This is a genomic window from Pseudoxanthomonas sp. GW835-FHT14C01 (genome assembly GCF_058793715.1).
In genome coordinates this window covers 1-56,827 of the sequence record NZ_JBXAGB010000004.1, presented here as the reverse complement: position 1 = coordinate 56,827, position 56,827 = coordinate 1, and the positions used below count along the sequence as shown (strand labels likewise).

Below are 56,827 nucleotides of genomic sequence, written 5' to 3'. Positions count from 1 at the left end.
TACCCATTGAGCGCTTCTTTGGCCTTACCGGCCAGGGACAGGAAGTTGTAGTTGTGGGACGTTACGCAGGCAACATGCGTACGAAGTGGGGTGCAGGGCGCTGGGGAGGCAAGCGCAGCCCGCAAGCGCAAGGGGCACTCCTTGATGAGGAGGGGATGCAGCTACGTTTCTCGGTCTTCGGCGATGCGCGAACGCTGCAGAAGACACTCGAAGAGTCCGAGGGGCCGATCGCACTCGCGGGTACGCTTACCCAGGTGGGCGCGCATGTCTATTTGAACAATCCGACATTGCTGGATCAGAGTCTGATTGGTGCGGTAGTGCCCCACTACCCAGGCAAGGCGCGGGTGCTGTCCCTGGCCATGGCCCGTCGAGTCATGGCAGCTCTACTGCCGTCTACCATCCCCCTGTGTGCTGCAGAACTCCGAGCAAGGGCACGAGCCTTTGTGAGCGACGGGCAACTGAGAAGACTGCTGGGAAGGCCCGAAGGAACCCTAGAGGACTTGCTGGTTAGAGCCCACTTCCCTTCGTCGCCGGACGTGGGAGAGCGCGCGCAATGGCACCTTGAGCGTTTGTCAGCGCTCATCACGGTGGGGGATCTTAGGGCAGCCAAGCAGTGTCCAGTCGCGGTGAGAAAGCCGCTGGCCCTCTCGCCTTGGCAGGATCTCGCATCGCGTGCGCCTTTTGTCCTCACGCACGAGCAGGCTAGGGCGGTCGATCGCCTGACAGAGCGCTTTGGTGGGACAGAGGCGTCCTCTACCTTAATCAATGCCGATGTCGGCATGGGGAAGTCGATCGTCTACCAAATGGCGGTTGCCTCCGCTGTCCGTTCGGCTGCACGCGCGGCCGTTCTCCTGCCCAACGAACGACTGGCTGTGCAGGCTCATCAGGAGATCTGTCGTCTATTTCCTGAGTTCGATGCCGCCCTGGTTACCGGGAAGACGAATGATCGAGCGATGACGAACGCGCGTTGGCTCGTCGGAACAACGGCCCTACTGTTTCGTGACATTGGCCACTTGGATGTGTGCGTCATCGATGAGCAGCATCGCTTCTCGGTGGAGCAGCGACGTGCCTTGGTAAAGGATGGAACGCATGTTGTCGAGATCAGCGCCACTCCTATTCCTCGCACACAGGCCATGCTGCTGTACGGGAAGTTGGATGTGCTGCGATTGACGGAACGCCACAGTCCGCAAGACATCCGTACCCAGATTGTGCATCGAAACGGCACATCGGACATGGTTGAGCATCTCAGGAGCCTGCTGAATGCAGGCGCTCGAGTTCTGATCGTGTGTCCTCGGAGGGAGGAGGGGGAGGACGATGAAGGGCCTGACCTTCCATCGGTGGCGCGCGTGGCACATAAGTGGAGCACCATGTTCCCTGGATTAGTGCGCGCCCTGCATGGGGCCTCGGGTGAGGCGGATGTACACCAGGCTTTCGAAGACATGGCAACGGGCGCTGCCCGCATCTTAGTCGCCACAACCGTGGTTGAGGTGGGCTTGAACATTGCCAATCTGCGAGGCGTCGTTATCGTCCATGCAGAACGCTTTGGTCTGTCGCAGCTACACCAGTTGCGTGGGCGCTTGGCACGGGAGGGGGGAGAGGGTCACTGCTACTTGTACCTGCCCCGCGCGGTGGGTTTAGATGCAGATGTAAGGCTACAGGCGCTGGTTGATACCAACGATGGATTCGTTCTTGCCGAACACGACATGAGAATACGCGGCATTGGGGATGTCTCAGACGCCGGTGCTCGCCAGCATGGCAGCGCCGGTAGCCTTCTGATGAATCGCCAAGTAGGTATGTCCACTGTCATGGAGATCATGGAGATGCTCGGTGACGAGGACTGAAGCTTTGGTGGAGTGGGTAGGAGTCGGCACTGAGCGTTTGCCAGTCTTCTACAACGCGAAGCTACGTCTCATGGACGAGTTTCATGACTACGTGTGCTATGTCGCCGAGACCGAGGCCAAGAGTGGATCGAGCCAAGCGTACACATCCAAGGTGCAAGCAGTGTCATACGCGTTGCTGGCGTGGCTGCGATTTCTGGACGGCACAAGCGCCAGTTGGAAGGATGCCGACAATGCCAAGCTACGGGGATTCAAAGATCTTGCGCTTAAGCGGGTGAAAGCATCGGTGCGTGGCAAGGGGAATGAGAACGCAGCAAAGCGAACGGTCAATATCCAGCTCAAGTGGATCTACCGCTACTACGCTTGGGCAGAGCGGACGGAGCGATGCGGAACGATTCTTGGGCCCGGCGAAGACGCGCCGATCAAATCGACACTCAACATGCCCTCGGCTAACAGTAAACGGAAAAGTGGTCTGGACAAGAATGCCTATCCGCTGCTGTTCGGGAGATTGGGGAATCGATCGGGTGCTCAGTACTTTGCGAGCGGCCAAGACAAAAGGAAGGTCGCGGAAGTCCTGTCCGAGGCAAACGACCCTTTCATCGCTGAGCGAAACCTCATCATTCTTGAGCTCGCATCACGTGTAGGTTGGCGTGCCGGCACAATGACGTTTCTGGAGAGCGGTGACTTTCCAACGCATCCGAATGAGAAAATGCCTGGCGATGGCGTTCCGATCCGACCCGCGATTCAGAAAGGCGGACACTCTGACTCATTTGGCGTTCCTCTAACGCTTGCTCTACGCATCTCACGATTCATTCAATGGCGAGAGCGCTGGCTGATTCAGGGGGGATGGAGTGAGAAAGAAGCGAAGGGTCGACTCTTCGTGAGTGGGAAAACCGGCACGCCCCTGGGCAACAAGACGATAACGCAGATGATTGGCTCTGCTTTCAGGAAAATTGGGGTTGAGGCCGGTCGCGGCGCGGGCGTTCACTCGTTTCGTCGCAAGTATGCAGAGGATTCCACGCGCGACGATCTTTCCTCGCGGCGCGCGGGCGGCTACTCGACCGCGATGGAGGATGTCATGCACGGCACCGCTCATAGGCTGGGGCACAGGAGCTTGTCCTCTCAAGTGGCCTATCAGCGAGCAGTCCATGCCAGTACGCATAAAGACCACACACATGAGCTGCGAACGAGCTTGGAAGAAGCCGAATCAGAGCTCGCAGTAGCCAAGGCGGAGAACGCTGCGCTGCGGGCGGAGCTATCTCGACGAGGCGCTCCTGCTAACCCGAAAGGCGGAAAGAAGAAGTTGCGATAGGGCGCACGGCGCCAGCGACTACTCGGAATTCATGGGCCGCAGCACTTCTTCCACTTTCGTCCGCTACCGCATGGGCAAGGATCATTTCGACCGATTTTTTGGTTGCCTTCTCCGCCTCGAAGCACTTGCCTCATGGCGGCATTCCGTGACACTGGCGGGACCTGTTCCTCTCGGGCCACAGCGGCATCGAGTTGATCATCCTGATGCCAAGGTTCTGCCAGTCGCATGCCGAATCTTAGCCGGGCCTGGTCTGGGGCCAGGCACAGGCCGAACCATAGGTCGGCCTTCTGCAGGTATTTTCGGCGCGTCGTCAGCACGGCCAGCCTCTGAGACGCCTCTAGGTCATTTTCCGCACTGATCAGCACCGTGAGTCCACTCTTATCCGCGAACATGAGCGCGAGGCTGTGCGGCTTGCCATCACGGGCGGCCTGCTGCGCCTGCCCGTCAATCAGCCGGTTGAGATCGTCCCGCGTTGGGCCATCTAACTCCAACAGTTGGAATCCCTGATCAAGAACCGCAGGCTCAGGTCTGACTTGAATCTCTTGCAAGATGCGGCTTAGCGTCGTTCCTTCATGGTGGGTCAGTAGCCCTGGTGGCGTCGCGGCGCCAGGTAGTGCGCGTCGTCGCGCGGCCATAGCGATGTCAATGCCGAGCGAGAACCCCTCATCCATGTGCACCAGTTTCTGCTCGTCATCAAACCAGAGGTTGTGCCGAAGGTGATAGCCCAGGATGGTCATCTCCTGAGCAGCCATCAGTCGATCTCCGTACCGCGTCCGGCGGGCGATGTAGCTCAGCAAATGCAAGGGACTGGTGAGTAGCTCTGTCAGTACATCAATGAGAAATACGTCGGTGATGAACGCAGCGCGCACGCGCGGTACATCGCGCGTTTTCAGGAACTGACGAGATTGGAAGGTAAGAGCGGGGTAGTGGTCACTGACGACACAGAAAACGAAGATCTCGTTAATCTGAGGGGGTAGTACGACTTCTGACCCATCCGATAGCGTGACTTGATACTTCGCGTCTCCCAAGCACTCCGCGCATAGCAAGCCTTGGTCATAAGCATCCTGAACGCCCTTCTGAAAGTCGTCTCGGATGACTTGGTCATTCCCCTTGCGGGCTTCGATGGTCAGTCTCTTTGACTTGGCCTGGACGATGATGGCTCTGTCAGCCCACAGCACCAGTACGTCGATCTCGCCAGCCTTCTTGCCTTTGGCTTCCCAAAGATCAACGTTGAGAAAGACGTTCTCTGCTCCGAATACGCTTGCAAGGCGCTCGGCTACAAAGTTCTCGGTGAATGCTCCGCGGTTCTTGTCCTGCTGTGCGCGGTAGGACTTGTCTGTCAGCATCCAATGAAATGGTGAATCGTATATTGCCTCTGCAAGCGCGTAGTTTTGCAGTGACATGTACTGGCCATCGGGCTGTCGAATCAAAGGCGTTGCTGTGACGTGATTGAAGTCCTGTAGGCTTGAAAAGGAGGCATTGTTTGCGCTATCGGGAAGTGTGAACGCGTCTAGGACCCGCTCGACCAAGCCTGTGTCTAGGCCGCAGTGCGCCGCGATGTCCGAAGCTGTGAAGGAAAAGCCGGGCACCATGGTCCACTGGTCGGCCGGGCGATCGCGCATTTCCTCACGCAAGGACTCAAAGCGCACCTGGCACTGGAGGCTGATGCTATCGGCCACCTGGCAGGCCTGACCGATCGTGAAGCCGCGGTTTCGCTGGAGCCAATCGTTGTCGGCCTCATAGCGCCGGACTGCTAAATCCAAGTACTGAAAGTCGTACGCCGACTCGGCTGCGTAGAAGATGGGCTCTCGCATGACGGCACCCGAATCGAAGGGATTGACGTCCTTTCCTTGCTTGAGTGCTTCGGCTACCTCGCCGATATCAAAGGCAGCCGATAGCACATGATGTAGCTCCAGGAGTAGGCTTTCAGCGTGGTCTACGTACCGCTGCTGAAGTTCCCGTGATGGCAACGTCCAATCAATGGGTGCCTTGACCATCAGGCCGTGCAAGGTGGTGAGCTCAGTCCGCATCAATCTGTCGGGACCAGAAACCTCACGCAGGTCATCGACCGTGACATCCTTCTCATACAGAATCATGTTGTCTCTGAAGCAAAGGTAGGCCAGCGCATGGACAAAGCCGGGCTGTAGGCAAAGCGCCTCTAAGTCAGCAAAGATCTCTCGTTCGGTGCGCGTTGTGTTTTTCATAGGACGCATCAAGAAGCGCTCTGTGTGTTCTCGTCAATCGGACTGGAGCGGGTTGCTATCGAACGAGCTTCTGTTTCGACCATAGCGTCGTGCAGAAACGTGCGCTTTCTTACGCGATAGATGCAAGGCAGCCCTGTTTCGTCGTAGATGTCCAGCCGTGCGAGCCAGTCTTGGCCGAAATCTATGTAGACGGGGCAGGTCGCATCTAGCCAGGTGCGTCGCGGTCGGATCCATACGTACTGGTGATGGCCACGGTAGACCTGAGAAACTTCTCTCTCGATGTCGCGTAGGGGGTGTATGAATCCTCCGCCTGGCGCTTTCTTGGTGGCCAGCGGGTTTTGTTTCAGGCACTCAGACAGGCGCAGGAAGATTCCCCGGTTTGCACCTTCCATGCGCGGCGCAGCGGGATACCAGATCAGGTCCTGGGCAATGTCTGAAGTTGGGTCGGGCAGCATGTGGTGGATCTGGAAGTTATCCACGAACGTACTGCCGTTGATCACCCAAACCAGATTTCCATAGAAGCGCTCACGTGAAAGACGCTCTCCATCCGTCATCGACGAGTGTTGAACTTCGATCACGATTCCGGCAGGCGTCTTGATGTCCGCGCGATGAATTTCGCCGTTGGGCGCGACATGGCTGATCTCGCGGCACGACTCAGGGAAGAGCGCCTTCCAGGCACGGTGCCAAGGAGTCTCGTTCTCCCACCACGGATCGCAGTCACGTCGGCTGGCGTGCGCCCAGTGGTGCATTAGCCGCGGGCCGCACTTGGCGACCATGGCGGAGCCGCAGGTTTCGCACACGCCGGGAGCGCCGGGCGAGGGCTCCTGGCGGCGGCCGTCAACGAGGGCGTACTGCATGTGCGTCCGAGCGAAGGAAGTACACGTAGTTTATGGCTTGCTGCGGGAAACAATCGCTGGGTGCTTGACCGTCGGACCTTGTGCTCCGGACATGCCACACTACTCGGCAGTGTTTCCGAAGGACCGGGTAGCGCTTTGCAAAAGGTCTTCTTGAACAGTGGATGGTATGACGCCGGACAACTGGACGGGCGGCTGTCCCAAGTAGTGCGCGGCGGGCAGGGGCTGGCGCTACATTTCGGCCAAGAAACGAAGCTGACGATCGCTGCGTGTGTACGCCTGCGTGCCTATCTCGACGCACTCGGCGATCAGGGGCTACCTGTCGAGTTGCACGATCTGGCTACCTGGGGTCTGGGCGCGTACCTGGACCGGGTAGGCGTGTTCGAGCAACTGACCCCTTCAGTGTCTGTCGTTGGGCTGGAGCCTGCAGGGCAGTCGCAAGCTCGTCGCGGTCAGAGCGAGGCACTGGAGGAGATTGTTCGGATCCCGATCAGTGGTCCCATGGACCGAAGCGTCGCTGAGCGTTTGTCCGGGAAACTGGCGGCGTGCGCGTTGCCCCAGGTGCGGGAGGCTTTAGCCAACACGGCCTTTACGTGCTTTGCTGAGTTGATCGGCAATGTCCGCACGCACAGTGCTTCGCCTAGCCCCGGCTACGCGGCGCTGCAGGTATACACGCCCCGTCAGGGCTCAAGACGTCTGGTTGAAGTGGTCGTCGCTGACGCAGGACTGGGGATTCTTCAAACGCTGCGGCCGGCCTTGTTAGCCAAGCAGGCTCCCCAAGGCGCCTTGGATGATCAGGCGTTGCTGCTTTATGCCGTGAACTCGGGTATCTCACGCCATGGCGAGGAGGCCGGGTGCGGCATCACCCAAAGTGCCAAACGCCTGCTGAGGCTGCCTGAACCTCGTCTTGAGCTTCGGCTGCCCGATATGCGCGTGAGGTTTGAGCCCGGGCCAGCGGGCGGGTATGTCATCACCCAGGCACGGACCGGTGCGGCAGTGGCCCCTTTGCCAGGCACCCACTGGATCTTCCGGTACGCGCTTGACTAGGCCCCTCAATTCTGTTTCACTGAACATAATGAATCAGATCGCGACCCTCCCTCTGAGGCAGTTCTTGGAGCGCTCCGATGCCTGGGGCCGTGAGGAAGGGCGTGAGGTGTACCCGAAGTTACTCGAGGCGCTTGAACGTACGCCGGGCGCTGTGTTGTACCGCATTGACTTGACCGGGGTGGCCCGGCTGGATGCGTCATTCCCTCGCGAAAGCTTCGTGGCCTTGGCCAAGCGGTATGCCGGTGAGAAGGCCTTTTCGATCAGCGGCGCGGCAAACATGGATTTGCTGGAGAACGTGGATGCGGCTGCGCACAAGCTGGGTATGGCGATGGTGGTGTGGGACGAGCAAGGCACGTGGTCTTTGATCGGGCCGCCTCCGAGCGCTGGCTTAAAACCCGTTTTCGATATCGCCATGACCGAAGGTGAAGTCACCACGGCGATGCTGATCAAGGCGCCATATGAACTCGGCGCGGCAAACAACGTAAGCAACAAACTCAAGCAACTGACAGAGGCTGGGTATCTCGTGAGACGAGAGGATTCATCTGTCAGCGGTGGCAAGGAGTACCGGTACCTTGCCCCGCGGTGATCTTCGTCTGCCTACCGGTTCACTTGATTCAGTGAAGCAGAAAGGAGAGGTTCCGATGTCCGCTATTCCGATCTTTGAAGTGTGGCAAAGCCGCAACAATCAGCAGTGGTACTTCCGCCTGAAAGCGCCCAATCACGAGATCATCTGCAGCTCAGAGGGGTATACGACCCGCTCTGGCGCCGAGCAGGGACTTGCACGGGTAAAGCTGTACGCTCCGGCCGCTCAGGTCCGCTTTGTGTAACTGGCTCTTCAACTAGGACGCCCTTGTGATGCACGAGCAATCCCTTCCTGCAGATCCCCGCGTATCCAAGGGCGTCATTTCCCAGTTTCTGCGCACCAACTGTCGACGCCAGTTGTACCTGTCCATCTACGCGCCCCTGCATGCGCACCCCACCATGCAGGCGTTGGGCATGCCCCCACCGGCCAAGTGGCGGCCAGGTATCGTGGCGTTGACGCGATCTGGGCGGGATCTGGAAGGTCAGCGGTTCGAAGAGCTCGAGCACGCGTTCCCCGGAGCCATGCGCAACTTTGCGCCCAAGGGCAAAGCTAAGGCCAAGGCCGGCGGCAAAACCGCCTTCCGGGATGCATTGAAGAATGGGGTGGTGGCGCCCTATGTGTTCGTTGAGGGCGAATTTCAATCCTCGCACCTGAGTTCGGCCTTCTATGCCGCCCTGGGTATACAGGCTGCAGTAGCGTCTAACTTGCCACGTCTAGCCGACCTGCGTCCGGATGTTGTGCTGGCACTGGATGCGACGATGCCATTACCCCAGCAACGTCATGCGCGTCAGGTTAATCCCGATGGCTCGACAACGCCGCTGGCCAGAGACGATGCGCGCCTGCGTTTGCTACCTATTGATATCAAGCGTAGCGAGCACGTCAATGCCAGCTACGCCATCGAGGTAACCCTCTACGCCGTACTGCTCGCCCTGTGGATTCAGCATGAGGGGTTGGGCGAGAAGTACGTGGTGATCGATCAGCCAGCCCTGTGGACACTGGATGCGCCCGATGCTGCGCCGATGTCCACCCTGAGCACCGTGCCGATTGAGGAGCGCATGGCAGCCTTGCTGGGCCGCTTGGAAATGGTGGAGTTCGATCAGTACGTCATCAGTATGCGAAAGATATTCCGCGAAGACCTGGTGGAAGTGGCTGGGCGTGAGGAATGGAAAAGATTGGCGCCACATATAGGGCCTTACTGTGGCATGTGTGATTTTTATGCCCACGAGCCTTGGGCGCGCAAGGATCCAAAAACGCAGATCAAGGAAGTCGTACACGCTGAACACTGCTCGGTTAAGGTGGAATCCGACGACCTGCTTTCACGCATTCCGGACGTCTCCCGAGGAATGGCGCGTACCTTGAGCGATGCGGGCGTCAGTACGGTGCAATCGCTATCACAGCAGTCGCCCGATGCGCCGGTTTTCCAGGCCCACAACCGACTAGCCGCCGAGCGCCAACTGCTCCCGCGTCGTGCGGCACACCTGTTGGCCGCCACGCGCGCCAGTACCGGACGCCAGTGCGCAAGCCTGCCGCGATACTCGCATCTGAGCGCGTACATTTTTCTTAACTTCGATGCCGCCACAGGATTCACCACGGGCTTCTCGGTGTACGGCAACTACCGCGCGCAGCGCAACTACGGCAGCGAACCCAAACCGTATGTGCCTACAGACGAGCCGAAGCAGCGTCCTGAAGCTTGGACCGTTGAACGCCGTGAGATGGATGAGGAGTTCAAAGGGCTCCAGCGGGTCATGTACTACCTCGCCGACCTGATCGACAAGGCGCAGGCCGACCCAGACCACGAGGATCTGAAGAAGGCCACCCTGCAAGTTTATTTCTGGGATGCACGCCAGTTCGAGCACTTCCGTACGGTGGTTGGCCGCCACTTGCACCGGCTTCTGGGCGATACGCGCTTGAACGGACTGGTGTGGTTGTTTCCGCCAGAGCAGGTCATCGCTCACCCCGAGTACGCGCTAACGCCGGCGGTTTCATTCGTGCGCGATGCGATCCGGCGTCTGGAGATTTTGCCGATCCCCTATGTTCAAACTCTCCTGGCCGTAGGTGAGGCGCTGCTGCCGGAGACTGATCACGTCAAGATTCCGCCGTTTCTGCACGAGCCCCTGAGTGATGCGATCCCAAAAGAGCGCATCTACGACATCTGGGAGCCTCAGCATCATGCTAACCACCAGGACCAGGTGGCGGCCTACAACCAAACCCTTCGCAGCTTGGTCATGCTGCTGATGAAGGTCACCATCTGCATACAGCGGCAATACAAAGGCCAGCTCACCGCTAACGCTCCTCCGCTGGAGTTGATGAAGCTGCCGACCTATCGAGGCGTCAGCGTGGATGGACAGCTATTGATTCTGCACGCCAAGCTCGAACAGCAGATCGAGGCGACTAGTAGCAAGGTCGGCTATGCAAATGATGCGGATGAGCTTGAGGCCGGCTATCGCAGTATTCGGCTCGTCAAGCGTTTGAGCGGCGCACAGGAGCGTCAAGCGCTCAAGGACTACGCTCTAGAAAAAATCGACGATCTGCGCGTGTACACGATCACGGAGACCTCCTGTAACAGCAAGCTTAAAACCGGCGATTCGGTGACCTTGTTCTTCAACGCCGTGCCCGGGATCTTGAACCAGCGTGTGAGCAAGTACCTGACCGGATCGCATGATGAGTTGGGTTATCAGAAGTACATCGCGATGGCCGAAGCGCTGAAGTGCACCATACTTCACCTCGATCGAGTCAACGCACGCGTGGTTGTCGAGCCGGGCTACTACGCGGCGGTGGCCGATGCCTTGGAGGCTGATGGATTGAACCTGGACACGGACTGTTCTTTGGTCGAGGCACCTCCCTTCGCCGAAGGGGCCTATCGAAAGGAGCAATTCATCCGTAGCCTGGGCAATCCGGTGATCGCTTACCCGCACAGCCAGGCGCTGACGGCGCTAGGCAAACAAACGGTTGCCCCGCCAAAGCCATCTAAGGACGCGCCCATGCGGGGCGCCAGCGTGCTTTGGGATGCTCCCAATGTCGCCGTCCAGAGGTCAGATTGGAGCGAAGCGGAGATCAATGCGGCAATCCAGTGGCTACGCGAACAAGGTCACCTGATCAACGAGAGTCAAGAGGATGCGATTCAGGCGGGTTTGCGTCGTTGCCTGTCGCTGATCTGGGGTCCCCCTGGGACGGGCAAGACCACTACGGGCGCCGGCTTGGCAGCCGCCGAGTTGTGGCTGGCGGTGACGCGTCAGATGCCCCAGAAGCTGCTGATTACAGGTCCCAACTACCAGACCGTCGAGAACTTCTACTCCGATCTGTTACCGCTGTTGCTGGCACTGGGCCCTGATGCAGCCCGGGTACGCTGGATTGAACGGCGTGAGCTCGGCGAGCCTGATCTTGAGGCGCTGCTCGACTACCGCAGATGCGATAGGAAGAGCCTTGAGGTGCTGCGAGCGGAGATGGAGGAGGGGGACAAGCCCACCATTGTTTTTGCCGTGACCGCGCAGTTGTTCAATCTGGCCAACCTCCCTTCGCCCCGAGGGAAAAAGTCTGCCGCGGTGCCAGCGCTGGAGATGTTCGACCTGGTGATGGTCGACGAAGCCAGTCAAGTAGATGTCGCCTCCGCGATAGGCGCGTTGGCCGAACTGGCTCCCAGCGGTCGACTGGTGCTCCTCGGTGATCGTCTGCAGATGCCCCCCATCTCAAAGGTTGAATCTCCGAAGGGGTGTGAGCACCTCGTTGGAAGCATTCTGGACTACTTCCAGGTGCGCTTTGGAGAGATAGAGGCATATCCCCTCTTGGAAAACTATCGCTCGGCCGAGGGACTGGTGCGCTTTGCTCGGGAACTGGGCTATCCGACCAAGTTGGCTGCCAAGTTCCCCGATTCTCGGTTGGCACTGGCTGTTCCGCTAGCGGAACCTGTTGACTGGCCAGACACGCTGCCCTGGAGCGATCTGTTCCCCAAGCTGCTGGATCCGGCCGTGTCCACGCTGGCAGTGACCTACGCTGATGGCAAAGCCGGTCAGGCCAACGATTTTGAGGCTGGCTTGGTAGTCGCTACGGCACTTTTGGCACGTGAGACGTTGCAAAAGGGTCTGAGCGGGCGCTCGAACCCGCCGGTATCGGGCCTCGACGCGATCCATTTTTGGACGCAGACCCTTGGTATCGTCACGCCGCATCGTGCTCAGCGCGCTGCAGTAATTCGTAGCCTGCGACAGGCCTTTCCGGCTGAGGAAGGAGAGCTGATCGAGCGGGCTGTGGACACGGTCGAGCGCTTTCAGGGGGGCGAGCGCGATCTGATTCTGGTGTCCTTCGGTGTGGGTGATCCCGATGTGATTGAGGCCGAAGAGGAGTTTCTGCTCGGCCTCAACCGGACCAATGTGGCAATCTCGCGTGCACGCGCTAAGGCCATTGTCTTCGTGTCTGACGACCTGTCTTACCACCTTCCCGATGATGTTGATGTGGTACGCACTGCCCGAGCAATCAAAGGGTTTGTCCACCAGTACTGCGACAAGACTCAGCGCTTTGACGTGCCTGTGGCTGAAAGCACCAGAGCGGTCACGCTACGCTGGAGAGCGTAGTGGCAGCGCGCCGTACCCCTGCATGGAAGACTGGGGGGCTTCCGGATACGGGCTCACGCGTATTTGCTCAGTAGCAGTCATGAGGTTGTTCTGCTGGCGAGCCTGCGCGGCACTATTGCCTACAAGACGCATGTCCACGGGTGCGCGACGGCGAAGACCTAACACTCATCGCCGGGCCCTGGAAAAACCTATGGTGACGTCAAATTCGGTGGTCGGGCTTGAGAGTGTACCCATAGTGTCGGCCTGTCGCTTGCCGGCATCCGCGGTACCGACATCGAGCCAGCCCTCGATCCGCCAATCGTGCCTGGACGAGGCCAATGACTGTCGGAGAATATCCAAGGGCGCATGATCGCGCGACCGTATGGAGCCAAAGCGGACGATCATTTTGCCGTCCGGCTTGAGTCGATCGCCACAATGGTTCCACACCTTTCCGAGTGACTTGGCGAAGGCTTCGGGCGACTCATGCGACAGTTGCTTGCCTCGACCGTAGTCGATTGTCTCAGGGCCTCCGACGAACCAATTTCGTAGCCATTGGTCTTGCACATAGGTCACGAGCCCGTAGTAGGGCGGCGACGTTACGACGTAAGAGAGATTGTCCTGGACTTTCGCATAGGACGTGGCGTGAGTGCTGTCGCCCTGCGTAATCAAGCCGTGATGCTTTCGCTTGGGGAGCTCTTCGGCAGCGATACGCGCCAGTCGACGTTCGATGGGCTTCAGGACGTCAATCTTAGGAGGCAGAAGATTTCGACTAGTCCAGTAACGCACCGAATACGCGGGCTTGCTGGCGAAGGTCCGCGGCATCTGATTCGAGAAGTAACCCGATTTTTCAGGATCTTTGGCCAGCGGACCATGCAAGCAACCAAGAACGATTCCTCGCAACAATGCTGCCTCTTCAGTTCGGCGACGCTTCAGTCCTGCACGCAAACGGCATATTTGATCCAGCGTGTCCGGATCATAAGCGCCTTCCCAAAACTCTCCCTCTGGCACTTCATAGTCCTGATGCTCGGTCAGAATCTGACGGGCCAGCTCCATCACCGCCGTATGTGTGGTGTCGGCCAATTTAGCCTTGGCGATAGCAACAGCCACTGGTGACGTATCGATTCCGTAGCTGCGTAGTCCCAGAAAGCGTGCCGCGTAGTTGCTGGTTCCCCGACCGCAGAACGGGTCCAGGACGACCGCGCGTGGTGATGCTTGTCTGAGCGCCCGAAAGGGGAAGCTCAGAGGGAACATGGTGAAATAAGGGCAGACCGCATTGAGCGAGTGGCGAGCTTCGGTCAGGGGGGGCGCGGTCATGCCGCCATTAAACCAGATCTAGCTCCCTTTGAATTGAGATTTTGAGGGGGGCTGGAGGCTTCTAGGGCCGCTTCGCGCTACGAGAGAACTAGGCTAGATAACCACGCGTCGATCCTGACATGCTCACTCGGCGGGAGTGCGAGGCATAGGGCCCGGATCCATTGGCCACACGGTTCGTCTAGTCTGAGAGTCGGCCCACGCGCTTGGAGGCCACGAACTTGACCAGCCATCGCAAACCGAACAAGGCCGCGCCGGTCAACCCGCTTCCACGGAGGAGGTGGATCATGGATCACATAGTGGCAGCAGCCGGGCGCTAGATGGATTTAGCGCACAAGTGGCCCGCGCTATAGCAGCGTGTACCGGTCGTACGTCCTAGCGATCTTTGCGCGTCGCCGGGAGCGCAGAAGCGCGGGGAATCCTGCGCGTGCTCTGAGGAGTTACAGGCCTATCTGGTTGGCGGCCTTGAGCAAGGCTTCCTTGTTGCCCTCGCTGGGCCACCCTTCTACAACCGATACCAGCTTGCCGTCGCGTAGAAAGTAGAACATGGGCGTGGACCACGAATCGAAGTTAGGCCACTCCGCCCGGTCGAAAGCGATGACCATGGGGTGCTCCGGATGCTCGCGGTTCCATTGCTGAAGCACGTCAAGATTGAGCTTTCGGTCCACCGGGGCCAGCCAGAGCGAGCGGGCCATGGCCTTAGACAGGGCGGGGTCCGCCTCAATGGCGGCCATGGCATTGCGGGAAAAGTGACACAGGGGGTGGGAGATGACGACCACGCGGGCACCCTGGTCCACCGCCAACGTGGTGCGCGTCAGGGTGTTACCCGATTCTTGCACCGCGAGCGCGGTCTTCCCCGAGCTTGATGAGGTCGCCAGCGTCGGCGCCGGTTCGACGTTCCACTGGGGAAATGTCTTCTCCAAAGCCGAGGCTTGCTCAAACTGACGCGAGGCCATAAGGGCCGCGTGCATATCCGAGAAGCTGCGTCGCTCGACCAAAGCCCGTGCTTGGAGTTCGCCGAAGGCGCGCTGCATCGCCTGCAAGTGCGTGGCCTGGATCGAGTAAGCGTGGGCGATGTTCGCCGCATTGAAGAGGGTCGCCAGATCCTGACTATCCATGCTGGCCGGATCACGCGCCAGCGCGGCGGCGAAGCCATTGTCGAAGGCGGCCGACATCGCCGTCGCACGCTCGGCCGTGGACTGGCCGCGGGTCTGCGCGTGGACCTCCATGAAGCGGTCGTAGCGCCCATCAAGCGTTTGGCCAGCCAAGGTGTTGGCCGGCCAAGCGCTCAAGGCGCCGATGCCGATGAGAAACAGTGCGCAGAACTGCTGCTGGATCCTGTGCATGGATCTTCCTGAGCATCCGGTAGCCGAAAGACTAGCAATTTCTCATGCAGATCGTGTTGATGTTGTAGGAACAGGTCGCCTTCTTGGCGCACTCGTAGCCTTCGTAGTCACAAGGCTGAGAAGGGCACACGGGACCTGGCGGGCCGCCCAATGGACGCATGATTTGCTCATCGACTGCGTTCTGGATGCGCACATTCCGCATCATGGCCACGGTGTGCTGGGCACCAAACAGGCTCATCACCTGATAGATCTGCGAGGCGTTGAGTTCAGTCTGCAGGTCGCCGTAACTGAAGCTCGTGATGCCGCTTTCATTGAACTTCAGACTGGCGATGAAGCGACGCTTGCCCGATTCCGAGAGCGCGGCCAGTGGCGAAGCGCTTCCCGAGTTGCGTAGATATTGCTCGAGATCCTGGCGCGATTTGATCGAGGCCAATTGCAAGGCCACGTCCTGTTGCAGCATCTCCTGCTGTTGTGCGGCGCCGTTGACATGCGTGGATTCGACACTGGCATTCTGTGCGTGTAATGACGTACTAGCGGCCAAGACTGCGAGTAGACCAACTAGTACCGTAGTGAATCGGCCCATCGTTAGTTCCTCCATGCGACGTCGGAAGTAGTTGCTGGAGCCCGCCGCCTGCTCAGCACGCTAGTTCGCTGATGTTAGTGATGTGTGGTAGGCCAGACACCTACATGAACGCATGATCGCCATCTAGTGCCTGCTTAGCCGCGAATGTGCCAGTAGGCGGTAGCTTGCGGCCCGCGCAGGAGTAGAGCCGTTAGAGCGAAGAGAAGTCCTCTAGCAAGCTCATTGCAACATAAATGCGTGAATTCAGATCGCAAGCAGACAAATGCGACAGAACATCAGTACCCGTCACCCTTGCTCACGGGGTGCATGACGCAACTGAGCGACCGAAACGGTGCTGCGCTGGGCAAGGCCAGACTCACCTGCATCGGTTGTCACGTTCAAGTCGGACAACACCGCACTCGTAGCTGAGAGAACTCCTACAAAAAGTCAGAACATGCCACTCTCGGGCGCCACTGATCGTGGGCTATGCTGTCAGTCAACAGAGACTGTATTCCCAGGCCCATCGATTGCTGACCTGATGATCTACTTGGGTTTATTCTTGGCTGCGTTCTTGGCCGCCACGCTAGTGCCGGCACAGTCCGAAGCCGTGCTGGTGAGTTTGCTGGTCGCCGGCTATCCGGTGTGGGCACTATTGCTTGTCGCAAGCGCCGGCAATGTGCTCGGTTCGGTGGTGAACTGGTGGTTGGGCGAGCAACTGCTGCGCTTTCGCACCAGTCGCTGGTTTCCGGTATCGGCCTCGGCCCTGGAGCGCGCCCAGCGCCGCTACCAGCGCTATGGCAGTTGGTCGTTGCTGCTGAGCTGGGTGCCGATCATTGGTGATCCGCTGACCTTGGCCGCCGGGGTCATGAAAGAGCCGCTCTGGCGCTTCCTGCTGCTGGTGACGCTGGCCAAGGTGGGCCGTTACCTCGTGCTGACGCTGATTACCCTGCAGGTGCTGTAGCCGTCGCTGCGCTCGTGCGCAAAGCTATGACGGCTGGCCGCGACGTGCCTGGATCTTGGCCCGCCGCCGCGGCACGTGCGACAGAATGCTGCGTCGCTTGTGCTCGGTGTACTTGCGCCAACTGCGGATCTCCTCGGTGGTGCGAAAGCAGCCCACGCATACGTCGGTCTTCCGATCGAACTGGCAGATGTCCGTGCAAGGGGAGGGGCGGCTCATCGCGGCGTTTCACTGAGCGCGGTCCGCGCCTCGATGGTCACGTGCACGATCTCCTCGTGAATGGCCAAGGCATGCTTGAAATGATCCGGATGCACGGGATCTTCGGTCACGACCTCGGCCACACAGGCGAACTTGCCACGGCCTACCTGCCAGACGTGCAGATCGCTGATACGCGCCGGCACCGAGCCTTGCTCGATGGCTTCGCGGATTTCTTCCACTACGGGAGCATCCATCTGCGCATCGAGCAAGACCTTGCTGGTCTGGCGAATCAGGCCCCAGGCCCACACCGAGACCAGGGCCGCGCCCACTAGCCCCATCACCGGGTCCAGCCAGGCCGCACCGAAGTACATGCCACCCAGCAGCGCGATGATCGCCAACACGGAGGTCGCCGCATCGGCGATGACATGCAGGTAAGCCGAGCGCTGGTTCAGATCGTGATGGGCGCTGTGTCCGTGATCGCCATGATGCTCATGGTGATGGTGATGGTGATGGTGATCGTCGTGCCCGTGCCCGTGATCATGGTGATCCCGCAGCCACCAGGCGCACAGCAGGTTGACCGCCAGGCCCACGATGGCAATGGCAATGGCCTGCTCGTAGTGGATGGTGCTGGGGCGGAACAGGCGCTCGATGGACTGGAAGGCCATCAGGCCTGCCACACCCAGCAGCAGGATTGCGCTGGTGTAACCGCCCAGGATTTCGATCTTCCACGTGCCGAAGGCAAAGCGACGGTCCTGCGCGAAGCGGCGCGCACAGGCGTAGGCGAAGACCGACAGGCCCAGTGCCAACGCGTGGGAGCTCATGTGCCATCCATCGGCCAACACGGCCATCGAGTTGTACCACCAGCCTCCGGTGATCTCCACGACCATCATGATCAGGGTCAGGATCATGGCCCGACGCGTGTTGCGCTCGGCGAGCGGGTTGCCTTGGTCGAAGGCGTGGGAATGGCGCCGCGTAGCGGCCAGGGCATCGAGGTTCATGACGGGGCAGGGATGGGTTGCTGGATACCCCCATAGGGTATATGATCGCTTCCATGGCGCATACCCACCGCGACAAAAAGAAGCTGCTCACCCGCGTTCGCCGCATCGGCGGTCAGGTCGCGGCATTGGAGCGCGCACTGGAAGCCGAAGGCGACTGCGGTGATCTGCTGATCCAGATTGCCGCGGCTAAGGGCGCCATGCATGCGCTGATGATGGAAGTGCTCGCCGGTCATCTGAGCGAGCATGTGGTGACCGCCGAAACCGAGGCCGAGCGGGCCAAGGAAGCCGGCGCCATCATGGACTTGCTGACCCGTTATGCCCGTTGATCGCAGACCGTTGGTGGGTGCTGCTTTCCCGAACGTCTGTGCTGGACAGGCCCGTCCTTAACCCCGTAGGCTAATGCAGTGATCCGGTTTTCCGCCCGCGCCAAGAGTGTCTTGCACGTCAGCATGCTGTTGCTGCTGGTGCTGGGCGTTCTCGTGCGGCCGGCACTGAATTTCGTGGGTGAAATCCACGGGGCCGCGCATGCGGCCGAAGTCGCGAGCGAGCACGGCCACGGCCATCCTGGCGATGCCCTCGATGCCGATCACGACCAAGACCACGCCTCGGGCACGCACCTGCTGATGCACCAGGCCGATTCGGGTTCTTCCTCCGGCCTGCTCACCAGTTTCCGCCTGCCGCCCGTCGAAGTGGCTGCCTCTCAGCGTCTGCAGTGGACGCCGGCTTCTTCGCTTCCCCAGCGACTCTCTTCGCCGTTTAGACCTCCGATTGCCTGATGACAGGGCCGGCCGCCGTTAGCGCGGCCTGAGTACGTCTGTCCATCAACCAATCGGAGATGTTCCGTGAACTTGTGTTATGCATGGGTTCTGGCCTTGGCCGGAGCCTGTGGTGTTGTGCCATGGGCACACGCCACTGAACCTCTGCGCCTGCAGGAGGCGGTTTCCCGCGCCTTAGGTGCAAATCCGGCCCTAGCGGCCGAAGCAGCTCAACTCGATGCCGTCCGTGCCCGCGCCGAGCGCGAGGGCTTGGCCCCGCAGTACTTCGTCACCGGCGAACTGGAGAACGTGGGCGGTACCGGTTCACTCAGCGGAGTGAATTCGGCCGAAAGCACCTTGCGGATCGGCCGTCTGATCGAGTTGGGCGGCAAGCGCGCCGCTCGCCAGGCCTTGGGCGCTGCCGAGATCGATCAGCAGCAAACCGCTGCCGACGCCACGCGTATCGAACTGACCAGTCGCACGGCGGCCCGCTTCATCGAAGTCGCAGTGGATCAGCAGCGCCTGGACTTTGCCAACGAACGCGTTCGCCAAGCCGAGCGTACGCGCCGCGAGGTAGCAGGCTGGGTCTGGGCCGCACGCAACCCCGAGTCGGATCTGCGTGCGGCTGAAATCGTCGTGGCCAACGCAGAGCTGGATCGTGAGCATGCCGAGCACGAGCTCAGCAGCGCCCGCACCACCTTGGCCGCGACCTGGGGCGACACGATCCCGGACTTCGACACGGTGGCTGCTGATCTGACCGATCTGCCCGAGGTCGAACCGCTGGACACGCTGCTGGCGCGCTTGCCGAACACGATCGATCAGCAAGCCTTCTCGCGTGAGGCTCGCCTGGCCGAAGCCCGTCGTCGTATCGCTGAGGCGGCTCGCAAACCCGATCTGAACTTCAACGTCGGCGTGCGTCGTCTGGAAGGGCCCAGTGATCAAGGTCTGGTGATGTCGGTGTCCGTACCGTTGGGCAGCCGCACGCGGGCGGGGTACTCCATCGCCGAAGCCGACGCGCAACTGGCGGCCATCGAAGCGCGCCGAAAAGCCGAGCAGTTCGAGCGCCATCAACTGGTCTTTGAGAAGTACCAGGAACTGGGCCATGCACGCACCGAGGTGGAGTCGTTGCGCGGACGTGTGGTGCCCAAAGCCGAGCAAGCCCTGGCCTTTACCCGGCGCGGCTTCGAAGCAGGGCGGTTCTCATTTCTCTCGCTCTCCCAGGCGCAGACCACGCTCTTTGAACTGCGCGAGCGCCTCGTCGAGGCCTATGCGCGCTATCACACCTTGCTGGTGGAGCTCGATCGGCTCACCGCAACCACCCAGGACACCTTTCCATGAGTCGTCATCTCACTCTCTTGCTGTTGCCTTTGCTGTTGGTGGCGTGCGGCGGTGAACCGGCATCCAAGGCCGGTGAAGCCGCCGCTGAAGCGGCCCCGGCCAGCGGCGACTACGAGCGCGGTCCCAATCGCGGCCGCATGCTGCGTGATGGGGATTTCGCCATCGAAGTCACGATCTTCGAAACTAACGTTCCACCTCAGTATCGTTTGTATGCCTACAAAGATGGAAAGCTGATCAAGCCAAGCGAAGTGGTTCCCACCGTGACGCTCAAGCGATTGGACGGGGAAACCAATATCTTCACCTTCACGCCTGAAGACCAGTACCTGACCGGCAGCGGCCAGGTGACCGAGCCGCATTCCTTCGATGTGGAAGTCAAAGCCCAGTACGCGGGGAAAACCCATACTTGGACTTACGACTCCTATGAAGGCCGCACGACGATCCCGGCCCAAGCCGCCAAAGACGGCGGCGTGGTCGTCGAGAACGCCGGACCGGTGGTGATCCGCGAGACCATCCAGGTGATGGGCAATGTGGCCGTGGATGACAACCGGCGCGCGCAGGTCAAGGCACGCTTCCCCGGCATCGTGCGCTCGGTCCAGGTCCAGCAGGGCGATCGCGTCAAGCGTGGCCAGACGCTGGTCACGGTCGAGGGCAACGACAGCATGCGCACCTACGCCGTCACCGCGCCCTTCGATGGCATTGTGTTGCAACGCCCGACCAACGTGGGCGATGTGGCCGATACCAACACGCTGGTGGAGATCGCCAACATGTCGGATGTGTGGGTCGACTTGCGCGCCATTGGTCCGGATGCGGAAAAGATCACGCCCGGCCAGCAGGTCAAGGTCTCCTCGGCCACGGGCGGTACCAGTGCCGAAGGCACGATCGAGACGCTGCTGCCGCTGGCCACCGGCCAGACGGTGGTGGCACGCGTGACCCTGCCCAACGCCGAAGGGCGCTGGCGCCCGGGCATGGCGGTCTCGGCAGAGGTGACGGTGGCCTCGCGCGAGGTCCCGCTGGCGGTCAAAGAGTCGGGCCTTCAACGCTTTCGCGATTTCACCGTGGTCTTTGCCCAGGTAGGGGAGACCTACGAGGTGCGCATGCTCGAACTGGGCGCACGCGATGGTGAGTTTGTCGAAGTGCTTGGGGGTCTGAAACCCAACACGCCCTACGTCAGTGAGCAGAGCTTTCTGATCAAGGCGGACGTCGACAAGTCTGGCGCCAGCCACGACCACTGAGGACAGGACAATGCTAGAACGCGTCATAAGAGCCGCGATCGCGCATCGCTGGCTGGTCCTGCTGTTGGTGTTAGCCGTCAGTGCGCTGGGCGTCTGGAACTATGGGCGTCTGCCCATCGACGCCGTGCCTGACATCACCAATGTGCAGGTCCAGGTCAACAGCGAGGCGCCCGGCTACTCACCGCTTGAAGCCGAGCAACGGGTAACGTTTCCCGTTGAGACCGCCTTGGCCGGCATGGCCGGCATGCAATACACCCGCTCGATCTCCCGCTATGGCCTGTCCCAGGTCACGGTGGTGTTCGAAGACGGTACCAACATCTACTTCGCCCGACAGCAGGTCAGCGAACGGCTCCAACAAGCCGCCTCGCAATTACCCGCTGACGTGAAGCCCACGCTCGGTCCGGTCGCCACCGGTCTGGGTGAGATCTTCATGTACACGGTCGAGGCCGATGCCGGCGCCAGGAAGCCCGATGGCACCGAGTGGACATCGACCGATCTACGTACGTTGCAGGACTGGGTCATTCGCCCGCAGCTGCGTAATCTGAAAGGCGTCACCGAGGTCAACACCATCGGCGGCAATGTCCAGCAGTTCCACATCACGCCGGATCCTGCCAAGTTGCTGGCCTTCGATTTGAGTATCGATGACCTGCTCACGGCGGTGGAGCGCAACAACGCCAGTACCGGCGCCGGCTATATCGAGCGGGGCGGTGAGCAGAACCTGATCCGCATCCCCGGTCAGATCGGCGATGAGGCCGGCCTGCGTCAGGTGGTGGTGGCGACCCGCGAAGGACTGCCGCTCAAGGTGCAGGACGTGGCCGATGTGCATATCGGCTCGGAACTGCGCACCGGTGCGGCGACCAAGGACGGCCATGAGGTCGTGCTGGGTACGGTATTCATGCTGGTAGGCGAGAACAGTCGCGAAGTGGCCCAGCGCGCTGGCGAGAAGCTCAAGCAGATCGAAGCCGGCCTGCCCAAGGGCGTGACTGCCAAGGCGATCTACGATCGCACCAACCTGGTCGATCGCAGTATCGCCACCGTGCAGAAGAACCTGCTCGAGGGCGCGCTGCTGGTCATCGCGGTGCTGTTCCTGCTGTTGGGCAATATCCGCGCGGCGCTGATCACCGCGGCGGTCATTCCGGTGGCGATGCTGCTGACCATCACCGGCATGGTGCAGAACCGGGTCTCGGCCAACCTGATGAGCCTGGGTGCACTGGACTTCGGTCTGATCGTGGACGGTGCGGTGATCATCGTGGAGAACTGCCTGCGTCGCTTCGGCGAACGGCAGCACCAGTTGGGCCGTCTGCTCACCCGTGAGGAGCGATTCGATCTGGCCGCCGTGGCCAGTGCCGAGGTCATCAAGCCCAGCCTGTTCGGCTTGTTCATCATCGCGGCGGTGTATCTGCCGATCTTCGCCCTGACCGGTGTGGAAGGTAAGACGTTCCACCCGATGGCGATTACCGTGGTGATGGCGCTGACCGCGGCGATGGCCTTGTCGCTGACCTTCGTTCCGGCCGCGGTGGCCCAGTTCGTCACCGGCAAGGTCGAGGAGAAGGAAACCAAGATCATGCGCGGTATGTCGCGCCTGTACGGCCCATTGCTGGAAAAGGCATTGGCTATGCGGGTGGCGGTGGTCTCGGCGGCAGCAGTGTTGGTGGTGCTGTGCGGTGTGCTGGCCACGCGACTGGGCACGGAGTTCATTCCGAACCTGGACGAGGGTGATATCGCCTTGCACGCCTTGCGCATTCCCGGCACCAGCCTGACCCAGGCCGTGGGCATGCAGGAGCAGTTGGAGACGGTCATCAAGGCCTTCCCGGAGGTCGACAAGGTCGTGGCCAAGCTCGGTACGGCCGAGGTGGCCACCGATCCGATGCCACCCTCGGTGGCCGACACCTTCATCATGCTCAAGGATCGGGATGAGTGGCCCAATCCGCGCAAGCCCAAGGCCGAGCTGGTAGCCGAGCTGGAGAAGGCCGTTCGCGCCATCCCCGGCAACAACTATGAGTTCACCCAGCCGGTGCAGATGCGCATGAACGAGCTCATCGCCGGCGTGCGCGCGGAAGTGGCGGTCAAGGTCTTCGGCGATGACATGGCGCAGCTGGAAGCCCTGGGCTCGCAGGTCGAAGACGTGGCCAGTCGAATCGAAGGCAATGCCGACGTGAAGCTGGAGCAGGTCACCGGCCTGCCGCTGTTGGTCATCGACCCGGACCGTGCCGCCTTGGCGCGCTACGGCTTGGCCGTGGCCGACATCCAGGACACGGTGGCTGCCGCCCTGGGCGGCGCCAACGCGGGCCAGCTGTTCCAGGGTGATCGACGCTTTGACATCGTCGTGCGACTGCCCGAAGGCAAGCGCCAGGATCTGAAGGTGCTCGCTGCACTGCCGATCATGGTGCCGGCACAGCGTGATGCCAGTACTCAAGGCATGGCGTTGCCATCCTCGGTCCCGTTGGGTGCGGTAGCCAAGATCGCCATTGAGCTGGGGCCCAACCAGGTCAGTCGCGAGAACGGCAAGCGCCGCGTAGTGATCACCTCCAATGTGCGGGGTCGCGATCTGGGCTCCTTTGTCGAAGAGCTGCGCGGCAAGGTAGCCAGCGAAGTGGAGCTGCCTGACGGTTATTGGATCGAGTACGGCGGTACGTTCGAGCAGTTGATCTCGGCCAGTGAGCGTTTGACGGTCGTGGTACCCGTGGTGCTGGTCATGATCTTCGGCCTGCTGTTCATGGCCTTTGGATCGGCCAAGGACTCGGCGATCGTCTTCAGCGGTGTGCCACTGGCGCTGACCGGCGGTGTGATGGCATTGGTGCTACGCGGCATCCCGTTCTCCATCTCGGCAGGCGTGGGCTTTATCGCCCTGTCCGGTGTGGCGGTGCTCAACGGCCTGGTGATGATCACCTTCATCCGCAAGTTGCGTGAGGACGGCAAGTCCTTGCACGAGGCGGTGGTCGAAGGAGCGTTGACGCGCCTGCGGCCGGTGTTGATGACTGCGCTGGTGGCCAGCCTGGGCTTCGTGCCGATGGCGCTCAACGTCGGCACCGGTGCCGAGGTGCAGCGTCCGCTGGCCACGGTGGTCATCGGCGGCATCATCTCCTCCACCTTGCTCACCTTGCTGGTCCTGCCGGCGTTGTACCGCATGGTCCATCGCAAGGAAGAGCCGCGCGCCGAGGCGCCGCCGAAAGTCGAGCACGTTCCGAGCGCCCCGTAATCCAGTGGGGTGGGGCGCGCGTGCGCTCCACCCCCTCCTGATCCCTTCCACATACCTATAGATGCGAATGAACTCACTTCTCTACAAACCCTCCGGATGGGGCGGCATGATCTCCGCCTCCACCACGCGCACGCTGGTTCTGTTGGCGGGCCTGCTGCTGTTGTTGTTCACCGCCAACGGCGCGCTGGCCCATGCCGTAGCCGAAGGTGATAAGGGCTACATCCAGGAAATCAGCGGGGTGCACCTGCTGTCGTTTGCCTACCTGGGCGCCAAGCACATGGCCACCGGGTACGACCACATCCTGTTCCTGCTGGGCGTGATCTTCTTCCTGTACCGCATGAAGCAGATCGCCTTGTACGTCACGCTGTTCGCGGTGGGTCACTCCACCACGATGCTGTTGGGCGTGTACTTCAACGTGGGCATCAACAGCTTCCTGATCGACGCGATCATCGGCCTGTCGGTGGTCTACAAGGCGCTGGACAACATGGGCGCCTACCAACGCTGGCTGGGTTTTCAACCCAACACCAAGGCGGCCACGTTGATCTTCGGTCTGTTCCACGGCTTTGGCCTGTCGACCAAGATCATCGAGTACGACATCTCTCCCGATGGTCTGGTGCCCAACCTGTTGGCCTTCAACGTCGGCGTGGAAATCGGCCAGCTGCTGGCCTTGGGCGCAATCCTGATTGTGATGGGCTACTGGCGCCGCTCGCGCGGCTTCTGGAAGCACGCCTATACCGCCAACGTCGCGATGATGTGCGCCGGTTTCATCCTGATCGGCATGCAGCTCACTGGCTACTTCGTTTCCTAATTCAAGACATTGCGAGAACACACCATGTACAACAGCAAGCCTCTCAACACCGATCTGCCGTCCTCGCGCCAGTTGCTGCGCTCGACCATCATCGCCTTCATCGTGGCCGTCGTCCTGTTGGTCACCGTCGTGCTGCCGTCCGAGTACGCCATCGACCCCACCGGTGTCGGCCGCATGCTCGGGCTAACCGAGATGGGTGAGATCAAGGGTCAGTTGGCTGAAGAAGCCGCCGCCGATGCCGCACGTGATGCGGCCGCGGCCGCGGCAGGCGCGCCGATCTCATCGGCCGCCTCATCCGCCAGCCCCGCAGCACCGGCAGCGGCGGCAGCACCGGCCGTGGACACCACGCAATGGCGCGATCAGATGCAGGTCGTTCTGGCGCCAGGAGAAGGCGCGGAGGTCAAGTTGGCGATGACAGCCGGTCAAAAGGCGAACTTCACCTGGACCGCGCAGGGCGGTGTCGTGAACTTCGACACCCATGGCGATGGCGGTACCGGCGGCGAATCCACCAGCTACGAAAAAGGACGCGGCGTGGCCGCCGACGAAGGCGTGCTGGAAGCGGCCTTCAACGGCAGCCACGGCTGGTTCTGGCGTAACCGCAGCGAGGCCACGGTGACGATCACCCTGCGTACGGCCGGCGACTACGCCCAGATCAAGCGCGTGATGTAACCCCGTGGCGGCCAGGCGCCTTAAGCGGGTCGTGGCATCGCCTCGACCCACCGTCGCGAGCCTGGGTCCTCGCGACACCTACCCATCCTCGGCCACGCGCCGATCACGAAGGAACTGAAGATGAAAGCTCGTTCACTGTCCATTGCCGGCCTGGTTGCGCTGTCGCTGGTCTCGCTGTCGGCCCTGGCCCATCCGGGCGCGCACGACGAAGAGAAGGAAATCCCCAAGACCTGTGAGGATCTGAAGGACACCAAGCGTTTCACCGACGACTCCGCCTTCCCTGAAGTCAAGGCGCTCAAGCAGAAGTGCGGCGTGCCGGAAAAGCCGGCCAAGGCCGACGGCGCCAAGAAGCCGGCCCCGGAAGCCAAGAAGACCAACTGATCGTTCGCCGTCCCAGGCGGTCGGCTTCCCGATCGCCTTGGGACACCTTCTCTGTCGAGGTGAGGTATGTCCGCTCAATCTAGCGCAGACCAAGGGCGCATCAAGCACGCCGTGGTTCGCCTGGCACGCGAGGTGATGGAGCTGCCCGGACTCCGGCGTGTCGGCAAACCGATGTATCGACGGTATTTCTCCAAGCCCTACGAGCACGGCAATCTGTACTACGGCATCTACCGCAGCTACGAGGACGCGCTGCTCGATGCCGAGCGCCTGTCCTCGGAGGTCTTGCCCGCCAGCTACGACCTGGATCAGGTCACGATCATGTACCGCCAGCAGCTCAACCGGCTGCGTGCCTGCGACTACCCGGCGCTGTACTGGATCCATCAGCTCATTGCTGATGGCGCCAGGCGCATCTTCGATCTGGGCGGACACGTAGGCTTGGCCTACTACGGCTTTGGTCGCTACATCGACTATCCGGCCGGACTGATCTGGAACGTCCATGACCTGGACAAGGTGCTGCAGGCTGGTCGGCTGTTGTCCGCGCGACGGGATCGGTCGGGTCAGTTGCGCTTCGTCCACATTCCTGAGGTCGCCGACGGCTGCGATGTCCTGATCAGTACCGGCGCACTGCAGTACCTGGAGTACAGCCTGCCCGAGTTGCTGGACCGGCTGATCGCGCCGCCGCGCCATGTCCTGTTCAACCTCACGCCGCTGCATGCCACCCGCGAGTTCTTCACCTTGCAGAACCTGGGTGTGGCGGTGTGTCCGTATCGGGTCCAGTCCGATGCCGCGCTGGTGCAACAGATGGCCGAACGCGGCTATCAGATACGCGATCGCTGGGAGCTACCCGAGCGCCATCTGCGCGTGCCCTTCGAGCCGGACTACGAAGTGAATGCCTACTCCGGCATCTATTTCGAACGTCAGAGGCTGTAGCGATACCCGTACTGCCGCCACCACTGCTGAGGTCTTCCCATGTTGGATGTCCTGACCAACCTCACTTTCCGTAAGCTCTTTGCCGCCCAGGTCATCGCCTTGCTGGGCACGGGCTTGGCGACCGTGGCGCTGGCCTTGCTGGCCTACGACCTGGCCGGCGATCAGGCCGGGCAGGTGCTCGGCCTGGCCCTGGCCATCAAGATGATCGTGTACGTGCTGCTCTCGCCGGTCTCCGGTGCGGTGGTGCCGCCGCACCGGCGCAAGATCGTGCTGATCGGGCTGGACGTGATCCGGGCCCTGGTCGCACTGGCGCTGCCGTTCGTCACCGAGATCTGGCAGATCTACGTGCTGATCGCCGTGCTGCAGTCGGCCTCGGCGTGCTTTACGCCCCTGTTCCAGTCGGTCATCCCGCAGATCCTGCCCGATGAGGCCAAGTACACCCGGGCCTTGTCGCTCTCGCGGCTGGCCTACGACCTGGAGAGTCTGCTCAGTCCGGCCCTGGCCGCCGCGCTGCTGACGGTAATCGCGTTCCAAGGATTGTTCGTGGGCACCTCGGCCGGCTTCCTGCTGTCGGCGCTGCTGGTGATGTGGACGACGTTCCCTGTCGGTACGCGCAGCGCCAGCGCCGGTGGTCCCTACGCGCGGGCCATCCGCGGCATGAAGATCTACCTGCGCACGCCACGCCTGCGCGGCTTGCTGCTGCTCAATCTCTGCGCCGCCGCCGGCGGGGCGATGGTGTTCGTCAACACGGTCGTGGTCGCGCGCACGGTGTTGCAAGGCGGCGAGCGGGAGGTGGCCTGGCTGTTGGCCGCCTTCGGCGTGGGCTCGATGCTGGTGGCTCTGTGCCTGCCGCGCCTGCTCGATCGCATCGCCGATCGCCGCATCATGCTCTCGGCCGCCACGGCGATGACGGTGGTGCTGAGCGCGGCCACCGTGTACTGGTTCAGTGTCGGCGGCAAGCCTGCCTGGCCGGTCGTGGCGGGCATCTGGCTGCTGCTGGGCATGTCGTACGCGGGCCTGGTAACGCCCGGTGGCCGACTCATCCGTCGTTCCGGCGCCGAAGAGGATCTGCCGTTCCTGTTCGCCGCACAGTTTTCCCTCTCGCACGTGTGTTGGCTGCTGGCGTACCCGATCGCAGGTTTCCTGGGCGCCAAGCTGGGATTTGCAGCAGCGTTGGGGATTTTGTCCATGGTGGCCTTGCTGAGCGCAGTGCTGGCCCGCTGGGTGTGGAGCTCTCGTGATCCCGAACAGATCACACATACCCACGAGGAGCTGCCCGAGGGTCACGCCCATCTGGGGCAGGGCGGAAAGCAGCATGCCCACCGCTATGTCATCGACGACCTGCATTCGCGGTGGCCGCAGTGAAGGCGTACGCACGCGTCCTGTCAGGAACCGCGACGTGATCTACGCGCTGTCGGCCATCTTCATGCTGGGCGTGGGCCTGGGCACGGTCGGTGCCTTCGTGATGCCCTGGAGCGGGATGCACTTCGCGCTGGCGTGGCTGGGATCGGTGATCGGGGCGGTCTTCCTTACCTTGCTCGCGCTGCACGGATGGGACGTCAGGCTCGCGGCCACGCAGGGGGATCTGGCCTCCCTGAAACGCTTCTGGCACGCGCTGCGTCCTTCGCTAGCCGACATGCTATTAGCGGGGGTCCTGACAATCGCCGGCCTCTGGCTGGCAGGTACAGCCACCTCGCTCTCGCTGCTGCAGATCGCCGTGTCGGGTCTGCCGGTGTATCTGCTGGCCGTGGCGCGGATCGCGACCAAGCTCGGACGCCCCCATGTGGCGGCGCCCAAGACACGGGCCCTTGTTTTGTGTGCCGCGCTGCTGCTGATGAGCGTGGGCAGCCTGTACATGATTTGGCTGGTCGTCGCCGGCGATGTACCGGTGCTGGCGCAGGCCTGGGTGATCGCTCTGCAGCTGGTGAGCGCGCTGTGCTGTTACATCGCTGCCTCCAACTATCAAGTGGCGATGGCCACCGGTGAGATTCGGCGATCTCCCACCGTGATGCTGATGCTCAAGGAGCTGTCCGCGGTGGGCATGGGCGATATCGCCACGCCCGATCCCAAGGGCAAGCGGGTCACGCAGGACGCGTTGCCAACCTTCAGGAAGCGGCCGAACAAACGACCGCGACGATCGCGCAACCGATAGGCCGCATCCACGCTCCAGCGTGCTGCCGCCTCGCCAGAGCACCTTGCATCACTACGAGGAAAGGGCCAGCCAAGTAGGCCCGGCCCCAATCAAGAATGAGTCTCAGTTGACGTTTGCGGCTGTGGCCGTCATCCTAATATTTCATCATATGTTGAAATATTGAAATGAACGAGACCGCGGCGCTACGGGGATTCGGGGCCATCGCCCATGCGGATCGTCTGCGCATCGTTCGCATGCTCGTCGTGGCCGGCGCGGACGGCATGTCTGCAGGCGCGATCGCCGCCGCGCTCGATGGCGCACAACCCTCCCGGGTGTCATTTCACCTCAAGGAACTGGAGCAGGCTGGGTTAACGCTGGCTCGCCGAGAGGGCAAATCGATCATCTACAGCGCGGACTTCCCCGCGCTCTCGGATCTTGTCGCGTTCTTGATGCACGACTGTTGCCATGGGCACTGCATCTACTGCGACAAGGCGATCAAGTTGTTCGCGCAATGCACTGGACGTCCCACGGGACCTGACGAACTGCCGTGATCAGCCGCCGCCATCACGCATAGCCGCCAGCCGGCCCCTCTCCCTACTGTTGATACCTACATGACCTTTCGATCGATCGTCCTCGTGCTTGCAGGCCTGGCGGCGCTCCTGCATAGCAATGTCTCCTTTGCGTCCGAGAAGAACGTGCCCACGACGTGGCGGCTACTGGACTACATCGCCGTCGACTATCGGGAGGCCGTCCGCGAGGGCGAGGTGGTCAACGAGGTTGAGTACGCCGAGATGAAGGAATTCTCGGCGACCGCTGCCGAGGCCATCGGTCAGCTGCCCGCTAAAGCCGAATCCGCGCAGTTGAAGCAAGATGCGACTGCACTGCAGGGGGCAATCCAGGCAAAAGCTGCGCCTGAGCAGATCGCAGAGCAAGCGCGTGCGCTGGCTGCGCTCCTGGTGAAGGCCTATCCGATTCCCCTGCTTCCAATGCAATCGCCCAATTACGGACGTGGCAAGGTTCTCTACGCGCAGCTGTGTGCGGCCTGCCATGGCCCCTCGGGTGCAGGTGATGGACCCGCCGGTGCAGGCTTGGATCCCCCACCGATTGATTTCACCGATCGCGCGCGCGCCGAGGAGCGCAGCGTCTTTGCCCTTTACCAGGTCATCGACCAAGGCCTGGAAGGCACCTCGATGGTGAGCTACGCGAGCTTGCCGGTCGAGGATCGCTGGGCACTGGCGACCTACGTAGGGGCCATGGCGTATCCGGAAGATCAGGTCGATGCCGGAAAGAAGCTGATTGAAGGCGATGCGGCGCTGCGCGCCAAGCTCAACTTCGATGCCTACGTCAGCACTACGCCCGCCGCATTGGGCACAACGGTGGGATCGGCAGAACAGGCCTCAGCCATCGTGGCGTACTTGCGTCGTCATCCGGACGCCTCACAGGCACAGGATGTCAGCTCGGCGTTGGCGACCTCGCGCAAATTGCTTGAGGAGGCGATGACGGCCTACCGCGCCGGACAACCTACACAGGCCAAGGATTTGGCACTGTCTGCGTATCTGGACGGATTTGAGCCAGTGGAGCCGCTGCTGGCGGCACGCGACAACGCCTTGATGGTGAAGATCGAAGCGGCCATGGCGCGCGTGCGATCGGGTATTGCGGCCAATGTGGCTGCCGATGAACTCCAAGGCCAGGTCACGGCCCTGGACGATCTCTTCGCCCTAGCCGAACAGGTGCTAGATCAGGGCCAGACATCGGCCGTAGCCAGCTTCGTGGCGGCTTTCACCATCCTGCTCCGCGAAGGGCTGGAGGCGTTGCTGATTGTTATCGCGATGATCGCACTGCTGCGCAAAGCCGAGCGGACCGAAATGCTGCCATGGGTCCATGCAGGCTGGGTGTCGGCATTAGGGGCCGGCATCGTGACGTGGGTGCTGGCCACTTGGGTCATCTCCATCAGCGGGGCCAGCCGAGAACTGTCCGAGGGGTTCGGATCGTTGCTGGCGGCGGTGGTGCTGGTGTGGGTGGGCATTTGGATGCACGGCAAGAGCCATGCGGAGAACTGGCAACGCTACGTACGCGATAAGTTGGGTCAGGCGCTGAGCCGGAAGTCGGGTCTGTTCCTGCTGGGTCTGATCTTCGTGGTGGTCTATCGGGAAGTGTTTGAGACCATCTTGTTCTATGCCGCCATCTGGAGCCAAGGCAATGCCAGCAGCGTTATCGCTGGCGGCCTTTCGGCATCCATCGTTCTGGTCGTCATTGCCTGGTTGATGATGCGATACAGCCGGCGCTTGCCGATCGGCCAGTTCTTCCGGTACAGCTCGCTGCTGATTGCCGTGCTGGCTGTAGTGCTCATCGGCAAGGCCGTCTCGGCGCTGCAGGAAGCAGGCTACTTGCCCATCTCTTGGCTCGACGGTGGTCCGCGGGTCGAGTTGCTGGGCTTGTATCCGACAGTTGAGGGCATCGGCGCGCAGATCACCACCGCGTTGATTCTGGCTGTCGGCTTCTGGCTGGCTAATCGGCCCGCCAAATCCGAGGTAGCTGCCCCATGAATCGGGAGCTGACGCGCGAGCGGCTTGAGCACGTCCAGACGCCCATCTACTTTGTGGCGCTGGTGCTCGGATTCGTACTGGCGATGCTGGTGCCTGGCACAGAGGCGCTTGAGTCGGCGATCAACCCTGCACTGGGCGTCATGCTCTTCGTGACCTTCCTCCAGGTTCCCCTGTCGCGCATCCGGGACTCGCTGCGGAACGTACGCTTCATGGGCGCCTTGCTGGTGGCCAACTTCATCGTGATACCGATGTTGGTGGCCTTGGCCTTGCCGTTGTTCCCTGGGGATCCTCTGATCCGCATCGCGATGCTGTTCGTGCTGCTTTGTCCGTGCATCGACTATGTCGTGACGTTCTCGCACCTTGGGAAGTCTGATTCCTCGTTACTGCTGGCCGCCACACCCGTGCTGTTGATTGTGCAGATGCTGCTGTTGCCGGTGTATCTGAATCTGCTGCTAGGGGCTGAGTCCTCGAGCTTGGTAAAACCAGGACCGTTCCTGCACGCGTTCGTCATCTTGATCGTCATGCCGATGGCGCTGGCTGCCACCCTGCAAGCGCTATCTCCAAAGTTCAGCGGCATTGCGACGCTCACACGTGTAGGTGGGCTTCTTCCTGTGCCAGCCACGGCACTTGTGCTACTGATCGTCATTGCGGCTGTGACGCCCCAACTGAGCTTAGCAGTAAGCGCTGCTATGGACGCGCTACCTTTCTATCTAGCCTTCGCGATCATCGCGCCCATCTTGGGACTGGTCGTGGCACGCGCATTCAAGCTGCCAGCACCAGCAGGCCGAGCGGTCGGCTTTGCAGCAGCAACTCGCAACTCGTTGGTAGTTTTGCCGTTGGCGCTCGCCGTGCCCGACGCCTTACCGATCATCCCAGCCGTCATCGTGACCCAAACCATTGTCGAACTGGCCGCGATGCTTCTGTATATCCGTGCGATACCCCTCCTAGCCAAGAACTAGACTCGTATCGGTATCGATATCCCCGCTTCTGGACGAGAGTTGACATTCATTGAGAGTCGATATTCTTTATCCGGAATTGGCTGACATAACGTCGAAAAAGTCGTGCACTCAGCCCGCTGCACCCCGTGGTGGCTGACGATGACGCGCTCGCAGCATGAATAGACTCGCAGGCACGACCCAGCAGATCAGCGCGGTCACGACATCGTGCGAGAGAAAGTGCGCTCCCCGTAGTTGCTGACCAATGCCAAACAGAAGTCCTACAGTCATGCCCACCGCCAGCCCTGTCCATCTATGCTTGACGCGGACCTCGGCAAAGAAGAAGTACAAGGCAAGCCACGCGTATCCACTGCTAGCGTGTCCGGAGGGGAAACAGCCGCTCTTCAATGGCCTGAAGTCGAAGAGGGTGAGATAGGGGTTGCTTCCCCCCAAGCCTGCAATGCTCCACGGACAGTCCAACCCCGAGTATCGCTTCAGGATGGACACCAGCGCCGTAGAAATCGCGATCGCGGTGAACAGCCTGATCGCCGGTCCTCGCCAGCCCCGAAGGCGCGGGCGAAGGTAGGTCATGGCGATCAGGACAAGGACCGTCAGCACACCGACAGTGGTAACAGCTCGTCCGGCCTTGTGGATGATCTGCTCCGTCCAGAACCCGTTCTTGTAGCTCCACGCGTTGTCGCCCCAGGCGTAGACCCAAGAGGCCACGCGCATGTCCCACTCACCAGTCAGGACGACGGTGAGCGTCATCAGGGTGGCGGCCGGTAACAGTAGGCCCCACCAGACGTTGAAGTGAGCGGGCAGAGAGATGGGAGTGTTGGGCGGACTTGCCGCCTCTGGGACAGGCCTAGGGCGCGTGTCGAATGCGGAGACCTCCTCAGTCATTGAGGCGATCCAGCGCGCCCGCTTCACCCGGTGCTTGCTGGCCCTGGCGACCAGCCCGGTCGTGCCTTCGGTGCACGCGGATATCCAAATACAGGCTGTAGGCGGCGGTAAAGGCGGGCAGCAGGTTCTGCACGACGCCCACGGCATCTTGCTTGGAAGAGAACAGGAAGTAGCTCAAGGCCATCAGGCTGCCGCACAAGCTCATGTACCAGAACAAGCGCGGGATCACCGGCCGGCCGGCGCGTCTGGACGCCACGAACTGGACCAGCCAGCGCACGCCGAACAAGGCCGCGCCAGTCAGGCCAATGAGCTTCCAGGGCGTGGTGTGCAAGCCCGTCCAGCTCAGCCACAGGATTTCCTGGTCCATGACGCTCATGACTTGGAGCCGGCACTGAGCTCGCTGGTGGCGGTCACGTGGCTGCGCTGGATCAGCCAAGCCACGCCCATCAGGTCACGGATGCCCACCAGGGCACGGCCTAGGTTGGTGTACTTGGACTGGCCCGATCCCCGCGATCGGTGGGAGACCGGCACACTGAGGGTCTTCCAGCCGGCGCGCTGCATCAGTGCCGGCAGGTAGCGGTGCATGTGGTCGAAGTAGGGCAGGTCCAAGAAGGCAGCGCGGTCGAACAGCTTGATGCCACAGCCGGTATCGGGCGTGTCATCCCGCAGCAGCGATTGCCGGATGCGATTAGCCCATCGCGAAGCCCAGCGCTTGCTGGCCGTGTCCTTGCGCTCGGTGCGCCAGCCGGCGAACAGCCGCACCTGCGGTGACGCGGCTTGGCGAGCCGCTAGCAGTTTGAGGATATCGGCTGGATCGTTCTGGCCATCGCCATCGAGCGTGGCGATCCAGGGCGAGAACGCGTGCTTGACGCCATTGCGGATGGCGGTGCTTTGCCCACTGCGTTGATGGTGCAGCAACACCCGCAGTTCGGGCACCTCGGCTTTTAGCCAGCCGAGCACCTCGCGTGTGTCATCGTCGGAGCGATCGTCCACACAGATGATGTCGAAGGCGATCTTGCCGCGCAGGTGGTGCACCACCTCCTGCACGAGCGGGCCGATGTTGCCGCGTTCATTGAAGACGGGAATGACGACCGACAGACTGGGCATCCGGGGCAGCGACGGGCTTTGCATGGCGAAGGACTCAGTAGAAGGGCGTGCGGGAAAGGAGAAGGAGGACTCAGTCTTCACTGACATCGGCTGACCACGTGGCCGGAACCTCGCAGTCCGGGATCCAGGCCGTACCCGGTGCCAGAATCCAGGCGCGTCGATTGGAGGCGCCGATGTCGATGACCTGCGTTGGATCCAGGCAAGGCCCGATGGCTTCCTTGCGCAGGAACAGCCAGCGTCGTGTGGGGTCCTGCAGGAGCCAGGCGTGCGCCTGCTGCCACTGCTCCACCCAGGGCTTCTTGAAGCCGAACTCGGTAACCGATCGCTCGGCCTGGAGCAGGTGCTGTTCGCGCCAGCCGAGCATGGCCAGCTCGGCATCCAGATCGATGGTCGTTTCCACGCGCTGCATCAGTGCTTTGGCAGAACTGTCCGGACTGAGCGCCGGCATGAGCCCCACGCCATAGGTGATCCACAGCGAGGCGGTGACGGCCACCAGCGCAAGCACCACGCACCGGCGTGCGGCGAGCATCACAACCAGGCTCACGACGGTGAAGCCCAGCAGCCATCCACTGACCTGCTTGACCGTGCCCATGTCCATGCCGCGGCCGTCGAGCAGGCCATGCACGCGCTCGGGTGAGGCGGTCAGCAACCACAGCCCCAGGGCAGCGGTAACGGTGACCACTACCGACAAGTAGGACCACAGCACGGCGCGAACGCCGCGACGACGCAGCAAACCCGCCAACAAGGGAGCGGCCGCGATGGCCAGGGCGGGCAGCATCGGGAAGATGTAGACCTCGCGCTTGCCCGGGCTGGCACTGAAGAAGACCAGCACCAGCAGCGCCCAACCGAGCAGTAGCGCGTAACGCGGGTCCACGCGACGCACACGCCGCCACCACGCCGGCAGCAACCACGGCGCGAGCAGCACGCCTGGCAGCCACAGCGTGAGCATGGTCTGTAGGTAGTACCAAGCGGGTTTTACGTGGTGCCAGGCATTGGCGTAGCGGGTGCCGGTCTGCTTGAACAGCATTTCCCGCGCGTAGGTGTGCAGGGCCGGATCCGATGAGGCCGCCACCGTGGCCAGCATCGGTACCAGCCATACACCCGCGCCCAGCACAAAACCCGCAATGCCGGCCAGCACATGCACCCCTCGGTGCGAGGGCAGGAGGTGGGGCGACTTCCACCGCACCCACAGCCAAGGCACGAACACCAACAACGGCAGAAAGCCCACGCCCTTGGTGACCGTGCCCAAGCCAGCGGCGAAGGTGCCCACCATCAGCAGCCAGGGGCTGGGCTTTTCAAGCAGGTAGCGCACCAGCGCCCATAGCGAGAGCGTGGTCATGCCCACCAGCACCATGTCGATCTGCGCGCGCTTGGCTTGCAGCACGAACTGCAGGCAGACGAACAGGCCCAACACGGTGTAGTCGGTCGTGCGCTTGCCCCACAGGCGCCGGGCAATGTCGCCCGTCAGCCACAACGTCAGCAGCGCCGCCAGCAGGGAGGGCAGCAGGAACGCCACATCCCAGCTGCGCACCAAGACATAACTGGCCGCCTGCAGCCACATGAAGGTGGGCGGCTTCTCGGCGTAGAGCTCAATACCTCGGTAGGGGAACAGCCATTGGCCGGTTTCCACCATGGTCTTGGCCGCCAGCACAAAGCGGGGCTCATCCGCGGGCATCGGCTCGCGTAGCCCCAGGCCCGCCAACAGCGCCGTGATGACCAGCAGGATCAAGAGCCAGGTTTGGCCGGGAGAAAGGTCGCTAAGGGAATGACGCATCGGCGTATCGCTCGTGCAAACAGATGAAAAGGACTCAAGAACTTCAGTGCGGGATCGCGCGATCTAGAAGCGGCGTCGACGCTTTCGCCCGCCATGCGGCGGGGACGGACCTTTGCGCAAACGCGACGATGGGCTGTCGGGAGAGGACGGCCCGTTCTGATGACTGGGAAAGGGATTGCCGAGGCTCTCGATCACCGGCGATGACAGAGCGCGTGCCTGCTCGATCGAGGATCTGAACTTGGCCGCCGACACAAAGGCCGCGATCGCGGCCAGGGCCGACGTCACCCCCAGCCACGGCGCGGCGCCCTGCATGCCCGTACGGGTGGCCACGACTGATTGCAAGACAGCCGTGATCGCGAACAGGGCGCCGTAAATCACGCTCAGCACGATGCCCGTGCGTCGCCGACGCACGGGCGTGGCCTGCAGGGGTCTGGCCATCAGCGCCGACGCGATGGCGAGCGCGTAGAACGGCGCCTCCAAAGCGGCGACCACGGTGCCGGCGGTGCCCACGGATCGATAGGCGATGAGCAAGCCGAGCAACATCACCGGCGTTGCCACCAGCAACTCACGCAGTCGTGGCCGCATCGCCGCAGCGAACTCAGACAGGTACCGGCGATCGTCGCGTCTGAACGCCACCAGCAGATCCAGCGCGTGCAGCGTCACTACTACCCAGAACAGCGAGCCCACCAGCACGACGGTGCTGCTGAGGATGACGGTCAGGCCATCAGGGTGTGGAACCGACATCGCCGATTTCAGGCCCCAGCCCACAGCAAAGAGCAGTGCTCCAAAAAGTATGTACGCCATATCAACCTCCAGCCCGGTGACATCAGCTGGCCAAGATGGCCAGCCATGTCAGGGCGGTAACCGCCAACGTCATGAAAACCGCAGCCGAGCCCATGTCTTTGGCGCGGCCGGCCAGTTCGTGGTGCTCGGGGCCGTAGCGCTCGATGACTGCTTCGATCGCTGAGTTAAGTAGTTCGACCGGTAGCACCAGCAAGACCGTGGTGGCCAGCAGTGCACGCTCTACACCGGTCTCGCCCAGCAGCAGGCCCAAAGGCGCAAGCACCAGGGCGAGCACTACCTCGAGACGAAAAGAAGACTCATGCAGCCAAGCCGCACGCAGTCCTTGAGCAGACCAACGTGCCGCCATCATCAAACGCTTGGGGCCACGCGGCAGGTGGCCATAACCGTCAGCCATGGGAGACTCCTTGAGAAGAAGTGAGTGACTGCTTCAAGCGCGTGGTTCGAAGCGGCCGAAGGCCTGGCAACAGGTGCCGGGCGAGAGGTGAGGGGCAATACGGGAGCCTCATGGCGAGGCTCCTGCCGTGGTCTGGCATCCCGAAAACACATCGAGCTTCGGGTCGTAAGCCGTAGTGCTGACCTGCATCAGACCGAGCACGGAATGGAACAGGTTGTCGTGACTGATCGGCTGGCTTGCCCGACTACGCACGCACGCGGTGTTGACGCCTTTACCGCTGGCCATGCCCGGTGAAAGCCAGGCCACCATCGGCACCTTGATCTGGGTGTCCGGCGCAATGGAGTAGGGCAAGCCGTGCAGATAGACGTTGCCTTCGCCCAGCGACTCGCCGTGATCGGAGACATAGATCATCGCCGTGTCGTGCGTGGTGTCTTGCGAGAGCATCTGGATCGTCTTGGACAGGAAGTCATCCGTTTCCAGGATGGCGTTGTCGTAGGCGTTGACGATCTCTTGCCGCGTGCAGCTGCCCAGATCCGAGGAACGACAGTCAGGCCGAAACTGACGGAGTGCTTCCGGATAGCGTTTGAAGTACGCCGGCCCGTGATTGCCCAGTTGATGCAGAACCACCACCGTGTCGCCGGGGTTGTCATCGATCACATCGTGCAAACCTTGCAGCATCACCGCATCACGGCAGGCCTGGTCATCGCACAGCGAGCTCTCCGGCGGCTTGCGGTAGGACTCGAAGGACAAACCATCGCAGACGCCCTTGCAGCCGGTTTGGTTGTCCCGCCACAACGTCTTGACGCCGGCCCGCTCCAGCACGTGTAGCAGCGACTCGGAACCCACGATGTTCTCGCGGTCGTAGTTGCGCCGGCCAGCAAGGGAGAACATGCAGGGCACGGAGACTTCCGTGTTGGACCCGCACGCAGTGACGTCGCTGAAGTTGATGACGTTCAACTTCGACAGCTGAGGCGTGGTCTGCCGTTCGTAGCCGTTTAAGCCCCAGTTCTGGGCGCGCACGGTCTCGCCAACCACGACCACCAACAGGTGGGACTTGGTCGAGGGCGCGTGCGCCTGCTGCCGGGCATCGGCCGCCACGACCTGGCGCGGCAGCTTTGGGCTCCCGGCCTCTTGGCTGAGCACGCGCGTGATGGACGCCAGGTAGTTGCCCGGCGCGATCAGGTAGCGCAGCGCTTTGTCATTGCGCATCAGCGATGACAGATCCTGGAACGTCGCCATCACCCCGACGCATGCAATCAGAAACATCGCGCCCAGGAACAACGTCCGCCGCAACAACGCTCGCTTGATCGACACCCGAGGAAAGTGCACCAGCCACAACGCGGCAGCAGGCAGCACGCCCATCAACAGGACGGTTCCCAGCATGTCCCACGTCAGTAACTCGCGCGCCTCCTGCGTATCGGTTCTGATCACGTTCCGGACCATGCTCGGATCCAGATAGACCGCATACGTGCTAGCGAAGTAGGCCGCCGAAGCGGTGGCCACCAGCAGGACCGCCAGAACAGGTCGGGCAATCCAACGGTTGAGCACCAAGCCGAACAGCAACGCATGCAAGCCGACCAGGGCGGCGGTCACCCCGATGTAGAAACGCAGTTCTCTCGCGCCGCTCAGGACGCCTGATTCTTTGACACTGGCCCAGAAGGCGCCGTTTGCGGTGAACGCAAAGAAGACGGCAACCATCAGGATGACCAGCTCCAGGCTCAGCGCCACCCGCCAACGCGGACGGTGTGCGCTTGTTGAACCTCGGAGCGATGTGTCTTGGAATCGGGCGAACACCTTGCGGAAACTCGCTCGATTCCGGTCAGGCATGGCCCACCTCGCTTCTGCACGAAGTGCGTTCCACCTGCAAAGTCACATCATGGATATCGAACTGCTGCTCGATCACCCGGGAGAGTTCGACTTGGATCGTGTCCGGATCGGGCACTCCCGCCGCCAGAACGATGTGAGCCGTCAGCACGACCTGCCCAGTCCCCAGCGACCACACGTGCAGATCATGGACCTCCTGCACGGCCGGCATCTCGATAAGCCGCTTACGGATGGCCGCTACGTCCATGCCTTCCGGCACACCCTGCATCAGGATATGGCCGGCCTGCTTGAGCAGGGTCCAGGTACGGGGTAGCACCCACAGGCCGATCAACACCGCAATGATCGGATCGACCAGCGTCCAGCCCGTGACCTTGATGACAATCGCACCAATGATCACACCCACCGATCCGAGCATGTCGCTCCAGACCTCCAGGTAGGCACCCTTCACATTCAGGCTGGTGCCACTGCCGGCCCGTAGCAGACGCATAGAGATCAGGTTGACGATCAGACCCAGGGTGGCGATGACCAACATGCCCGTGGACGCAACTTCAGGCGGCTCACGAAAGCGCCCGACCGCCTCCCACAGGATGTAACCGGCAACCACGAACAACAGACCGCCGTTGATGATCGCGCCGATGGCTTCCATACGGGCATAGCCATAGGTGCGGCGAGCATCAGCCGGACGTCGACTCATACGCACCGCGATCAGCGACACGGTGAGGGCGATGACATCGGTCATCATGTGCGCCGCATCGGATAGCAGCGCCAAGCTATTTGTTACCAGACCGCCGATGATCTCGGCGATGAGGAACGTGGAAGTCAGGCCGAGCGCCCACCATAGGGGCTTCTCGTACCGGATCTCGGACGTTCCATGATCATGCCCTGTGCTCATGCGTGTTCTCCTAAGAACAGATGCAAAAGAGCGGCTAGGAACGGGGTATGGCGGCGGTGCGTACACCGCCGCCGTGCCCTGTCACGATTTCATGTGCGCCGGGGTGCGATTGAAGCGGGTGTGCACCCACCGGTAGAACACCGGCAGTACCACCAGCGTCAGCAACGTGGAGGAGATGATTCCGCCAATGACCACGGTGGCCAGCGGACGCTGCACTTCCGAACCCGCACCGACATTGAGCGCCATCGGGACGAAGCCCAACGATGCGACCAATGCCGTCATCAGGACGGGGCGCAGACGTGTGAGCGCACCTTCCCGAATGGCTTCGGCCATGGGTTGTCCGCTCTCGCGCAAGCTTCGGATGAAGCTGATCATCACTAGGCCGTTGAGCACCGCCACACCGGACAGGGCGATAAAGCCCACGCCTGCCGAGATCGACAGCGGAATTCCGCGCAGTGCCAGCGCCAGTACGCCACCGGTCAAGGCCAGCGGGACCCCGCTGAAGACGATGAGCGCGTCCTTGGCCGAACCAAAGGCCATGAACAGCAAGGCGAAGATCAGCACCAGGGTCACCGGCACGACGATGGACAGACGCTTACTGGCCGAGATCAACTGCTCGAAGCTGCCGCCGTACTCGATCCAGTACCCGGTCGGTACCGTGACCTGCTTGTCGATAGTCGACTGCAGTTCCGAGACGAAGCTACCCAGGTCTCGATCGCGAACGTTGGCGGTCACGATGATGCGTCGCTTGCCGTTTTCGCGGTTGATCTGGTTGGCGCCCTCGGAGATCTCTACGCGCGCCACTGAACTCAGCGGGACGACCTGCGCCTGCGCGGCGTTGGCCTGCGTACCCACCGACTCATCAGCCTGGTTGGCCGCGATGGCCGCCGTCAGCGAGATGGGCAATGCCGAGAGCGCGGTGGGATCCAGGCGCTGCTGTTCCGGCAGACGCACGACAATGTCGAAGCGTCGATCGCCTTCAAACAGCTGGCCCGCCACCTCACCACCGATGGCCGTGGCCACGTTGCGCTGCACGTCAGCCGGATTCAGGCCATAGCGTGCCAAGGCATCCCGATCGGGCAGCACCGAGAGCATGGGCAGGCCAGCAGCCTGTTCCAGGCGAACGTCAGCTGCACCGGGTACCTTGCGGGCGGCGGCCTCGATCTTCTGGCCCACTTCCAGCAACGTATCCAGGTCATCGCCGTACAGGTTAATCGCCACGTCCGCGCGCACGCCCGAAATCAGCTCGTTGGTACGCATTTGGATCGGCTGGGTGAACTCGTAGTTGTTGCCGGGGATCTTCTTCATCTCCGCCTCAACTTCCGCCACCAGGTCCGCCTTGAGCTTGCGCGGGTTGGGCCACTGATCACGCGGCTTGACCATCACGAAGGTGTCAGCCACCGACGGCGGCATCGGGTCGGAGGCGACCTCAGCCGTACCAATCTTCGACCACACTCGCTCCACTTCTGGGAACTGCAGCAAACGTTCTTCCACGATGCGTTGCATGCCCAAGGACTGGGTCATGCTGGTGCCGGGAATACGCATGGCCTGAAGCGCGAAGTCGCCCTCATCCAAGCTGGGAACAAACTCGCTACCCATGCGAGAGGCGAGCAGCCCACTGCCAACCAGCAGGGCGATCGCACCGATGGCCACCAGCTTGCCGCTACGCAGGCTCAGATCCAGCAAAGGTTCGTAGCGCCCACGGAACCAGCGCATCAGCCAGTTCTCTTTCTCTTCGACCTTGCCACCGAGCAACATCGCCACGGCAGCGGGCACGAAGGTCAGGGACAGGATCATCGCGCCCGTCAGCGCCAGCACCACGGTGATGGCCATCGGGTGGAACATCTTTCCTTCCACACCGGTCAGGGCAAAGATCGGCAGGTAGACGGCGGTGATGATGCCCAGACCGAACAAGCTCGGTCGGATCACTTCGGCCGATGCGCTGGAGGCCACTTCAAAACGCTCTTCCAGCGTCATCTCACGCCCGAGTTCATGCTGACGTTCGCCAAAGCGACGCAGGCAGTTCTCGATGATGATGACCGCGCCGTCGACGATCAGACCGAAGTCCAGTGCGCCCAGGCTCATCAGGTTGGCCGACACGCCACCGCGCTCCATACCGGTCAAGGTGAACAGCATCGACAGTGGAATCACCGCAGCCGTGATCAGAGCAGCTCGGAAGTTGCCTAGCAGCAGGAACAGGATGACGATGACCAGCAACGCGCCTTCGATCAGGTTCTTGGCGACCGTGGTAATCGTGCGATCCACCAGCGAGGTACGGTCGTACACCGGCGTGGCAGTAACGCCCTTGGGCAGACTCTTGGCCGCTTCCTGAAGCTTGGCGGCCGCGGCTTGGGAGACGTCACGGCTGTTGGAGCCCACGAGCATGACCACCGAGCCGAGCACGACCTCGTGGCCGTTCTGGGTTGCCGCACCAGTACGCAGTTCTTCACCGTCGGCCACATTGGCCAGATCACGAACCCGAATGGGCACACCGTCACGACGGGTGACGACGATCTTCTGAATGGCAGGAATGTCCGAGACCTGTGCCGGCACACGCACCAGGAACTGCTGGCCGTTACGTTCGATGTAGCCGGCGCCCACGTTCTGGTTGTTGGCCTGCAGGGCCGTCACTACATCTTCAAAGGTCAGGTCCAGCGAGCGCAGCTTGGCAGGATCAGGCGTGACGTGAACCTCACGCTTGAAGCCGCCCATGGTGTTGACTTCGGTCACACCCGGAACGTTGCGTAGTTGCGGACGAATCACCCAGTCTTGCAGCGTACGCAGATCGGTGGCGGTGTAGGGCGTGCCATCGGGTTTGCGGGCTTTGGGATCGGCATCGATGGTGTAGGAGAAGATCTCGCCCATACCGGTGGCAATCGGACCCAGGGTGGGTTCGATACCTTCGGGCATTTGCGCCTTCACTTGCGCCACGCGCTCGGAGACCTGCTGACGCGCAAAGTAAATGTCCGTCCCGTCCTTGAACACGACGGTGACCTGGGACAGCCCGTAGCGGGAGATCGAGCGGAAGTACTCCATCTTCGGCAGACCGGCCATGGCCGTCTCGATGGGGAACGTGACGCGTTGCTCGGCCTCCAGTGGCGAGTAACCGGCCGCTTCGGTGTTGATCTGAACCTGGACGTTGGTGATGTCGGGGGTGACATCGATAGGGATCTGACGGGCACTCCAGATGCCGATGGCGATCAAGGCCACCGTCAACGTCATGACCAGCCAGCGATGATTAATCGCGACTTTTATGATTTTTTCGAGCATGACGGTCTCCTTTAGTGCGCGTGTGTCGCGCCGGACTTTTCGATGTCCGCCTTGACCAGGTAGCTCTGGGTCACCACGATGTCCTCGCCGGCCTTCACGCCTTCCAGCACGGCCACTTGCGTGGAGTCACGATCACCCAGCTTCACCGGCCGCGCCGTGTAGGTATCGCCGTCACGCACAAACACCACGTCCTTGCCGTCCATGCTCTGGATGGCCGACTGCGGAATCACGACGCCCGCATCGCTTGTGGACATCGTGATTTGCGCCTTGACCGCGGTGCCTGGACGCCAGAAGCCATCCTCGTTGGGCAGTGCGGCACGGGCGACCAGGCTCTGGCTCGCCGTTGACGTGCTGGGCAGCACGCGTTCGATGGTCGTCGTAGCGCTGACGTTGTCGTACAGGCGACTGACCGTGACGGCCACGCCCGGACGCAGGTACTGCGCATCGGCCCCGAACACATGCAGGTCGACCCACACCTTGGACAGATCGCCGATCTCAAACAGCGGCTGGCCTTCGGCGGCTACGCCACCGACACTTCCTTGTCGACTGAGGACGACGCCGCTGATCGGTGCGGTGATGGTGTAGGTGGTGAGGCTGAGATTGCTGTGAACCACGGCCAGCGCTTGGCCTTGACGCACGGTATCGCCCACATTGGCGCGCAGGGCACGCACCACACCGGGATAGCGCGCAGTGACCTGGGCCACGCCGCCTTCCATCGGCGTCAGCACGCCTTGGACTTCCAACTCGTTCTTGATGGCACCCTCACTGACCTTGGCCACTTTCACGCCACTCTTGTCAGCTTCTTCCTGCGGGATCGTGGTCTTCTCGGCACCTTCTTCTGCATGACCGCCGGCTTCCTCACCGTGGCCAGCTTCCCCTTCCTCGTGCCCGGCTTCGCCTTCGGCGCCGTGATCATCACCCTCTGCGCTGGCCTCTTTGGCAGGCGCCGTTTTCTCTTCCGCGGCGTCCTTGGAACCACCGCAAGCGGCCAGCATCAGGACAGCGCCCAGCAGCAACGTCGGAGCTGCAATCTTTGCAACGTTCTTCATTTGGAAATCCTTATGGGGTGGTGGTGCCGCTGGCGACGATCGGCTGCCCGGTCAGGCGCTGGATCTCGATCAGGGCAGCTTGTGCGTCGACGGCCACTTGCAGTTGGCGCACGCTGGCTTCCACGCGTTGCGCCTGCAGCTGCGACCACTCCAGATAGCTGATCGCACCGGCTTTCCACGCGTACTCGGCGGCCTTCTCAGCCTTCTCCAAGCGTGGAATCACGTCGGTACGCAGGCGGCCGACTTCCAACCGTGCCGTGGAGTAATTGCCGTAGGCGTTGGTGAGCGCGGAGTACAGATCGATGCGCAGGGACTCGCGTTCGATCGGCGTCATCGCCAGTTCGGCTTCAGCAGCACGGATGCCCGGTGCGGCGCGGCGTGCCGACCCCAGCGGAATGCTGATGCCGGCCATGAACCCCACATCGCTCGTAGCACGGTTGTAGCGTCCACCGGCCTGCCACTGCAGATCATGCGTAGCTTGCGTACGAGCCAGACGTAGTTGGGCTTCACGTACACGCTCCACGCCCGCCAACTCAGCAAGCTCGGGTGTGTTCTGCAGATACTCACTCAGTGCATCGAAGCTCTGCAGTTCCGGCAGCACCAAGGGATTGCCCGCCGCCACGGTGAAGCTGGGCGTACGCTCATTCCACAGGGCCGCCAGGTTCTGGCGCGTGGCCGCTTCATCGGCAATGGCACGATCCCGATCCAGCTCGGCCGTGGCCAAGGCCGCCTGTGCGGTGAGCACGACGGACTCAGGTGACGCACCTGCGGTCAGGCGGGTACGTGCTGCATCGACAGCGCGCCTACGTTGAACAATGTCCAACTCGGCGATGCTCTTGCGCTTGGTCGCCGCGGTGACCGCCAGATAACGCTGCGCCGTCTCGGCCAGCAGGTCCAGCCTTGCCATCTCACGCTGCGGCGCCAACGTATCAATGTTGGCCAGCGCCAGGGCTTGCCGGGCGTTGAGCTTGCCGCCGCGCTCGATCACCCCAGCCAGGGTGACCGTGAGCTCGGCCTCGCTGAAACCGCGATAGTTGCCGGTGCCGAGCGTGTTTTCGATGGTTGCGCCGAGGGTCATCGGGGGCTTGAGGGCCGCCGATGCCAGATTGGCATCCAGGACCTGACGACGTCCGTCGAAGATGCGCAGGTCAGGGTGTGTCGTGGCAACGCGCGCAATGGCGTCGTCCAACGAAAGGGTAGAAGAGGGCGCCGTCCCCGTCTGCGCGTACGCAACGGGCACGACCAAAAAGGCAGCGCACGCTGCCAGTCGCAACCACATGAGGTATCTCCGATTAGGCGAAAGAACGATGCACCGGCAAGCCGGCGTGCAGCGTTAGGCCGTAATCGGGGGACGGGTTAGGGACAGCGGCTGCAGGGAATCCAGCGGCTGGATCTCGTGCACAGGCGCGATCGCCTGAGGAGCGAGCGGATCGACCACAAGGGCGGGCGAGGGAATAGCCACCGGGTGGCCGCACGCATGGGCGCCATGGACCAGCGCGTGCAGCAGATCGCCGGCCGAACCCTCGTCCTGATCGCCGGCATCCTGATCAACCACCGCGCTGGTGGCGTCATCGCTGACATCGCAGTGCTCCGGATCGGCATGATCGGCCACGGCCTGGGCCGACTCGTGGATATCGCCCACGGCCGCCAGCACCGGATTGGCCACCACCGCGAACAACAGCAGTGCCAGCGCCGGGAGGCGCAGGAGACGGCTGAGTTGGCGCAGGGCGCGTTTCATAGTGGGGGTATGGTAGTCAGCCCATTGCGCGTTAGACAATCACGTAATTCAGAAAACAGCGCTTCTTGTTAAGGCGTTACGGTGTAACAGCGCTTGGCGGACGCGAGGGTGTTCGGTATCGTCGGGTCATTCGTGCAAGCCGGGGCCACCGAGTGCGCATCCTGACCGCCAACGCCAAAACCTGGCTCGCCTTGGGCGTGTTGTGGCTGGTCGCGGTGGCAGTGCAGGCCCATCCGGTCTTGACCCAGCTCGGGCAGTTGCATGGCCTTGAGCACCAAACCACTCATCTCAGCGCCACTCAGCACGCGCACGACGCCAGCGGCGATGTGCCCGGTGAAGACGCCAAAGGCGCACACAGCCTGTTCCATCATTCGGACGTATGCGCACACGCGGTGATTCTGCCGGACTTCCCGGCACCTGGGCCGCTCATCCCCGGTCAGGCCTATACGCCCATCGCTGCGGTCCTGGCGCTGGCCCAGCGCTCTACGCACCCCTTACGCCCACCCATCGCGTGATCGCGCGGGCGCACGCCGCCTTGGCGTAGCCCCTACTTTGGGATCGCGTGCGCCGGTCGCAACGACCGTGCTGTCGCGTGGCACTCACCTGCGCTGTGGACACTCAGGTTCATCTGCGCAGCACTGACGAGATCGATATGGATACCTCCCCTGGCAAGTTGCGCCTGGACATTCCCGTTGTGCTTCCCCACGTGCGGGATGCCGCCGATGCGTGCATCGAGCGCCTGCAGAGCGAACTGCTCGCGCGGCCCGGCGTTGACCGCGTCCACATTCGACCTGCCGAGGGGGAGGGGCCGGGCCAACTGTGCGTGCACTTCGATCCGCAGGTGATGTCGCTGGCTCGCATTCGCGAGCTGGCCCAGGCCGCGGGTGCACGCGTCACGGAAAGCTTCGGTCACGTGACCTGGACGGTCACCGGCATCGGGCATGAGCGACGCGCCCGCAACGTGGCCGAACAGATGAGCTCGGTGTTTGGCGTACTGGAAGCTCGCGCTAGCTCGGCCGGTACGGTGTACCTGGAGTTCGAGCGCGAAAAGATCGACGAGGGCGGACTGGAAGCCTCCTTGAAGCGCATGGGCGTTGCACGCGTGGCGACGGGCAAGCCGTCCCAGCATGAGGATCACGCCGGTCATACGCATGACGGCAAAGAGGGCGAGCACGGGGGGGAGAAGCACGACCACGACCACGCCGGCGGCTTGCTCGGCCCCAACGCCGAGCTGATCTTCGCCCTGACGTGCGGTGCATTGCTGCTGGCGGGCTTTCTGATCGAGAAGTTCGCCGCCTCATTGCCGGGGTGGTTGTCCACGGCCTGCTACATCGGTGCGTACGTCTTTGGCGGTGCCTACACGCTGCTCGAGGCCTACGACAACCTCAAGCTCAAGCGCTTTGAAATCGACACCTTGATGCTGGTCGCCGCCGCCGGCGCCGCCGCGCTAGGCTCCTGGGCCGAAGGTGCGTTGCTGCTGTTCCTTTTCAGCTTGGGTCATGCGTTGGAGCACTACGCGATGGGACGCGCCAAGCGCGCCATCGAGGCGCTAGCCGAACTCGCACCCGACACGGCGATCGTCATCCGCGGCGAGACCACCACCGAGATTCCGGTCGGCGACCTGCAACTTGGTGATCGGGTACTGGTGCGTCCCAATGAGCGTCTGCCGGCCGATGGGTTCCTGCTGAAGGGCAACTCCAGCATCAACCAGGCACCGGTGACCGGCGAGTCCATCCCGGTGGACAAGCGGCCGGTGGAGGATGCCGCGCTGGCACGAAGCCGGCCCGACAGCGTCGATGCGGCCAGTCGGGTCTTCGCAGGCACCATCAATGGGGCCGGCGCGATCGAAGTGGAAGTGACCAAGCGCGCCGAGGATTCCGCGCTGGCGCGGGTGGTGAAGATGGTGAGCGAGGCCGAGACACGCAAGTCGGCCACCCAGCGCTTCACCGATCGCTTCGAGCGGATCTTCGTACCTGCGGTACTGGTGCTGGCGTTCCTACTGCTGTTTGCCTGGGTGGTGGTGGATGAGCCGTTCCGCGACAGCTTCTATCGCGCCATGGCCGTGCTGGTGGCCGCCAGTCCGTGCGCGTTGGCCATCGCCACCCCGAGCGCGGTCCTGTCCGGTATCGCCCGCGCGGCGCGTGGGGGCGTGCTGATCAAGGGCGGCGCGCCGCTAGAGGATCTGGGTTCGTTGAAGGCGATGGCCTTCGACAAGACCGGCACCCTGACCGAAGGGCGCCCGCGCATCATCGATGTGGTGCCGGTGGACGGCGCCTCGGAGACCGAGCTGCTGCAGGTAGCCGTTGCGGTGGAGTCGCTGAGTGATCATCCGCTGGCGGCCGCGATCGCGCGTGATGGTCGCAGCCGGTTGGATGCGGGCAAGTTGCCGACAGCCTCGGATCTGGAAAACCTGATCGGCCGCGGCGTCAAAGCCCGTCTGGGCGATCAGCCGGTATGGATCGGCAAGGCCGAGATGTTCGGCGCGGATGGAGTTCCCGCCCTGGGCGCCGCCGCGGCGGCGGCCATCGCCGCGTTACGCGAGCAGGGCAGGACGACCATGGTCGTGCGGTTGGGGGATCGGGAGCTCGGCGCGATCGGCTTGATGGACACGCCGCGCGAGGCGGCCAAGCAGGCGCTGGTGCGCCTGAAGGCCATGGGCATCGAGCGCATGATCATGATCTCTGGCGATCACCAGAAGGTGGCCCAGGCCGTGGCCAAGGAGGTCGGTCTGGATGAGGCGTGGGGCGACCTGATGCCCGAAGACAAGGTCGAGGCGATCCGCAAGCTGCGCGATCAGGACAAGGTCGCCATGGTCGGCGACGGCGTCAACGATGCGCCCGCGATGGCCAACGCCACCGTCGGCATCGCCATGGGCGCGGCCGGCTCGGACGTTGCCCTGGAAACGGCCGATGTGGCGTTGATGGCCGATGACCTGAAGCACCTGCCATTCGCCGTGGGCTTGAGTCGTCACACGCGCGGCATCATCCGGCAGAACGTCTTCGTCAGCCTCGGCATCGTCGCCTTCCTCGTGCCGGCCACGATCTTCGGTCTCGGTATCGGTCCGGCGGTGGCCGTGCACGAAGGCTCCACATTGTTGGTGGTCTTCAACGCGCTGCGTCTGCTGGCCTACAGGGACAGGTCATAACGCCACAGCCTCAAGCTGATGACATCACGGTCGCGGCGGCACCACGTCGTGATCCTTCTCTACGTCGTCACGGCCTGCCGAATACCTCGGCAGGCCGCGCCAAGATCAGGGCTTCTTACGGGTGCGCTGGAGTTCGGTTGCCACGAGCGCGCTCAATTGCTGAGGACCCAGTTCGGACAGCAGCTTGCCGTTGACGAAGAATGTCGGCGTGCCGCGAATGTCGGCCGCTTCCACGGCGGCCACTTCGCGTTTGATCAGGGTCTCGACGGCTCCGGTCGCCAGATAGCGCTGTGCGCGTGCGCGGTCCAGGCCCGCGGCGAGAGCGAACTCCCACACCTTCTTCGGATCCGACGCGCCATGGCTGGCCCACACAGGCTGGTTTCGCATCAAGGTCTCCAGCACCGGCTCAAACTTCTTCTGTTCCCGGGCTGCTTCCAGCACACCAATCGCCTCCTTGGATACCTGCCCATGGAAGGGTACGTAGCGGATCACCAGGCGCACGTCCTTGGGATGGGCGGCCAGCAGTTGCTTCACGTGGGGATACATCGCGCGGCAGGACTCGCAGGCCGGGTCGAAGAACTCCACGATCGTGACCGGCGCCGTTACCGGTCCCAGAGCCGGTGCGCCGGCAGGCGCCAAGGCGGCAGCGCGGGTAGGGGTTTGAGCCATCACCGGGCCTACCGCAACGAGCAGACTGAATCCAAGCGCGATCAGGACGGATTTGAACGACATCAGCTGGCATCTCCAGGGCAAGGAAGTCGCATTGTCGCAGATGCATCAACGCCGCCGCGCAGGCCCTGAGTGCCGTTGCGATCCTCTTCCGGCAAAGCCGAATGCATGCAGCTAGCGGGAGCCCCGCCGGCTGATATTATCGAGTCAGGGGTGGGCGTCCCTGCCTGTGGTTCAGGGCGCGAGTCGCGTCCGCCATCGCGGTATCACTTGCTTCTCCAGCACGGCGCCCACCCCTGCTATGAGCCTTGATGACTACATCCCGCAGTTGGCTCGACCGGCCAACGTTGAGCAACTGGCCAAAGCGCTGGGCGTTGCGACGCAGATCTTCACGTTCATCGCAGACAACAGCGAGCCTGAGCGCATCTATCGCCGGCATCTGATCCCCAAGCGGGCCGTCCGTGCATTGCCCTCGGTGCCTGTTGAGGACGCTCGGGGGATCGTCACGCTCTCGCTCGATAGCTTTGATCTGAGCAAGTACCGCGTCGTGTGGGAAGCGCACAGCCCGGTCATCAAGCATGCCCACAAGTCTGCCGCACGGGTACTGGAGCGTTACCTCTCCCGGCCCGGCTCCCTGTTTCCCCATGAGGCCGCCTTTGGCTACGTCAAAGGCCGATCCACACGACACAACGCAAGACGCCACGTGGGTGCCAAGCGGCTACTTAGCGCAGATATTCAGGACTTCTTTCCCTCCATCACGTTGGCGCGCGTCGAGCTCGCCCTGGAAGCGGCAGGCTTGCAGCCGGCAGTGACCAACGCTTTGGGGCGCTTCCTGACCATCGAAGGCACGCTTCCTTTGGGACTTAACGCCAGCCCGATGATCGCCAACCTGGTGGCAACACCCCTGGACCACGATTTGAATGCGTTGGCCAAGGAGTGGGGGCTCACCTACACACGCTATGCCGATGACATTACGTTGTCCGGCGATGGCGAACTGCCCACACGAGAGATCATCGAAACGGTACTCAAGCGTCACTTCTTCCGACTGAACAAGAGCAAGTTCCGCACCTCAAAGCTCGGCCAGAAGCACTACGTCACCGGCCTGAGCGTGGCCGACAAGGCCGCGCCCCACGCCCCGCGCGCGATGAAGCACAAGCTCAGGCAGGAGCTCTACTACATCGAGAAGTTCGGCTTCCTGGAGCATCTATCGCGGGGCGGCGAGGGGGGCACCGAACAGCACAACGTCAATCGTCTGGATGGCACGGTCAACTATGTATCCAGCATCGAACCGCGTCTGGCGCATCGACTGCGCGCTGCCTGGCAGAAGGTATGCGACGAGAATGACATCGCCAAATCATTTGAGCCTAGGCCCGTCATCCAGCTGCGACCTGCTTCGTGGTTCGTTGATGAGGCCGAGATCGTCCATCCGGATGGCACACGGCTTCTCGCGCTCTGCCTTGCCGACGTTCTGGAGCCTGGCCGGTTGGATACAGAACTACGGACGCTGTTCGCCGAAGAGGCCGGAGATGCGTTCGGGACAGCCGATCCGCTGTCTATCATCCAGAAGGGGTTGCATTGGAGTGATGCGACATGGTCCCAGCGTGAGGCCGTGGTCAAGCTTATCGCCGCCTCACCTGTCAGGGTCATGGTCGCCCTGGCGCCGCTGACTAGCCCGAGCGAGTACGCCAAGACCTACACCGACCTGCTTTGCGAGATTCTCGAGACGGCCCTGAAGATTGCTGATGACGCAGAGATCGCGATACATGTTGAGGAGAACCGTTCAAAGGTTTCGAGGGCGGACGTACAGGAGGCGGTGACCCGCGCCTACACCGAGCTGGAAGCCAAGAACCAGCGTCGACCGTTACAGGCACCAGAGGTCAACATCGTGTCCAAGGGAGCGACGCCCTGCTGCTGTGTACCCGATACCGTATTGGGCGCACTGCATCGCTATGCGGTTTCTCGCAAAGACGGAAAGGAGGGCTCACTAGCGGTCACCCTTTTCGAAAGACTGCGTAACCATTACTCAGTCATCTTCGACCGACATGCCAACAAGATCTATCACCATCGGTCGCCCTTCAAGCGTTGGTGAGAACGGCGTTTGAAGTATTCCATTTTTGCCCATTGACCGAGCCAAGAAGCAAGCCGTCGGCCGGGTTGCCATGGCCATTCCCGATGGTGCCGACTGGTCCATCTGTGGGGCCTAGTTGGCCTGGTAACGCTTACTGCAGTCGCCGCGTCCAGCCCGGAGGGGGACCCCAACTGCATTCTTGCTCGTTCGCGAAACTAGGGATTGCGCGGCTTGTTAGTCGCATCGCACAGCCCTAAGATCAATTTGTGTCGAGGGGCGCCCAACATATGTGTTTGGGTAAGCCGGGAGCGGGTAGTTTGGCCAGACTGGAGAGTGCATTGATATTTGAGCAAGCATTCATGGCTATGCCGGAGTTTCTAACGGGAACTCCATTTTCTGAATACCAGTTCGAGGCGACTATAGCCAATGCTTTTTCTCTTGCAATTCTTCAAGAACTGAACTCCCGCAATGTGCAGAACCCCATATCTCTGCTGCGAAGCGAGGTTCTTTATCACGGCACATCAAAGCACGCAGATGTTCACATCAATCTTTCATCGTTGAACATTTTCAATGAGAACTTTGCGTCGTATGGCTTCTACCAAGACAATTGGCTAGAGGCGAAGTTTTTCAGGCTATCAAATAGCGGTCAGCCGAACATACCGCCGCTTCACTCAACTTACTTGCTCTTAAAGGATGTTCTCAGGCTATGTATGTTGGTGCAGGATGCACCGCCTGGCGCAGACTCATCTTCCGGTAGATACCTTCTTCATGCCTATCAAGACAGCCCCAGCCAATACCTCGTCTACAAGCGGAACTCTGGCGGCTCTAGAACGGAGAGAGCTTGGCTGTCGCCCTTGATAACGCCAGGCGAACAACGCCTCGTCATTTCGGATCTTGGCAAAGAGCGAACCAAATCATTTGAGTCAAATGTTGGGAAGAAGGCTGCGCTCTACGAAGTTGACGCGCAGATTACGAACTTTGTTCATAAACCGCGAACAAGTAGCCCTAATGTCTACTACATCGTTCTGACAAGAATTAACGACTTTAAAATCTCAAAGGGGAATCTTTCATATGGAAGAAACAATGGAAGAACTTTTGGGAACTTGAGGTTCTTTCAGAATCTGGCTCTATCAGCGGATCGGCGTCTAGCCTGAGTATTCAGGCCGGGGCTCCGGTCAGCTCAGTCCTGTAATTTGCCTTCCGAGCGTCGTTGGTCGCCCCCAGCGCTCGGCCCCGGGCTTGCGGCAGCGCAGCAGGCTCGATATCCTGCGCCCCGATCTTCCTCCATGAGGAACGATCATTCCCTTGGGGAGTAGCCAGCTACCACGGACCGTGGGAGCCCGCACGTCAACATGATTGGCTTCACTAGGCCATGGCGCGCGGACCGATTGGGTGGCGAGACCAACGGATATCGACGTGACCCCGGTCGGGCGCGGCGATGTTCGTTCGTCCGCAAAGTCCCGACCGCAGGTGCTCGTCCCCCATGAATCCCGTTTCCATCCTTCTGCTCGGTCTGGCCATGTCCACCGATGCATTCGCTGCTGCGTTGGCCAAAGGCGCCGGCATGGTCAAGCCGACCTGGCCGCAAGCGCTGCGCATCGGCCTCATCTTCGGCGTCGTCGAAGCCATCACGCCGATGATCGGCTGGCTGCTGGGCTCGGCGGCGGCGAAATTCATCGAGCAATGGGATCACTGGGTCGCCTTCGCGTTGCTGTTCGCGCTGGGCCTGCACATGCTCTACAAGGCCTTCTTCGCCAAGGACGAGAAAGAAGACGCGGCGCCCTCCGGCTCGATGTGGAGCATCGCGCTTACTGGCCTGGCGACCAGCATCGATGCGATGGCGGTCGGCGTGGGCCTGGCCTTCGTGCAGGTGAACATCCTGGTAGTCAGCACGGTCATTGGCTTGTGTACGTTTGCGCTCGTCACCATCGGGATCATGGCCGGTCGCGTTCTCAGCACGCTGATCGGCAAGTGGGCCGAAGCGCTGGGCGGCCTGGTACTGATCGCGGTGGGCGCCACCATCCTCTACGAGCACTTGTCCGCCGGAGTCGCGCCATGAGTACCGAATCCACACGCGACGCCATCGTTATCACCGCTGCACCGACATACTACTCGCGCCTCGCCCGTCGGCTGCACTGGACGACGTTCGCGCTGGTGGTCATCGCCTACGCCAGCATCAATGCAAGGAAGCTGTTCGAACGCGGCTCGGACGAGCGCATCCTGGCCGTCGAGTCCCACTTCCTGGTCGGCATGGTCATCCTGATGCTCACGCTTCCCCGGTTGGTCCATCGCATGAAGGCGCCGTTGCCGCCGATCGTGCCGCCGCCGTCCGCGTGGTCTGCGCTGCTGTCGAAGACGACCCACGTGCTGCTGTACGCGTTCCTGATCGTGCAACCGTTGACCGGCATCGTGGCGCGGCTCGCAGAAGGGAAGGGCATCGGACTGCCTTTCACCGAGCGTGTCATCCCGTCGTTCTTCGGACCGCACGAAGCCTTGGCCGCCTTCCTCGAATCGGCCCACGTCTGGATCGGCGAGGCCTTCTACTGGGTCATCGGGCTGCACATCCTGGCGGCGCTGTTCCATCTGCTTGCAGGCAGGGACAACGTCATGCAGCGGATGACAGGCAGGAGCTGAGCGCAGCCTTCACTCACCGCAACAGTATTCCGGTCTCGTCAATGTTCGCTTCCAATCCAGAGTGGACATCATCCATCTCCGTAGCTGTTGACCTCTTCGGTTGCAGCTAGGCTTGTTAGTACGACCAGACTGGCCCTAAGATCGCGCAGCACGAAGTGACTAATCCAACGTTCGGTAGGCTGTGAGTTGCTGACGTAAACCGACCCAGAGCTCAACTGTTGGGCATGTAGACCTCTATGCCAGTTAACCAGAGAAACTTGCGGGACTCCTTTACGAAACAGAGGTCACCTGCGTGGCCCTGCCCAACATGCAAAGCAGGTCACTTAAGGATTGACAAAGACTCCATATCAGCCAAGGCAACGGCCGAGTCAGTTGCCGCACAAGATCATCCTGCGTGGGATCCGGACTGGACAACCTTAAGGTTTGTCGCGCTCGCAGTTTGCGATAACACCGACTGCCTTGAGGTAGCAACGATAAAGGGTAGGGGTGGATTGCAGCCGATAGGGCAGAGTTACGACTATCAGGAGTTCTATACTCCTGAGTACTTCGATCCATCACCTGCGCTTATCATCGTTCCGGAGCAATGCAAATCTGAAGTAAGATCAGAGCTAAAGATGGCATTTGCGCATGCGTGGGGAGATCCTACTTCCTCTTCTGCACACATTCGTACAGCAACCGAAAGACTCTTGGATCAACTCAGAATCCAAAAGTCTGTTACGGCCAAGGGCAAGCGACAGCGCCTGACGCTGCATCGAAGAATTGAGCTTCTCTCGGTTAAGAATCCCGAAGCTAGCGAGCTTCTATTGGCTGTCAAATGGATAGGTAATGCGGGAGTCCATTCGGGCGCTTTGACACAGCAAGAAGTGATTGATGCACTGGATTTGCTGGAGGGTGCGCTAAGTTCCTTGTTCGATCCTCACGCTAATCGTGTGAAAGTGTTGGCGAAGCGGATCAACAAGCGAAGGGGTCCATGAAGAGTTCTATAGAACAATTCATCGCCGGTCGCGCAAGTGGAATGCTGGGTTTGGGGTAGGGTACTTTGCCGGGCTCATGCGCAGTCAATGGCGCGATCGGCTGGGCGAGGCGTTCGGATATTGACTGTTTCTAATGGAATTTGAAGGATGCGTTGCTGTGCGGACCTCGTGCCGCCACCTGCGGTCTTTTTTTGCTCCATGTCCTGGGTGCTGATTGCATGAACTACCAGAACCGACTCAAAGGTGCTGTAACGCAATCTCTTGTGCGATCGTTGTTTGCACAGGCGGGACTTACAGTCGTGCCCCTTGGCATTGAGGAGACCGTTAGGGAGGTGGCGGATCTTCCCATGGATCAGTACGTTGGTTTGGGCCTACCTATAGCACTACGCAAATTGCCAGACTTCTTTGCGGCCAATAGGGAGCGGACAACTCATTGGCTGGTCGAGGTTAAGTACCGCCGCCAGTGGAGCGATGCGGTACGTGATGAGCTTGGGCAGACTTTGGCCCAGCAAGTTTCTACGTGGGACCCTCTTGTGGTCTTCATCTTCGTGGGGGAAACACCCTCACAGTTCGATCAGCCAAGCTCATGGGTTAGAGCGGCGCAGGTGAAGATGGATGGTGACGTGTTGAAGTTTAGGCCTCACGGCGGAGGCGACTACCTCCCTTGGGGGCAGGCGACATTCTTCAGCCTTCAACGCGTGCAAGACGTTTTTCCTCAGCTTAACGATGCGCAGCTTTGGGAGTCTTCCGCACTCAGGCTAACGCTTGAAATGTCGCGTGGACTAACTCGGCTATAGATAGGCGCGACGAGTTTGTACGTTGGAGCCGACGTCCCCCCGCTTTTGAGTAGCACGCCGGTTTGGAGTCCAATTCCCCAACCCCAGGAGATTGGACGTGAAGAAG

49 protein-coding genes and 1 pseudogene (1 of these 50 cut by a window edge) are annotated in these 56,827 nt (G+C 61.6%); 30 read left to right on the top strand and 20 right to left on the bottom strand.

Features of this window, described 5'->3' with window-relative positions; genetic code table 11:
• Together AC1Q5B_RS17995 and AC1Q5B_RS17990 are read left to right on the top strand one after the other, a co-directional pair.
• A protein-coding gene (locus tag AC1Q5B_RS17995; RefSeq protein WP_056881691.1) for a DEAD/DEAH box helicase crosses the window boundary here: on the top strand, positions 1-1,841 show its 3' portion. The gene continues 196 nt to the left of window position 1, outside the view; only the last 1,841 of its 2,037 coding nucleotides appear in the window; its start codon lies beyond the left edge, outside the window; it ends in the stop codon at positions 1,839-1,841.
• A 70-nt stretch (positions 1,842-1,911) separates the two neighbouring features.
• Positions 1,912-3,150, top strand: coding sequence for a site-specific integrase (locus tag AC1Q5B_RS17990; RefSeq protein WP_155944768.1), 1,239 nt, complete (start codon positions 1,912-1,914; stop codon positions 3,148-3,150).
• A gap of 29 nt (positions 3,151-3,179) precedes the next feature.
• Here the strand turns inward: AC1Q5B_RS17990 and AC1Q5B_RS17985 are convergent, their stop codons facing one another.
• Positions 3,180-5,354 carry an SEC-C metal-binding domain-containing protein gene (locus AC1Q5B_RS17985; protein WP_056881690.1) on the bottom strand — a complete coding sequence of 725 codons (2,175 nt, stop codon included), beginning with the start codon at positions 5,352-5,354 and terminating at the stop codon, positions 3,180-3,182.
• 8 nt (positions 5,355-5,362) lie between these two features.
• Positions 5,363-6,211 carry a competence protein CoiA gene (locus AC1Q5B_RS17980; RefSeq protein WP_056881689.1) on the bottom strand — a complete coding sequence of 283 codons (849 nt, stop codon included), beginning with the start codon at positions 6,209-6,211 and terminating at the stop codon, positions 5,363-5,365.
• Between the two features lie 135 nt (positions 6,212-6,346).
• Here AC1Q5B_RS17980 and AC1Q5B_RS17975 point away from each other — a divergent pair, with 135 nt between their 5' ends.
• The 4 genes from AC1Q5B_RS17975 to AC1Q5B_RS17960 are packed head-to-tail and all read left to right on the top strand — an operon-like array spanning position 6,347 to position 12,403.
• Positions 6,347-7,255, top strand: coding sequence for a hypothetical protein (locus tag AC1Q5B_RS17975; protein WP_056881688.1), 909 nt, complete (start codon positions 6,347-6,349; stop codon positions 7,253-7,255).
• Between the two features lie 28 nt (positions 7,256-7,283).
• Positions 7,284-7,841, top strand: coding sequence for a hypothetical protein (locus tag AC1Q5B_RS17970; RefSeq protein ID WP_056881687.1), 558 nt, complete (start codon positions 7,284-7,286; stop codon positions 7,839-7,841).
• A gap of 55 nt (positions 7,842-7,896) precedes the next feature.
• A complete protein-coding gene (locus tag AC1Q5B_RS17965) occupies positions 7,897-8,082 on the top strand; it encodes a YegP family protein (protein WP_056881686.1) in 186 nt (61 codons plus the stop codon).
• 28 nt (positions 8,083-8,110) lie between these two features.
• On the top strand, positions 8,111-12,403 hold the full coding sequence (locus tag AC1Q5B_RS17960; RefSeq protein WP_056881685.1) for a DEAD/DEAH box helicase: 4,293 nt from the start codon (positions 8,111-8,113) through the stop codon (positions 12,401-12,403).
• A 165-nt stretch (positions 12,404-12,568) separates the two neighbouring features.
• Here the strand turns inward: AC1Q5B_RS17960 and AC1Q5B_RS17955 are convergent, their stop codons facing one another.
• The 3 genes from AC1Q5B_RS17955 to AC1Q5B_RS17945 all read right to left on the bottom strand — a co-directional run bounded on the left by AC1Q5B_RS17955 (position 12,569) and on the right by AC1Q5B_RS17945 (position 15,622).
• The gene (locus AC1Q5B_RS17955; protein WP_155944767.1) at positions 12,569-13,696 is read right to left on the bottom strand and encodes a class I SAM-dependent methyltransferase; all 1,128 of its coding nucleotides are present in this window, start codon (positions 13,694-13,696) and stop codon (positions 12,569-12,571) included.
• Positions 13,697-14,133: 437 nt separating this feature from the next.
• On the bottom strand, positions 14,134-15,039 hold the full coding sequence (locus tag AC1Q5B_RS17950; RefSeq protein ID WP_492632824.1) for a hypothetical protein: 906 nt from the start codon (positions 15,037-15,039) through the stop codon (positions 14,134-14,136).
• 31 nt (positions 15,040-15,070) lie between these two features.
• Positions 15,071-15,622 carry a hypothetical protein gene (locus AC1Q5B_RS17945; protein WP_155944766.1) on the bottom strand — a complete coding sequence of 184 codons (552 nt, stop codon included), beginning with the start codon at positions 15,620-15,622 and terminating at the stop codon, positions 15,071-15,073.
• Positions 15,623-16,139: 517 nt separating this feature from the next.
• On the opposite strand from AC1Q5B_RS17945, the gene AC1Q5B_RS17940 reads away from it, so the two are divergent.
• The gene (locus AC1Q5B_RS17940) at positions 16,140-16,562 is read left to right on the top strand and encodes a YqaA family protein (protein WP_056881680.1); all 423 of its coding nucleotides are present in this window, start codon (positions 16,140-16,142) and stop codon (positions 16,560-16,562) included.
• 24 nt (positions 16,563-16,586) lie between these two features.
• Here the strand turns inward: AC1Q5B_RS17940 and AC1Q5B_RS17935 are convergent, their stop codons facing one another.
• Complete coding sequence (locus AC1Q5B_RS17935) at positions 16,587-16,778, bottom strand: DUF1289 domain-containing protein (protein ID WP_056881679.1); 192 nt, start codon at positions 16,776-16,778, stop codon at positions 16,587-16,589.
• Positions 16,775-17,755, bottom strand: coding sequence for a CDF family Co(II)/Ni(II) efflux transporter DmeF (gene dmeF, locus AC1Q5B_RS17930; protein WP_056881678.1), 981 nt, complete (start codon positions 17,753-17,755; stop codon positions 16,775-16,777). The genes AC1Q5B_RS17935 and dmeF overlap by 4 nt, the downstream gene beginning before the upstream one ends.
• 53 nt (positions 17,756-17,808) lie before the next feature.
• Here dmeF and AC1Q5B_RS17925 point away from each other — a divergent pair, with 53 nt between their 5' ends.
• From AC1Q5B_RS17925 to AC1Q5B_RS17855, 15 genes and pseudogenes are all read left to right on the top strand, one after another.
• Positions 17,809-18,081 carry a metal/formaldehyde-sensitive transcriptional repressor gene (locus AC1Q5B_RS17925; RefSeq protein ID WP_056881807.1) on the top strand — a complete coding sequence of 91 codons (273 nt, stop codon included), beginning with the start codon at positions 17,809-17,811 and terminating at the stop codon, positions 18,079-18,081.
• Positions 18,082-18,204: 123 nt separating this feature from the next.
• Positions 18,205-18,531 (top strand): hypothetical protein, encoded by a 327-nt coding sequence (locus AC1Q5B_RS17920; RefSeq protein WP_155944765.1) that lies wholly within the window; start codon positions 18,205-18,207, stop codon positions 18,529-18,531.
• Between the two features lie 66 nt (positions 18,532-18,597).
• The gene (locus AC1Q5B_RS17915) at positions 18,598-19,848 is read left to right on the top strand and encodes a TolC family protein (protein WP_081420489.1); all 1,251 of its coding nucleotides are present in this window, start codon (positions 18,598-18,600) and stop codon (positions 19,846-19,848) included.
• Complete coding sequence (locus tag AC1Q5B_RS17910; protein WP_056881675.1) at positions 19,845-21,080, top strand: efflux RND transporter periplasmic adaptor subunit; 1,236 nt, start codon at positions 19,845-19,847, stop codon at positions 21,078-21,080. Before AC1Q5B_RS17915 ends, AC1Q5B_RS17910 begins: the two co-directional genes overlap by 4 nt.
• A gap of 10 nt (positions 21,081-21,090) precedes the next feature.
• Positions 21,091-24,279 (top strand): efflux RND transporter permease subunit, encoded by a 3,189-nt coding sequence (locus tag AC1Q5B_RS17905; RefSeq protein WP_056881674.1) that lies wholly within the window; start codon positions 21,091-21,093, stop codon positions 24,277-24,279.
• A 106-nt stretch (positions 24,280-24,385) separates the two neighbouring features.
• A complete protein-coding gene (locus AC1Q5B_RS17900; RefSeq protein WP_056881673.1) occupies positions 24,386-25,087 on the top strand; it encodes a HupE/UreJ family protein in 702 nt (233 codons plus the stop codon).
• A gap of 24 nt (positions 25,088-25,111) precedes the next feature.
• Positions 25,112-25,756, top strand: coding sequence for a hypothetical protein (locus AC1Q5B_RS17895; protein WP_056881672.1), 645 nt, complete (start codon positions 25,112-25,114; stop codon positions 25,754-25,756).
• A gap of 120 nt (positions 25,757-25,876) precedes the next feature.
• On the top strand, positions 25,877-26,137 hold the full coding sequence (locus AC1Q5B_RS17890) for a hypothetical protein (RefSeq protein ID WP_056881671.1): 261 nt from the start codon (positions 25,877-25,879) through the stop codon (positions 26,135-26,137).
• A 66-nt stretch (positions 26,138-26,203) separates the two neighbouring features.
• Positions 26,204-27,067: a methyltransferase, TIGR04325 family gene (locus AC1Q5B_RS17885; RefSeq protein ID WP_081420488.1), complete on the top strand. Its 864-nt coding sequence runs from the start codon at positions 26,204-26,206 to the stop codon at positions 27,065-27,067.
• 39 nt (positions 27,068-27,106) lie between these two features.
• Positions 27,107-28,432, top strand: a complete 1,326-nt coding sequence (locus AC1Q5B_RS17880; RefSeq protein ID WP_056881669.1) for an MFS transporter — start codon at positions 27,107-27,109, stop codon at positions 28,430-28,432.
• A gap of 34 nt (positions 28,433-28,466) precedes the next feature.
• Entirely contained in the window at positions 28,467-29,219 is a 753-nt protein-coding gene (locus tag AC1Q5B_RS17875; RefSeq protein ID WP_155944764.1) for a hypothetical protein, read from the top strand.
• A gap of 164 nt (positions 29,220-29,383) precedes the next feature.
• Positions 29,384-29,749, top strand: coding sequence for an ArsR/SmtB family transcription factor (locus AC1Q5B_RS17870; protein WP_056881667.1), 366 nt, complete (start codon positions 29,384-29,386; stop codon positions 29,747-29,749).
• A gap of 60 nt (positions 29,750-29,809) precedes the next feature.
• Positions 29,810-31,246, top strand: a pseudogene (locus AC1Q5B_RS17865) (4-helix bundle domain-containing protein); the annotation flags it as partial.
• A 33-nt stretch (positions 31,247-31,279) separates the two neighbouring features.
• Complete coding sequence (locus tag AC1Q5B_RS17860; protein WP_379605651.1) at positions 31,280-31,744, top strand: FTR1 family protein; 465 nt, start codon at positions 31,280-31,282, stop codon at positions 31,742-31,744.
• Positions 31,741-32,703, top strand: a complete 963-nt coding sequence (locus AC1Q5B_RS17855) for an arsenic resistance protein (RefSeq protein WP_056881665.1) — start codon at positions 31,741-31,743, stop codon at positions 32,701-32,703. Before AC1Q5B_RS17860 ends, AC1Q5B_RS17855 begins: the two co-directional genes overlap by 4 nt.
• A 108-nt stretch (positions 32,704-32,811) precedes the next feature.
• Here the strand turns inward: AC1Q5B_RS17855 and AC1Q5B_RS17850 are convergent, their stop codons facing one another.
• The 12 genes from AC1Q5B_RS17850 to AC1Q5B_RS17795 all read right to left on the bottom strand — a co-directional run bounded on the left by AC1Q5B_RS17850 (position 32,812) and on the right by AC1Q5B_RS17795 (position 46,434).
• Entirely contained in the window at positions 32,812-33,447 is a 636-nt protein-coding gene (locus AC1Q5B_RS17850) for a phosphatase PAP2 family protein (protein WP_162108746.1), read from the bottom strand.
• A 127-nt stretch (positions 33,448-33,574) separates the two neighbouring features.
• Complete coding sequence (locus AC1Q5B_RS17845) at positions 33,575-33,958, bottom strand: lipid-A-disaccharide synthase N-terminal domain-containing protein (RefSeq protein WP_056881664.1); 384 nt, start codon at positions 33,956-33,958, stop codon at positions 33,575-33,577.
• The gene (locus tag AC1Q5B_RS17840; protein ID WP_056881663.1) at positions 33,955-34,689 is read right to left on the bottom strand and encodes a glycosyltransferase family 2 protein; all 735 of its coding nucleotides are present in this window, start codon (positions 34,687-34,689) and stop codon (positions 33,955-33,957) included. Before AC1Q5B_RS17840 ends, AC1Q5B_RS17845 begins: the two co-directional genes overlap by 4 nt.
• 70 nt (positions 34,690-34,759) lie before the next feature.
• Positions 34,760-36,463: an ArnT family glycosyltransferase gene (locus AC1Q5B_RS17835; RefSeq protein WP_081420486.1), complete on the bottom strand. Its 1,704-nt coding sequence runs from the start codon at positions 36,461-36,463 to the stop codon at positions 34,760-34,762.
• A gap of 63 nt (positions 36,464-36,526) precedes the next feature.
• Complete coding sequence (locus AC1Q5B_RS17830) at positions 36,527-37,267, bottom strand: hypothetical protein (protein ID WP_155944762.1); 741 nt, start codon at positions 37,265-37,267, stop codon at positions 36,527-36,529.
• A gap of 22 nt (positions 37,268-37,289) precedes the next feature.
• Positions 37,290-37,661: a diacylglycerol kinase gene (locus AC1Q5B_RS17825; RefSeq protein WP_056881660.1), complete on the bottom strand. Its 372-nt coding sequence runs from the start codon at positions 37,659-37,661 to the stop codon at positions 37,290-37,292.
• Between the two features lie 108 nt (positions 37,662-37,769).
• Complete coding sequence (locus AC1Q5B_RS17820; protein ID WP_162108749.1) at positions 37,770-39,488, bottom strand: phosphoethanolamine transferase; 1,719 nt, start codon at positions 39,486-39,488, stop codon at positions 37,770-37,772.
• Positions 39,481-40,377: a cation diffusion facilitator family transporter gene (locus AC1Q5B_RS17815; protein WP_056881658.1), complete on the bottom strand. Its 897-nt coding sequence runs from the start codon at positions 40,375-40,377 to the stop codon at positions 39,481-39,483. Before AC1Q5B_RS17815 ends, AC1Q5B_RS17820 begins: the two co-directional genes overlap by 8 nt.
• An 81-nt stretch (positions 40,378-40,458) precedes the next feature.
• A complete protein-coding gene (locus AC1Q5B_RS17810) occupies positions 40,459-43,647 on the bottom strand; it encodes an efflux RND transporter permease subunit (protein WP_056881657.1) in 3,189 nt (1,062 codons plus the stop codon).
• 11 nt (positions 43,648-43,658) lie between these two features.
• Complete coding sequence (locus AC1Q5B_RS17805) at positions 43,659-44,696, bottom strand: efflux RND transporter periplasmic adaptor subunit (RefSeq protein WP_056881656.1); 1,038 nt, start codon at positions 44,694-44,696, stop codon at positions 43,659-43,661.
• 10 nt (positions 44,697-44,706) lie between these two features.
• A complete protein-coding gene (locus AC1Q5B_RS17800; protein WP_492632823.1) occupies positions 44,707-45,975 on the bottom strand; it encodes a TolC family protein in 1,269 nt (422 codons plus the stop codon).
• Between the two features lie 54 nt (positions 45,976-46,029).
• On the bottom strand, positions 46,030-46,434 hold the full coding sequence (locus tag AC1Q5B_RS17795) for a hypothetical protein (protein ID WP_056881654.1): 405 nt from the start codon (positions 46,432-46,434) through the stop codon (positions 46,030-46,032).
• A 152-nt stretch (positions 46,435-46,586) separates the two neighbouring features.
• Between AC1Q5B_RS17795 and AC1Q5B_RS17790 the strand changes: the two genes are divergently transcribed.
• Positions 46,587-46,949: a hypothetical protein gene (locus AC1Q5B_RS17790; protein ID WP_056881653.1), complete on the top strand. Its 363-nt coding sequence runs from the start codon at positions 46,587-46,589 to the stop codon at positions 46,947-46,949.
• A gap of 47 nt (positions 46,950-46,996) precedes the next feature.
• Positions 46,997-49,579 carry a heavy metal translocating P-type ATPase gene (locus tag AC1Q5B_RS17785; RefSeq protein ID WP_492632822.1) on the top strand — a complete coding sequence of 861 codons (2,583 nt, stop codon included), beginning with the start codon at positions 46,997-46,999 and terminating at the stop codon, positions 49,577-49,579.
• 105 nt (positions 49,580-49,684) lie between these two features.
• On the opposite strand, the gene AC1Q5B_RS17780 is transcribed toward AC1Q5B_RS17785, so the two are convergent.
• Positions 49,685-50,311, bottom strand: coding sequence for a DsbA family protein (locus tag AC1Q5B_RS17780; RefSeq protein ID WP_056881651.1), 627 nt, complete (start codon positions 50,309-50,311; stop codon positions 49,685-49,687).
• 238 nt (positions 50,312-50,549) lie between these two features.
• Here AC1Q5B_RS17780 and AC1Q5B_RS17775 point away from each other — a divergent pair, with 238 nt between their 5' ends.
• The 6 genes from AC1Q5B_RS17775 (at position 50,550) to AC1Q5B_RS17750 (ending at position 56,721) form a co-directional block, all read left to right on the top strand.
• Positions 50,550-52,337 (top strand): reverse transcriptase family protein, encoded by a 1,788-nt coding sequence (locus tag AC1Q5B_RS17775; protein ID WP_162108754.1) that lies wholly within the window; start codon positions 50,550-50,552, stop codon positions 52,335-52,337.
• Positions 52,338-52,654: 317 nt separating this feature from the next.
• Positions 52,655-53,470, top strand: coding sequence for a hypothetical protein (locus AC1Q5B_RS17770; protein ID WP_162108755.1), 816 nt, complete (start codon positions 52,655-52,657; stop codon positions 53,468-53,470).
• 329 nt (positions 53,471-53,799) lie between these two features.
• Positions 53,800-54,375, top strand: coding sequence for a manganese efflux pump MntP (locus AC1Q5B_RS17765; protein ID WP_162108756.1), 576 nt, complete (start codon positions 53,800-53,802; stop codon positions 54,373-54,375).
• A complete protein-coding gene (locus AC1Q5B_RS17760) occupies positions 54,372-54,950 on the top strand; it encodes a cytochrome b (RefSeq protein ID WP_162108757.1) in 579 nt (192 codons plus the stop codon). Before AC1Q5B_RS17765 ends, AC1Q5B_RS17760 begins: the two co-directional genes overlap by 4 nt.
• Positions 54,951-55,186: 236 nt before the next feature.
• The gene (locus AC1Q5B_RS17755) at positions 55,187-55,924 is read left to right on the top strand and encodes a DUF8608 domain-containing protein (protein ID WP_492632821.1); all 738 of its coding nucleotides are present in this window, start codon (positions 55,187-55,189) and stop codon (positions 55,922-55,924) included.
• Between the two features lie 218 nt (positions 55,925-56,142).
• The gene (locus AC1Q5B_RS17750; protein WP_162108759.1) at positions 56,143-56,721 is read left to right on the top strand and encodes a hypothetical protein; all 579 of its coding nucleotides are present in this window, start codon (positions 56,143-56,145) and stop codon (positions 56,719-56,721) included.
• The last annotated feature ends 106 nt before the right edge of the window (positions 56,722-56,827 follow it).

What these genes read in the sequence shown, in the direction of transcription:
- AC1Q5B_RS17855 (WP_056881665.1), top strand. Translation starts at nt 31,741, where the DNA reads ATGAATCGGGAGCTGACGCGCGAGCGGCTTGAGCACGTCCAGACGCCC.
- AC1Q5B_RS17945 (WP_155944766.1), bottom strand. Translation starts at nt 15,622, where the DNA reads ATGGGCCGATTCACTACGGTACTAGTTGGTCTACTCGCAGTCTTGGCC.
- AC1Q5B_RS17780 (WP_056881651.1), bottom strand. Translation starts at nt 50,311, where the DNA reads ATGTCGTTCAAATCCGTCCTGATCGCGCTTGGATTCAGTCTGCTCGTT.
- AC1Q5B_RS17810 (WP_056881657.1), bottom strand. Translation starts at nt 43,647, where the DNA reads ATGCTCGAAAAAATCATAAAAGTCGCGATTAATCATCGCTGGCTGGTC.
- AC1Q5B_RS17805 (WP_056881656.1), bottom strand. Translation starts at nt 44,696, where the DNA reads ATGAAGAACGTTGCAAAGATTGCAGCTCCGACGTTGCTGCTGGGCGCT.
- AC1Q5B_RS17795 (WP_056881654.1), bottom strand. Translation starts at nt 46,434, where the DNA reads ATGAAACGCGCCCTGCGCCAACTCAGCCGTCTCCTGCGCCTCCCGGCG.
- AC1Q5B_RS17815 (WP_056881658.1), bottom strand. Translation starts at nt 40,377, where the DNA reads ATGAGCACAGGGCATGATCATGGAACGTCCGAGATCCGGTACGAGAAG.
- AC1Q5B_RS17750 (WP_162108759.1), top strand. Translation starts at nt 56,143, where the DNA reads ATGAACTACCAGAACCGACTCAAAGGTGCTGTAACGCAATCTCTTGTG.
- AC1Q5B_RS17990 (WP_155944768.1), top strand. Translation starts at nt 1,912, where the DNA reads ATGGACGAGTTTCATGACTACGTGTGCTATGTCGCCGAGACCGAGGCC.
- AC1Q5B_RS17960 (WP_056881685.1), top strand. Translation starts at nt 8,111, where the DNA reads ATGCACGAGCAATCCCTTCCTGCAGATCCCCGCGTATCCAAGGGCGTC.
- AC1Q5B_RS17880 (WP_056881669.1), top strand. Translation starts at nt 27,107, where the DNA reads ATGTTGGATGTCCTGACCAACCTCACTTTCCGTAAGCTCTTTGCCGCC.
- AC1Q5B_RS17775 (WP_162108754.1), top strand. Translation starts at nt 50,550, where the DNA reads ATGAGCCTTGATGACTACATCCCGCAGTTGGCTCGACCGGCCAACGTT.
- AC1Q5B_RS17800 (WP_492632823.1), bottom strand. Translation starts at nt 45,975, where the DNA reads ATGTGGTTGCGACTGGCAGCGTGCGCTGCCTTTTTGGTCGTGCCCGTT.
- AC1Q5B_RS17840 (WP_056881663.1), bottom strand. Translation starts at nt 34,689, where the DNA reads ATGCCCAGTCTGTCGGTCGTCATTCCCGTCTTCAATGAACGCGGCAAC.
- AC1Q5B_RS17885 (WP_081420488.1), top strand. Translation starts at nt 26,204, where the DNA reads ATGTCCGCTCAATCTAGCGCAGACCAAGGGCGCATCAAGCACGCCGTG.
- AC1Q5B_RS17970 (WP_056881687.1), top strand. Translation starts at nt 7,284, where the DNA reads ATGAATCAGATCGCGACCCTCCCTCTGAGGCAGTTCTTGGAGCGCTCC.
- dmeF (WP_056881678.1), bottom strand. Translation starts at nt 17,755, where the DNA reads ATGAACCTCGATGCCCTGGCCGCTACGCGGCGCCATTCCCACGCCTTC.
- AC1Q5B_RS17955 (WP_155944767.1), bottom strand. Translation starts at nt 13,696, where the DNA reads ATGACCGCGCCCCCCCTGACCGAAGCTCGCCACTCGCTCAATGCGGTC.
- AC1Q5B_RS17920 (WP_155944765.1), top strand. Translation starts at nt 18,205, where the DNA reads ATGCTGTTGCTGCTGGTGCTGGGCGTTCTCGTGCGGCCGGCACTGAAT.
- AC1Q5B_RS17980 (WP_056881689.1), bottom strand. Translation starts at nt 6,211, where the DNA reads ATGCAGTACGCCCTCGTTGACGGCCGCCGCCAGGAGCCCTCGCCCGGC.
- AC1Q5B_RS17845 (WP_056881664.1), bottom strand. Translation starts at nt 33,958, where the DNA reads ATGAGCGTCATGGACCAGGAAATCCTGTGGCTGAGCTGGACGGGCTTG.
- AC1Q5B_RS17835 (WP_081420486.1), bottom strand. Translation starts at nt 36,463, where the DNA reads ATGCGTCATTCCCTTAGCGACCTTTCTCCCGGCCAAACCTGGCTCTTG.
- AC1Q5B_RS17850 (WP_162108746.1), bottom strand. Translation starts at nt 33,447, where the DNA reads ATGACGCTCACCGTCGTCCTGACTGGTGAGTGGGACATGCGCGTGGCC.
- AC1Q5B_RS17765 (WP_162108756.1), top strand. Translation starts at nt 53,800, where the DNA reads ATGAATCCCGTTTCCATCCTTCTGCTCGGTCTGGCCATGTCCACCGAT.
- AC1Q5B_RS17900 (WP_056881673.1), top strand. Translation starts at nt 24,386, where the DNA reads ATGATCTCCGCCTCCACCACGCGCACGCTGGTTCTGTTGGCGGGCCTG.
- AC1Q5B_RS17910 (WP_056881675.1), top strand. Translation starts at nt 19,845, where the DNA reads ATGAGTCGTCATCTCACTCTCTTGCTGTTGCCTTTGCTGTTGGTGGCG.
- AC1Q5B_RS17755 (WP_492632821.1), top strand. Translation starts at nt 55,187, where the DNA reads ATGCCAGTTAACCAGAGAAACTTGCGGGACTCCTTTACGAAACAGAGG.
- AC1Q5B_RS17890 (WP_056881671.1), top strand. Translation starts at nt 25,877, where the DNA reads ATGAAAGCTCGTTCACTGTCCATTGCCGGCCTGGTTGCGCTGTCGCTG.
- AC1Q5B_RS17950 (WP_492632824.1), bottom strand. Translation starts at nt 15,039, where the DNA reads ATGCACAGGATCCAGCAGCAGTTCTGCGCACTGTTTCTCATCGGCATC.
- AC1Q5B_RS17830 (WP_155944762.1), bottom strand. Translation starts at nt 37,267, where the DNA reads ATGGCGTACATACTTTTTGGAGCACTGCTCTTTGCTGTGGGCTGGGGC.
- AC1Q5B_RS17965 (WP_056881686.1), top strand. Translation starts at nt 7,897, where the DNA reads ATGTCCGCTATTCCGATCTTTGAAGTGTGGCAAAGCCGCAACAATCAG.
- AC1Q5B_RS17940 (WP_056881680.1), top strand. Translation starts at nt 16,140, where the DNA reads ATGATCTACTTGGGTTTATTCTTGGCTGCGTTCTTGGCCGCCACGCTA.
- AC1Q5B_RS17760 (WP_162108757.1), top strand. Translation starts at nt 54,372, where the DNA reads ATGAGTACCGAATCCACACGCGACGCCATCGTTATCACCGCTGCACCG.
- AC1Q5B_RS17905 (WP_056881674.1), top strand. Translation starts at nt 21,091, where the DNA reads ATGCTAGAACGCGTCATAAGAGCCGCGATCGCGCATCGCTGGCTGGTC.
- AC1Q5B_RS17925 (WP_056881807.1), top strand. Translation starts at nt 17,809, where the DNA reads ATGGCGCATACCCACCGCGACAAAAAGAAGCTGCTCACCCGCGTTCGC.
- AC1Q5B_RS17935 (WP_056881679.1), bottom strand. Translation starts at nt 16,778, where the DNA reads ATGAGCCGCCCCTCCCCTTGCACGGACATCTGCCAGTTCGATCGGAAG.
- AC1Q5B_RS17825 (WP_056881660.1), bottom strand. Translation starts at nt 37,661, where the DNA reads ATGGCTGACGGTTATGGCCACCTGCCGCGTGGCCCCAAGCGTTTGATG.
- AC1Q5B_RS17820 (WP_162108749.1), bottom strand. Translation starts at nt 39,488, where the DNA reads ATGCCTGACCGGAATCGAGCGAGTTTCCGCAAGGTGTTCGCCCGATTC.
- AC1Q5B_RS17985 (WP_056881690.1), bottom strand. Translation starts at nt 5,354, where the DNA reads ATGAAAAACACAACGCGCACCGAACGAGAGATCTTTGCTGACTTAGAG.
- AC1Q5B_RS17895 (WP_056881672.1), top strand. Translation starts at nt 25,112, where the DNA reads ATGTACAACAGCAAGCCTCTCAACACCGATCTGCCGTCCTCGCGCCAG.
- AC1Q5B_RS17870 (WP_056881667.1), top strand. Translation starts at nt 29,384, where the DNA reads ATGAACGAGACCGCGGCGCTACGGGGATTCGGGGCCATCGCCCATGCG.